Annotated in this window: 53 protein-coding genes and 2 pseudogenes (2 of these 55 cut by a window edge); 25 read left to right on the forward strand and 30 right to left on the reverse strand. The window is 60.9% G+C overall.

Annotated features, from left to right (window positions below):
- The 3 genes from KGB29_RS08235 to KGB29_RS08245 form a co-directional block, all read right to left on the reverse strand.
- Positions 1-262 carry the 5' portion of a (2Fe-2S)-binding protein gene (locus KGB29_RS08235; protein WP_057715045.1) on the reverse strand. Its footprint begins 194 nt before the window's first position, so the window shows 262 of its 456 coding nt (coding positions 1-262); it begins with the start codon at positions 260-262; its stop codon lies beyond the left edge, outside the window.
- Positions 263-492: 230 nt separating this feature from the next.
- Entirely contained in the window at positions 493-1,647 is a 1,155-nt protein-coding gene (locus tag KGB29_RS08240; RefSeq protein WP_223616381.1) for an NnrS family protein, read from the reverse strand.
- Positions 1,647-1,895, reverse strand: a complete 249-nt coding sequence (locus tag KGB29_RS08245) for a transmembrane sensor/regulator PpyR (RefSeq protein WP_150814631.1) — start codon at positions 1,893-1,895, stop codon at positions 1,647-1,649. Before KGB29_RS08245 ends, KGB29_RS08240 begins: the two co-directional genes overlap by 1 nt.
- 291 nt (positions 1,896-2,186) lie before the next feature.
- On the opposite strand from KGB29_RS08245, the gene KGB29_RS08250 reads away from it, so the two are divergent.
- The 5 genes from KGB29_RS08250 to KGB29_RS08270 all read left to right on the forward strand — a co-directional run bounded on the left by KGB29_RS08250 (position 2,187) and on the right by KGB29_RS08270 (position 7,754).
- Entirely contained in the window at positions 2,187-2,711 is a 525-nt protein-coding gene (locus KGB29_RS08250) for a sigma-70 family RNA polymerase sigma factor (RefSeq protein WP_150814632.1), read from the forward strand.
- Positions 2,708-3,691 (forward strand): FecR domain-containing protein, encoded by a 984-nt coding sequence (locus KGB29_RS08255; protein WP_150814633.1) that lies wholly within the window; start codon positions 2,708-2,710, stop codon positions 3,689-3,691. The genes KGB29_RS08250 and KGB29_RS08255 overlap by 4 nt, the downstream gene beginning before the upstream one ends.
- A 99-nt stretch (positions 3,692-3,790) precedes the next feature.
- The gene (locus KGB29_RS08260; RefSeq protein WP_150814634.1) at positions 3,791-6,280 is read left to right on the forward strand and encodes a TonB-dependent siderophore receptor; all 2,490 of its coding nucleotides are present in this window, start codon (positions 3,791-3,793) and stop codon (positions 6,278-6,280) included.
- A 103-nt stretch (positions 6,281-6,383) separates the two neighbouring features.
- Complete coding sequence (locus tag KGB29_RS08265) at positions 6,384-6,887, forward strand: VOC family protein (protein ID WP_150814635.1); 504 nt, start codon at positions 6,384-6,386, stop codon at positions 6,885-6,887.
- Positions 6,888-6,920: 33 nt separating this feature from the next.
- The gene (locus KGB29_RS08270) at positions 6,921-7,754 is read left to right on the forward strand and encodes an AraC family transcriptional regulator (RefSeq protein ID WP_150814636.1); all 834 of its coding nucleotides are present in this window, start codon (positions 6,921-6,923) and stop codon (positions 7,752-7,754) included.
- A gap of 177 nt (positions 7,755-7,931) precedes the next feature.
- On the opposite strand, the gene KGB29_RS08275 is transcribed toward KGB29_RS08270, so the two are convergent.
- A complete protein-coding gene (locus KGB29_RS08275; protein ID WP_150814637.1) occupies positions 7,932-8,519 on the reverse strand; it encodes a LysE family translocator in 588 nt (195 codons plus the stop codon).
- A 91-nt stretch (positions 8,520-8,610) separates the two neighbouring features.
- The gene (locus tag KGB29_RS08280) at positions 8,611-9,942 is read right to left on the reverse strand and encodes a PLP-dependent aminotransferase family protein (RefSeq protein WP_150814638.1); all 1,332 of its coding nucleotides are present in this window, start codon (positions 9,940-9,942) and stop codon (positions 8,611-8,613) included.
- 89 nt (positions 9,943-10,031) lie between these two features.
- On the opposite strand from KGB29_RS08280, the gene KGB29_RS08285 reads away from it, so the two are divergent.
- The 5 genes from KGB29_RS08285 to KGB29_RS08305 all read left to right on the forward strand — a co-directional run bounded on the left by KGB29_RS08285 (position 10,032) and on the right by KGB29_RS08305 (position 14,378).
- A complete protein-coding gene (locus KGB29_RS08285; protein ID WP_150814639.1) occupies positions 10,032-10,928 on the forward strand; it encodes a DMT family transporter in 897 nt (298 codons plus the stop codon).
- Between the two features lie 91 nt (positions 10,929-11,019).
- Positions 11,020-11,640 (forward strand): LysE family translocator, encoded by a 621-nt coding sequence (locus tag KGB29_RS08290; RefSeq protein WP_150814640.1) that lies wholly within the window; start codon positions 11,020-11,022, stop codon positions 11,638-11,640.
- A 186-nt stretch (positions 11,641-11,826) separates the two neighbouring features.
- On the forward strand, positions 11,827-12,909 hold the full coding sequence (locus KGB29_RS08295) for a bifunctional transcriptional activator/DNA repair enzyme AdaA (protein WP_150814641.1): 1,083 nt from the start codon (positions 11,827-11,829) through the stop codon (positions 12,907-12,909).
- Between the two features lie 34 nt (positions 12,910-12,943).
- A complete protein-coding gene (locus KGB29_RS08300; RefSeq protein ID WP_150814642.1) occupies positions 12,944-13,756 on the forward strand; it encodes an isocitrate lyase/phosphoenolpyruvate mutase family protein in 813 nt (270 codons plus the stop codon).
- A 4-nt stretch (positions 13,757-13,760) separates the two neighbouring features.
- Positions 13,761-14,378 (forward strand): DNA-3-methyladenine glycosylase family protein, encoded by a 618-nt coding sequence (locus tag KGB29_RS08305; RefSeq protein WP_150814643.1) that lies wholly within the window; start codon positions 13,761-13,763, stop codon positions 14,376-14,378.
- 132 nt (positions 14,379-14,510) lie between these two features.
- Here the strand turns inward: KGB29_RS08305 and KGB29_RS08310 are convergent, their stop codons facing one another.
- From KGB29_RS08310 to KGB29_RS08320, 3 genes are all read right to left on the reverse strand, one after another.
- On the reverse strand, positions 14,511-15,608 hold the full coding sequence (locus KGB29_RS08310; RefSeq protein WP_150814644.1) for an extracellular solute-binding protein: 1,098 nt from the start codon (positions 15,606-15,608) through the stop codon (positions 14,511-14,513).
- Between the two features lie 2 nt (positions 15,609-15,610).
- Positions 15,611-16,735, reverse strand: a complete 1,125-nt coding sequence (aguA, locus tag KGB29_RS08315; protein ID WP_150814645.1) for an agmatine deiminase — start codon at positions 16,733-16,735, stop codon at positions 15,611-15,613.
- 100 nt (positions 16,736-16,835) lie between these two features.
- Positions 16,836-17,720 (reverse strand): LysR substrate-binding domain-containing protein, encoded by an 885-nt coding sequence (locus KGB29_RS08320; RefSeq protein WP_090454991.1) that lies wholly within the window; start codon positions 17,718-17,720, stop codon positions 16,836-16,838.
- Positions 17,721-17,961: 241 nt separating this feature from the next.
- Between KGB29_RS08320 and KGB29_RS28650 the strand changes: the two genes are divergently transcribed.
- The 3 genes from KGB29_RS28650 (at position 17,962) to KGB29_RS08330 (ending at position 20,994) form a co-directional block, all read left to right on the forward strand.
- Entirely contained in the window at positions 17,962-18,096 is a 135-nt protein-coding gene (locus KGB29_RS28650) for a hypothetical protein (RefSeq protein ID WP_256355696.1), read from the forward strand.
- A 51-nt stretch (positions 18,097-18,147) separates the two neighbouring features.
- Positions 18,148-18,642 carry a GFA family protein gene (locus KGB29_RS08325; RefSeq protein ID WP_150814646.1) on the forward strand — a complete coding sequence of 165 codons (495 nt, stop codon included), beginning with the start codon at positions 18,148-18,150 and terminating at the stop codon, positions 18,640-18,642.
- A gap of 102 nt (positions 18,643-18,744) precedes the next feature.
- Positions 18,745-20,994: a TonB-dependent siderophore receptor gene (locus KGB29_RS08330; protein ID WP_223616382.1), complete on the forward strand. Its 2,250-nt coding sequence runs from the start codon at positions 18,745-18,747 to the stop codon at positions 20,992-20,994.
- A gap of 152 nt (positions 20,995-21,146) precedes the next feature.
- On the opposite strand, the gene KGB29_RS08335 is transcribed toward KGB29_RS08330, so the two are convergent.
- Positions 21,147-21,755, reverse strand: a complete 609-nt coding sequence (locus tag KGB29_RS08335) for a tRNA-(ms[2]io[6]A)-hydroxylase (protein ID WP_090454987.1) — start codon at positions 21,753-21,755, stop codon at positions 21,147-21,149.
- Positions 21,756-21,917: 162 nt separating this feature from the next.
- On the opposite strand from KGB29_RS08335, the gene KGB29_RS08340 reads away from it, so the two are divergent.
- Complete coding sequence (locus KGB29_RS08340; protein ID WP_057715063.1) at positions 21,918-22,781, forward strand: universal stress protein; 864 nt, start codon at positions 21,918-21,920, stop codon at positions 22,779-22,781.
- 129 nt (positions 22,782-22,910) lie between these two features.
- On the opposite strand, the gene KGB29_RS08345 is transcribed toward KGB29_RS08340, so the two are convergent.
- A complete protein-coding gene (locus KGB29_RS08345; protein ID WP_057715064.1) occupies positions 22,911-23,381 on the reverse strand; it encodes a DUF1289 domain-containing protein in 471 nt (156 codons plus the stop codon).
- 457 nt (positions 23,382-23,838) lie between these two features.
- Between KGB29_RS08345 and acnB the strand changes: the two genes are divergently transcribed.
- Positions 23,839-26,439, forward strand: coding sequence for a bifunctional aconitate hydratase 2/2-methylisocitrate dehydratase (acnB, locus tag KGB29_RS08350; RefSeq protein ID WP_090454986.1), 2,601 nt, complete (start codon positions 23,839-23,841; stop codon positions 26,437-26,439).
- Between the two features lie 344 nt (positions 26,440-26,783).
- Here acnB and KGB29_RS08355 read toward each other — a convergent pair whose 3' ends face one another.
- Positions 26,784-28,064 (reverse strand): serine/threonine transporter, encoded by a 1,281-nt coding sequence (locus tag KGB29_RS08355; RefSeq protein WP_150814649.1) that lies wholly within the window; start codon positions 28,062-28,064, stop codon positions 26,784-26,786.
- Positions 28,065-28,426: 362 nt separating this feature from the next.
- On the opposite strand from KGB29_RS08355, the gene KGB29_RS08360 reads away from it, so the two are divergent.
- From KGB29_RS08360 to KGB29_RS08380, 5 genes are all read left to right on the forward strand, one after another.
- Positions 28,427-28,810: a tautomerase family protein gene (locus KGB29_RS08360; RefSeq protein WP_150814650.1), complete on the forward strand. Its 384-nt coding sequence runs from the start codon at positions 28,427-28,429 to the stop codon at positions 28,808-28,810.
- A gap of 28 nt (positions 28,811-28,838) precedes the next feature.
- Positions 28,839-29,426 (forward strand): TetR/AcrR family transcriptional regulator, encoded by a 588-nt coding sequence (locus KGB29_RS08365; protein ID WP_150814651.1) that lies wholly within the window; start codon positions 28,839-28,841, stop codon positions 29,424-29,426.
- Positions 29,427-29,608: 182 nt separating this feature from the next.
- Positions 29,609-30,574 (forward strand): 2-hydroxyacid dehydrogenase, encoded by a 966-nt coding sequence (locus tag KGB29_RS08370; RefSeq protein ID WP_150814652.1) that lies wholly within the window; start codon positions 29,609-29,611, stop codon positions 30,572-30,574.
- Positions 30,575-30,718: 144 nt separating this feature from the next.
- Positions 30,719-31,786, forward strand: coding sequence for a phosphotransferase family protein (locus KGB29_RS08375; protein ID WP_150814653.1), 1,068 nt, complete (start codon positions 30,719-30,721; stop codon positions 31,784-31,786).
- Between the two features lie 137 nt (positions 31,787-31,923).
- Positions 31,924-32,691: an SDR family oxidoreductase gene (locus tag KGB29_RS08380; protein ID WP_150718376.1), complete on the forward strand. Its 768-nt coding sequence runs from the start codon at positions 31,924-31,926 to the stop codon at positions 32,689-32,691.
- A 127-nt stretch (positions 32,692-32,818) separates the two neighbouring features.
- On the opposite strand, the gene KGB29_RS08385 is transcribed toward KGB29_RS08380, so the two are convergent.
- The 7 genes and pseudogenes from KGB29_RS08385 to KGB29_RS08415 form a co-directional block, all read right to left on the reverse strand.
- Positions 32,819-33,040, reverse strand: a complete 222-nt coding sequence (locus KGB29_RS08385) for a hypothetical protein (protein ID WP_139212678.1) — start codon at positions 33,038-33,040, stop codon at positions 32,819-32,821.
- 260 nt (positions 33,041-33,300) lie between these two features.
- Positions 33,301-33,468, reverse strand: coding sequence for a response regulator transcription factor (locus KGB29_RS08390; protein WP_371318495.1), 168 nt, complete (start codon positions 33,466-33,468; stop codon positions 33,301-33,303).
- A gap of 24 nt (positions 33,469-33,492) precedes the next feature.
- A pseudogene (locus KGB29_RS08395) lies at positions 33,493-33,918 on the reverse strand (PAS domain-containing protein); the annotation flags it as partial.
- Positions 33,919-34,061: 143 nt separating this feature from the next.
- Positions 34,062-34,955, reverse strand: coding sequence for an RNA polymerase sigma factor SigJ (sigJ, locus tag KGB29_RS08400; RefSeq protein ID WP_150814656.1), 894 nt, complete (start codon positions 34,953-34,955; stop codon positions 34,062-34,064).
- 3 nt (positions 34,956-34,958) lie between these two features.
- Positions 34,959-35,393: a carboxymuconolactone decarboxylase family protein gene (locus KGB29_RS08405; RefSeq protein WP_150814657.1), complete on the reverse strand. Its 435-nt coding sequence runs from the start codon at positions 35,391-35,393 to the stop codon at positions 34,959-34,961.
- Between the two features lie 94 nt (positions 35,394-35,487).
- On the reverse strand, positions 35,488-36,771 hold the full coding sequence (locus KGB29_RS08410) for a Zn-dependent hydrolase (protein WP_150814658.1): 1,284 nt from the start codon (positions 36,769-36,771) through the stop codon (positions 35,488-35,490).
- 142 nt (positions 36,772-36,913) lie between these two features.
- Positions 36,914-38,398, reverse strand: coding sequence for an NCS1 family nucleobase:cation symporter-1 (locus tag KGB29_RS08415; protein ID WP_150814659.1), 1,485 nt, complete (start codon positions 38,396-38,398; stop codon positions 36,914-36,916).
- A gap of 552 nt (positions 38,399-38,950) precedes the next feature.
- On the opposite strand from KGB29_RS08415, the gene hydA reads away from it, so the two are divergent.
- The 4 genes from hydA (at position 38,951) to KGB29_RS08435 (ending at position 44,514) form a co-directional block, all read left to right on the forward strand.
- The gene (hydA, locus tag KGB29_RS08420) at positions 38,951-40,390 is read left to right on the forward strand and encodes a dihydropyrimidinase (protein ID WP_150814660.1); all 1,440 of its coding nucleotides are present in this window, start codon (positions 38,951-38,953) and stop codon (positions 40,388-40,390) included.
- 154 nt (positions 40,391-40,544) lie between these two features.
- The gene (locus KGB29_RS08425) at positions 40,545-41,912 is read left to right on the forward strand and encodes an NAD(P)-dependent oxidoreductase (protein ID WP_150814661.1); all 1,368 of its coding nucleotides are present in this window, start codon (positions 40,545-40,547) and stop codon (positions 41,910-41,912) included.
- Positions 41,913-43,187, forward strand: coding sequence for an NAD-dependent dihydropyrimidine dehydrogenase subunit PreA (gene preA, locus KGB29_RS08430; protein ID WP_150814662.1), 1,275 nt, complete (start codon positions 41,913-41,915; stop codon positions 43,185-43,187).
- A gap of 298 nt (positions 43,188-43,485) precedes the next feature.
- Entirely contained in the window at positions 43,486-44,514 is a 1,029-nt protein-coding gene (locus tag KGB29_RS08435; protein ID WP_150814663.1) for an RHS repeat-associated core domain-containing protein, read from the forward strand.
- Positions 44,515-44,574: 60 nt separating this feature from the next.
- On the opposite strand, the gene KGB29_RS08440 is transcribed toward KGB29_RS08435, so the two are convergent.
- Positions 44,575-45,195, reverse strand: coding sequence for a TetR/AcrR family transcriptional regulator (locus KGB29_RS08440; protein WP_008046717.1), 621 nt, complete (start codon positions 45,193-45,195; stop codon positions 44,575-44,577).
- A 393-nt stretch (positions 45,196-45,588) separates the two neighbouring features.
- Here KGB29_RS08440 and KGB29_RS08445 point away from each other — a divergent pair, with 393 nt between their 5' ends.
- Positions 45,589-46,479 carry an aldose 1-epimerase gene (locus KGB29_RS08445; RefSeq protein ID WP_150814584.1) on the forward strand — a complete coding sequence of 297 codons (891 nt, stop codon included), beginning with the start codon at positions 45,589-45,591 and terminating at the stop codon, positions 46,477-46,479.
- Here the strand turns inward: KGB29_RS08445 and KGB29_RS08450 are convergent.
- The 11 genes and pseudogenes from KGB29_RS08450 to KGB29_RS08500 all read right to left on the reverse strand — a co-directional run.
- The gene (locus tag KGB29_RS08450; RefSeq protein ID WP_150814583.1) at positions 46,455-48,191 is read right to left on the reverse strand and encodes a NahK/ErcS family hybrid sensor histidine kinase/response regulator; all 1,737 of its coding nucleotides are present in this window, start codon (positions 48,189-48,191) and stop codon (positions 46,455-46,457) included. The genes KGB29_RS08445 and KGB29_RS08450 overlap by 25 nt on opposite strands.
- Positions 48,175-49,338 carry an alcohol dehydrogenase-like regulatory protein ErcA gene (gene ercA / locus KGB29_RS08455; protein WP_150814582.1) on the reverse strand — a complete coding sequence of 388 codons (1,164 nt, stop codon included), beginning with the start codon at positions 49,336-49,338 and terminating at the stop codon, positions 48,175-48,177. Before ercA ends, KGB29_RS08450 begins: the two co-directional genes overlap by 17 nt.
- Positions 49,339-49,570: 232 nt before the next feature.
- Positions 49,571-50,713 carry a pyrroloquinoline quinone biosynthesis protein PqqE gene (gene pqqE, locus KGB29_RS08460; RefSeq protein WP_154860151.1) on the reverse strand — a complete coding sequence of 381 codons (1,143 nt, stop codon included), beginning with the start codon at positions 50,711-50,713 and terminating at the stop codon, positions 49,571-49,573.
- Positions 50,691-50,963, reverse strand: coding sequence for a pyrroloquinoline quinone biosynthesis peptide chaperone PqqD (gene pqqD / locus KGB29_RS08465; protein ID WP_154860152.1), 273 nt, complete (start codon positions 50,961-50,963; stop codon positions 50,691-50,693). The genes pqqE and pqqD overlap by 23 nt, the downstream gene beginning before the upstream one ends.
- Entirely contained in the window at positions 50,960-51,712 is a 753-nt protein-coding gene (pqqC, locus tag KGB29_RS08470; RefSeq protein ID WP_150814578.1) for a pyrroloquinoline-quinone synthase PqqC, read from the reverse strand. The genes pqqD and pqqC overlap by 4 nt, the downstream gene beginning before the upstream one ends.
- A gap of 143 nt (positions 51,713-51,855) precedes the next feature.
- Complete coding sequence (gene pqqB, locus KGB29_RS08475) at positions 51,856-52,770, reverse strand: pyrroloquinoline quinone biosynthesis protein PqqB (protein WP_150814577.1); 915 nt, start codon at positions 52,768-52,770, stop codon at positions 51,856-51,858.
- Positions 52,771-52,825: 55 nt separating this feature from the next.
- The gene (pqqA, locus tag KGB29_RS08480) at positions 52,826-52,897 is read right to left on the reverse strand and encodes a pyrroloquinoline quinone precursor peptide PqqA (RefSeq protein ID WP_003253598.1); all 72 of its coding nucleotides are present in this window, start codon (positions 52,895-52,897) and stop codon (positions 52,826-52,828) included.
- A 263-nt stretch (positions 52,898-53,160) separates the two neighbouring features.
- Positions 53,161-54,681, reverse strand: coding sequence for an aldehyde dehydrogenase family protein (locus tag KGB29_RS08485; protein ID WP_057715193.1), 1,521 nt, complete (start codon positions 54,679-54,681; stop codon positions 53,161-53,163).
- A 124-nt stretch (positions 54,682-54,805) separates the two neighbouring features.
- Positions 54,806-54,895 (reverse strand): annotated as a pseudogene (locus KGB29_RS08490) (outer membrane lipoprotein carrier protein LolA); the annotation flags it as partial.
- Between the two features lie 25 nt (positions 54,896-54,920).
- Complete coding sequence (locus KGB29_RS08495; RefSeq protein WP_102671474.1) at positions 54,921-56,696, reverse strand: PQQ-dependent methanol/ethanol family dehydrogenase; 1,776 nt, start codon at positions 56,694-56,696, stop codon at positions 54,921-54,923.
- A 260-nt stretch (positions 56,697-56,956) separates the two neighbouring features.
- Positions 56,957-57,424: the 3' portion of a quinoprotein relay system zinc metallohydrolase 1 gene (locus KGB29_RS08500; protein ID WP_223616383.1), read on the reverse strand. Its footprint extends 486 nt past the window's final position; 468 of the gene's 954 nt are visible here — the last part of the coding sequence; the start codon falls outside the window, past its right edge — the gene reads right to left on this strand; it ends in the stop codon at positions 56,957-56,959.

Here is a 57,424-nt window from a genome sequence, read left to right on the forward strand (position 1 = left end):
CCTGTTGGACCGGGTGCGAACCATCCGCGGAAAGGCCTTCGATGGTGAGAATCTTTTGCCCATGGGCCACGGCCGTGGCCGGTGTGATGCACGAGCGCAGCGGTGCGCCATCGACGTGCACGGTGCAGGCCCCGCATTGGGCTATGCCGCAGCCGAATTTGGTGCCGGTGAGGTGCGCGACATCGCGCAAGACCCAGAGCAGCGGCATGTCGGCGGGGACATCCAGCTCCTGATCCTGGCCATTGATGTTCAGGGTCAGCATGGCGCGGTTCCTCAGACTCAGGGTGATCTGAAGGGGCGTCGCTGCGGCCTTGTAAAACCTGCGCGCGCCTCGGGTTACCCTTCAGCTAAGCGCAATTTTGCCGGCAGGCCGAGGCGCATCGACCACCGGTCACCTGTAGGAGCGAGCTTGCTCGCGAAAAACGTCAGTACAACGCGGTCATTCAGACAGGGCGCGTTATCGTTGACGTCCGTCGCGAGCAAGCTTCGCTCCTACACCCTCGGCTTGAACAAAATACCGGTGTAACGCGACAGAAACAGCCCGAATGCCATACACCAAAGCAGCGCCGACATTCCCAATCCCCACCCGGAAAACGGCACCAGCAACACCCGTGACACACCCGCCACCAGCACCAGGGCAAATCCCACAACGATTATTTTCGAGGGCAGCAACGGCCGCCCGGTGTGCCCCAGGCTGACCCGCGCGATCATCGCCAGAACCACCCCGCCGATGCCGCCGACGGCCAGCGAATGAGTGGCCAGGCTTTGCTGCGGCATCCAGCCCAGGTGCCACAGCGCCATGGCCAGCGTCGCCACCGCGAGCCAGGTGTAAGCCAGGTACAGCGACCACAGCAGCGGCACGCGCCACAGACCGCGATCATGCCAGCGCCACAATCGCAGCAGATGCAAACCGCTGATCAACGCAAACAACAGCGCCAGCCACACACGTGGGGCGTCATTCAAACCGACGGCAAAAGACACCGCCGCCAGCATTGCGCTGATCAGCAACACCTTGCCCGGCAACGGATGAGCCGCAGGCGTTGCGGGACGGTTCAAACCGCGCTGGATGAAGAACGGAATCACCCGCCCGCCGATCACGCTCATCAGCGCGCCCACCAGCCACAAAGCGGCCAGCACGCCATGCCGCTGCAGATTCACGTCTTCATTGAAAATCCCCAGCAACGTCAGCGCCTGACAGCCTGCCAACAACGTGACCATCAGTAAAACCGGATAATTTTCCCGCTTGCCGGCGGTGATCAAATCCCGTCCCAGCACACACGCCAGCAGCGGCAGAAAGGGCACTTGCAAGGCCAGCAACAGGATGGCGGGCATCGGCATCAACCAGGCCAGCCGAGCGATCAGCCATACCAGCACCAGCCCGATCAGCGGCCACCCATTGAGCCCTGGCCGGCCGGTCCAGTTAGGTACCGCCGTCAACAGAAACCCGGCAATGATGGCCGCGGTAAAACCGAACGGCATTTCATGGCGATGCCAGGCGAGCATGCCACCCATCGGTTGTGCGCCGGGGAGTCGACCGTACAACCACAACGCCCAGACCGCCACCGCGATGGCCGCGAACCCGGCACCCGCCAGAAAAAACGGGCGAAAGCCGAGGGAGAAAACAGGTGCAGCAGCGATTCCACGCATCACGCCACCACTCTGGCCGGAGTTTGGCTCAGCCCGTACTGCGACAGCAGCCGCATGACATAGCCGATTTTCAGCAGGGTCGGGCCGAGGATGGTCATGGCGTGCATCGACACCAGGGCGACAATCGACAGGTGCCCTGCATAGAGATAGGCGCCGTAGACTCCGGCGAGCAACATGACCAGGCCAACGCCGAGTACGCGATTGGAGAGATGCAGAACGTTTTGAGGGTTGCTGAAGAAATGGGACATTTTCCGTACGCCTGTAGCCGCTCAGTTGTACGTTTGATGTTTCATGTTCCGTGCCAGCTCATGAGCCCTTGCAAACCGGCACCTCCAGATCAACGCAGTCAATTTGACTCAACCCAAATATTGTCCTTATGACAACACAAAGAGTCATTACGACAACAACGTCCTCCAGACACGATTCAATCAACCTAAAAGCAAACCAATATCATTTGCACAGGCGTGGACCATTTGCTTTAATCGCGATCAATTCTTATTTACACAAGGACGCGAACCGCCCATGGACATGCGCTCACGATGACGGTTGCCGATTCCTCCTGCGTCCAGACCCTCTATGCCACGCATCACCGCTGGTTGCACGCGTTGCTGCGCCGGCGTCTGAACAACGCGTTTGATGCTGCCGACCTGGCCCATGACACCTTCATCCGTGTGCTCAAGCGCCCTCAGGTGTTCGACGGCGAAACCCACGAACGTTCGTATCTGGCGACCATCGCCCGAGGCTTGTGTATCGATCACTGGCGTCGTCGGCAACTTGAACAGGCCTGGCTGGACACCCTCGCGGCGCAGCCCCAAGCCGTTCACCCTTCGCCAGAGCAGCGGGCGATCATCGTCGAAACCCTGTATGAAGTGGACGCCATGTTGCAACGCTTGCCCCAACGGGTACGTGATGCGTTCGTGTTGGCTCAGTTGCAGGGGTTGCCCTACCGCGCCATCGCCGAAGAAATTGGCGTGTGTGAGCGCATGGTGAAGAAGTATCTGGCCCAGGCATTGATGCATTGCGCCATGCTCGAAGCAGAACTCGATGGCCTGCTGATTCAATGACACAGACCGCATCGAACGCCATCAGCCATGCCAGTCTCGAACAAGCTGCGCAATGGTATGTCCAACTCAACGACCAACAGGCCGGGGAACAAGACCGCCAGCACTGGCAAGCCTGGCTGACGCAAAGTAGCGAGCATCAGGCTGCCTGGCATTATGTCGAGCGGGTTGGCCAGCGCTTTGCCGCCTTGCAGAACGATCATCCGCAAGCGGTCAGCCATGTACTGCGCAACACCGAACGTGCCGCCATCAGTCGCCGCCACACCGTGAAGGGTCTGCTGGTTCTGGTGTCGGGAGGTTTGCTGGGGTGGAGTGCCTGGGAGGAAACCGCCCTGGCGCCCACCCTGGTTCGCTGGCGCGCCGACCTCTCCACCGGCACCGGCGAAACCCGCGAAACCCGGCTCAGCGATGGCAGCCAGATCTGGCTCAATGCGTTGAGCGCGCTGAATGTTCGGTTCGACAGCACACAACGACTGCTGCTGTTGCGGCTTGGGGAGGTGTTGATCGACACCGCCAAAGACAGCCACCGCCCGCTGCTGGTGCACACCGCCCAGGGCCGGATGCGCGCGCTGGGCACGCACTTCAGTGTGCGCCAGGAGGATCGGCAGACAGTGCTCAACGTCTACGAAGGCGCCGTTGAAGTCCGGACTGCCCAAGGCCAGGTTCAGGTGGTGGAAGCGGGACGCCAAGTGGCATTCGGCGAAAACCACATTCCGATACCGACCGCCGCCACGGCGACTCGTGAAGCCTGGCGCCGTGGCCTGTTGCTGGCAGACAACCTGCCGTTGGGCCAATTGCTCCAGGAGCTGAGCCAATACCGTCACGGGCATCTGGGCTGCGACCCGGCGGTGGCCGGGCTGCCGGTCATGGGTTCGTTCCCGCTCAAGGACACCGATCAGGCCTTGCGCCTGCTGGAAGCGGCATTGCCGGTACGGGTGCAGAAGCCGCTGGACTGGTGGGTCAACGTCGGCCCAAAAGCCTGATGAAGGTTTTTTCTGTCGCGCCGGTTCCCTTTTGCCTTTTTCGTCCGGTTAACCCTTCAAGCACCTCGATTGCCGATTGATCCGACTCCCGGGAACCCCATGTCGCGCGCCACCGTTACCCGCAACCGCTTCGCCTTGCATCCGCTGATGCTGGCTCTGGCGGTTGTCTTGCCGGGCCTGGACGTGTCGCGGACTCAAGCCGCCCCCCTCGTCAACAGCGAACAACCCGGCAGCCAGGCACGCCATTACGCCATCGCTGCCGGATCGCTGGTGAGCGTCCTCAACCGCTTTGCCGAACAGGCCGGGATTTTTCTCGCCGGACACAATGACCTCGCGGCCGGCAAACGCAGCCCTGGTCTTGACGGTGTCTACAGCCAGCAGCAAGCGTTGCAACGACTGCTGCAAGGCAGTGGCCTGCAAGCGCAACGCCAGAGCACCGGCAGCTACGTGCTGCTGGCCACAGCCGTGACACAAGATGCACTGGAACTGGGGGCGACGAACATTTCCGGGCAGGCACCCGGTACGATCAGCGAAGACTCCCGCGCCTACACCGTCGGCTCGACGTCTTCAGCCACTGGCTTGGCGCTGTCCCTGCGCGAAACGCCGCAATCGGTCACGGTCATCACCCGCCAACTCATGGACGATCAGGGGGCCACCAGCATTGTCGATGTCCTGCGCCGCACTCCTGGCATCAGCGTGCAAAACTACGACAGCGAACGCTGGGAGTTTTCCAGTCGTGGCTTGCCGATCACCAATTTCCAGTACGACGGCGTCAATACCGACTACGACGGTGTCTACGACTACGGCACCTCGAGCACCGACATGGCACCCTACGACCGCGTTGAGATCATCAAAGGCGCGACCGGCCTGATGACCGGGGCGGGTGATCCCTCGGCAACCGTCAATCTGATTCGCAAGCGCCCGACCCCGGCATTCAAAGCCTCAGTCACCGGCACCGTCGGCTCATGGGACAACTATCGCAGCGAAGGCGATATTTCCGGCCCGCTGAGCGCCAGCGCAAATGTCCGCGGGCGTCTGGTCGGTGTCCACCAGGATCGCAGCGCCTACACCGATCACTACCGCAACACCAAGGACATCGCCTACGGCATTGTCGAAGCCGACTTGACCCCGGACACCCTTGTCACCGTCGGTATCGACCAGCAAGACACCCGTTCCCGGGGCGCCAGCTGGACCGGTTTTCCGATGTACTATAGCGACGGCTCGCGCACCGACTTCTCCCGGTCCTTCAACCCGGCCACCGACTGGAGCCGTCGCGACTTCACCAACCAGACGGTGTTCGCCTCCGTGCAGCAGCAACTGGCCAACGATTGGGCACTCAAGGTCAGTTACGACCGTAAACACCGCCAGCACGATACCTTCCTCGCCTCCGCCAGTGGCGGCAACCCGGACCCGGTCAGCGGTAACGGCATGTTCATGTATATGGGCAAGTTCGAGGGCGATCAGGTTCAGGACAACATCGACGTCAACCTGACCGGTCCATTCACCCTATGGGGTGGCGATCACGAACTGATCGTCGGTTTCATGTCAATGAACACGCGCCAGGACATCCCGGTGTACGGTTCGGTGTACCCGCCAGTGGACGGCAGCATCTTCGACTGGCGCGGCGAGTTTGCGAAACCCGGGATCCCACGGGTGGGCACCAACGACATTGTCCAGCGCCAGACCGGTGCCTACCTGGCCACCCGGCTCAAGCCCGTCGATGACCTGGCGCTGATCCTCGGCACGCGTGTCAGCGACTTCTCGGGGCACGACGACCTGGATTACAGCGACCCGCACACCGCCGACCTGCGCGACAGCTATCGCCAGAGCGGTGTCGTCACGCCTTATGCCGGGCTTGTCTATGATTTCGACGACACCTGGTCGGTGTACACCAGCTACACCAGCATCTATCAGCCGCAAATGAGCAAGGACGCCAACCGGCGACTGCTCGATCCGGTACAAGGCAAAAGTCTTGAAGCGGGCATCAAGGCTGAATACTTCGATGGACGCCTGAACACCAGGTTCGCCCTGTACCGCATCGAACAGGACAACATCGCCGAGTATGTCAGCGGCGTTGATACCGAGTCGGTGTACCGCGCCGTCCAGGGCGCCACCACCAAAGGCTTCGAGATCGAACTGGCCGGCGAGTTGCGGGACGGCTGGAACCTGTCGGCCGGCTACACCTATAACCACACCCGCGATGCCAAGGGTGATTACGTCTACGGTTCGGTGCTGCAAACCACTGCACCGGAACAGGTGGTGCGAGTATTCAGCACCTACCGCCTGCCTGGCCCCTGGGACAGGCTCACCGTCGGTGCAGGCGTGAACTGGCAAAGCGAATTCTTTGGCAATGTGTTCCGTCCCGACCCCGCCGATACGGTGAACTTCGGTCAGTACACGACGATCACCCAGCCCGGTTACGCCCTGGTGGACGCGATGGCGCGCTATCGCTTCAACGAGCACCTGAGCACCACACTGAACGTGAAGAACCTGTTCGATAAAACCTACTACACCGGGCTTGGCAACTTTGGCACCGGGTTTTATGGCGAACCGCGCGCCGTACAACTGACCACCCGATGGGCGTTCTGATCGTGGCCTGAAACGGGTGTTTGGCGATCTACGGTACTGCCGAACGAACTCAGGCTGGCTACGCTGTAATCCAGCATGCATAACCTGCCGAGGAGTGCCCGCCATGCAACGTGTACAAAAACTCACGCCCTGCCTGTGGTTCGACGATCAGGCCGAAGAAGCGGCGAATTTCTATTGCTTGATCTTCGACCATTCGAAAATCACCGCCATCACCCATTACGGCCACGCCGGATTCGAATTCCACGGCCGGCCCGAAGGTTCGGTCATGACCGTCAGCTTCGAGCTCGACGGGCAGAGTTTCACCGGTCTCAACGGCGGGCCGATGTTCACGTTCAGTGAAGCGGTTTCGTTTCAGGTCAATTGCCAGACCCAGGAAGAAGTCGACCATTTCTGGGGCCGCCTGTCGGCCGGCGGCGCGCCCGAGGCCCAGCAATGCGGCTGGCTCAAGGACAAGTTCGGGCTGTCATGGCAGATCGTCCCCGTTGCGATGATGGACATGATCAAAGACCCGGACACGAAAAAATCCCAACGAGCCATGCAGGCGATGATGCAGATGAAAAAACTCGATCTCGCCGAACTGCAACGAGCCTTTGACGGCGAGAGCTAATACACTCGGGCACTGACCTGCCGAGGAGCGAGCATGAAGCACGCCGTTGCCAAGAACGCCGACAAGGCCCCGCGCTTCTGGCGCGATGATGCCCTGCCTTTCATCGAAGCCCGCGCCATCGCCGACGGGCGCGAAGTCTGCTACACACGGCATGCCCACGAGCACTTTTCCATCGGAGCGATCACCGCCGGGCGCAGCACCTATCTCCATGAGCAGTCGGCGTTCGAGGTCAGCGTCGGCACTGTCGTGCTGATGAACCCCGGTGACGTCCACGCCTGCAACCCGATCGAAGACCAACCCTGGTCGTACCTGATGCTGTACGTCGATACGCCGTGGCTGACCGATTTGCAGCATCAGCTCGGGTTCAGCGATGACGCGGCGTTTCGCCGCTTTTCAGTGACCCATACCCGGGACGCCAACCTGTTTGCCGGCCTCGCGGGCTTGTATGAGGTACTGGTCGATCCACAGCAAGACGTGCTGCGCAAACACAGCGTGGCCGTGGAGTTCTTTACCGAGGTTCAGCTCCGGTTCAACCCGGTCGATCAGCCGCTGCGCGAACCCAATTTCAAGCTGGAGCGTGCTGCCGATTACATCCGCGACCACTGCACGCAAACCCTCAGGCTCGAAGACATATGCGAGGCGGCGCAACTGTCACCGTCCTACCTGATCCGCGCCTTCAAACAGCATTACGGCATGACGCCCCACGCGTTCCTGGTGAACCGGCGCATCCAGTTCGCCCAGGATCAATTGCGCAGCGGCAAACTGATTGCGGACGTGGCACTGGAAGCGGGGTTCGCCGATCAGGCGCATTTTCAACGGGCATTCAAACAACACCTGGCGGCGACACCGGGGCAGTATCGGGGCTGAGGCAACACAAAGATGCTATTGAGCCTGACTCTCCCCTGTGGCGAGGGGGCTTGCCCCCGTTGGGCTGCGAAGCGGCCCCCGACGTTCTTTCAGACATACATTGCATGCAGGATTTACGACGGCTGCGCCGCCGAACGGGGGCAAGCCCCCTCGCCACAAAACCTGCAGTGACTGCCGTTACGGCAGCAACAGGTACACCGCGCTCACCACCAGCAACAACGCCATGGTGCGATTGAACAGGCGCATGCCGGCCGGGTTGTGCAAAAAGCCGCGCAGAAATGTCCCGGCATACGCCCAGCAGCCGACCGACGCATAGCAGATCACCAGGTAAATCGCGGCGAATTGCCAAACCAGGCGTGCCTCGCCATCGGCGACAAACGCGCCCATGCCGGCCACGCAGGCCAGCCAGGCTTTCGGGTTGAGCCATTGCATGATGGCGCCATACAGCATCGACGGCGCCTGCGCCGATTCGCCGGCTTGCACCTGCCCATTGTCGGCCGCCAGCTTGAAGGCCATGTACAACAGAAACGCCACGCCTGCCCATTGCACCCCCTGCGTCAGTGCCGGCCATCGTTGCAACAACTCATGCAGGCCCAACCCCATCAACACCAACAGCAAAACAAACCCCAGGGTGGCCCCGGCCACGTGACGCTGGCTGGCCCGGAAGCCAAACCGCGCGCCGGAACTCAACGCCACAATGTTGACCGGCCCCGGCGTGATGGACGCGACCAGCGCAAACGCTGCCATGGACATCATCAGACTCATTGCACACCTTCTTCCATCGAGTTGAACAAGGCCCTCAAGGTAAAGACCCCACCGGCTCGCGTATTGAAGAAAACTGCCCTGCCCGGCCTCGCTACGAGTAATAGCTGACGATGTTTTTCACTTTGCTCAAGGCAGTGCGCAACGAGTCCATGTCCACCGAACCCAACGCCAGACGTATCGCGTGCGGCACGTGGGCCGAAATCGCAAAAGGCTCGGCCGGCGACACCGACACCTGCTCGCGCATCAGTGCCATGGCGATCTGGTCGGCCCGGGCGTCCTCCGCCAACGGCAGCCAGATGAAGTAGGAATTGGGGTGACTGATGGTCCTGAGCCCCGCCAGCATCTCGCGGGCCAGGGCTTGCCGGGCCCGGGCGTCTGCACGCTTTTGCGATTCCAGTTGGCTGACGGTGCCATCGTCGAGCCAGGCCGTGGCGATGGCGGTCACAACGCCGGGAGTGTTCCAGGTGGTCGCCATGATCGTGCGCTCGAACGCTGCGACCCACTGCGCCGGTGCGGCGATGAAACCGACGCGCAGCCCGGTGGCGACATTCTTCGACAGACCGGACACATACACCGTCCTCTCCGGCGCCAGCTCGGCCAACGGTGGCGGTACGTTTTCAGCCAGGAACGCGTAGGCGGCGTCCTCGATGATCGTCAGGTCATGCCGGCGCGCAATCGCCACCAACTGCTCGCGCAGATCCAGGTCCATCACCCAGCCCAAAGGGTTATGCAAGGTCGGCATCGAGTACACGGCCCGTACCGACCGGCTGCGGCAGAGTTTTTCCAGGGCGGGCAGATCAGGCCCGGTATCCGTGACCGGAATGGGCAAGACTTCCAGATGCAGGGTTTCGGCCAGCGTCTTGAAACCGGGATAGGTCAGCGCATCGGCGGCGATCACATCACCAGGCTTGAGCAACGACATCATCGCCACCGCCAGGCCATGCTGGGCGCCGCTGACGATCAACACCTGTTCAGCCGGCACGCTCAGCCCCCGATCAAGCAGATGGCGCGCGACGGAGGCCCGTTCGTGCAGGCGTCCCGCGTGAGGCTGATAGCGCAGGAGGGATTCAAGGTCCCCGGACAACGCCAGTTGACGCAAGGCAGTGCGCAACAGGTCGGCCTGACCGGGCAATGACGGGTAGTTGAAATTCAGGTCGATCATCCCCGCCGCCACCACGTGCTGCGAGATGCCCTGCCCCGGCGGCAGCGAGGTCTCCCTGACAAAGGTCCCGCGTCCGGTTTCGCCGCTGACCAGGCCCATACCCTCCAGCTCGGCATACACCCGGCTGGCGGTGACCAGCGCCAGACCGTGCTCGGTTGCCAGTTGCCGGTGAGTCGGCAGGCGCGTACCGGGCGGCAGATGCCCGGAGCGGATGTCGGCGGCAAAGGCATCTACCAGAGTCTTGTAGCGGGATCGAGGCATGTCGAGATGTATCCATGACAATTTTTTGATTGTATCGATAGTCGCTCATAGGATGAGTTTCGTGCAATCGGACAATGAGCGTGAGCCAAATGGAACGGACTTCGAACCTGCAACCCCGGACGCTGGAAAACAGCACCAGCGGCTGGGTCAACGGCCTGATCGGCGTGGTGATCTTCAGCGGCTCGCTGCCGGCGACACGGGTGGCGGTGCTGGAGTTTGACCCCGTGTTCCTGACGGTTGCGCGCGCGACCATCGCGGCGGTCCTGGCGCTGTGCCTGCTGTGGTTATTCAAGGAAAAACGCCCGGCGCGCCAACAACTGATTCCATTGATGATCGTCGCCCTGGGCGTGGTCATCGGCTTTCCCCTGTTGACCGCGCTGGCGCTGCAATACGTGACTTCCGCGCACTCCATTGTCTTTGTCGGCCTGCTGCCCCTGGCAACAGCGGTGTTTGGCGTTCTGCGCGGCGGCGAGCGGCCAAGGGCGGCGTTCTGGATTTTCTCGGTGCTGGGCAGCCTGCTGGTGGTCGGGTTTGCCCTGTCCCAAGGGCTGACCGCCTCCCCTCAAGGCGACATCCTGATGCTGCTGGCCATCCTCGCCTGCGGCCTGGGTTATGCCGAAGGCGCGAAACTGTCGCGCACCCTCGGTGGCTGGCAGGTGATTAGCTGGGCGCTGGTGCTGTCGCTGCCGGTCGTGGCCGTGCTCAGCTGGATGCGCATGCCGGCTTCGTTCACCGGCATCAGCACGCCGGCCTGGTTCAGCCTGGCTTACGTCTCGCTGTTCAGCATGCTGATCGGTTTCGTGTTCTGGTATCGCGGCCTGGCCCAAGGGGGCATCGCCGCCGTCGGGCAATTGCAGCTGCTTCAGCCGTTTTTCGGGCTGACCCTGGCCGCCACCCTGCTGCATGAGCATGTCAGCCTCGGCATGCTGGGTGTCACCGTCGCCGTGATCCTCTGCGTCGCCGGGGCGAAAAAGTTCGCCAGATAACCCCGTGTACGGTGGTTTGCGCCCACGACTGTATGGGTCTGGCCAAGGGTGAGCCGTGATAAAAATAGCGCTCTTGCTACAGGAGCCCACCATGGACCTCGCCACCCTCACCCTGTTTCTGCCGGCCTGTTTTGCCCTCAACATGGCGCCAGGCCCCAACAACCTGTTGTCGGTCAGCAATTCGACCCGCTATGGCTACCGTACCGCGTGCGTGGCCGGCATCGGCCGGTTGCTGGCGTTCGCCGGGATGATTGCCCTGGCCTCGGCGGGGCTGGCGGTGGTGTTGCAAACCTCTGAGCTGCTGTTCTACGCCATCAAGATCCTTGGCGCGGCATACCTGTTCTACCTCGCCTGGCAATTGTGGCGCGCAGATCCGGGTGTGGAAAACGTGGTCACCTCAGCGCCCGTGGGCACGCTGGCGCTGGCCCGGCAGGAATTCCTGGTCGCGGCCGGCAACCCCAAGGCCATCCTGATTTTCACCGCGTTCCTGCCGCAATTCGTCGACTCGACCCACGCCATTGCGCCGCAGTTCGTGGTGCTGGGCGCGCTGTTTCTGGTGCTGGAATGGGTCGCCATCGGCGCCTATGCCTACATGGGCCTGCACATGCGCCGCTGGTTCGCCAGGCCGTCGGGCAAGCGGATGTTCAACCGCTGCTGCGCCGGGTTGTTGTCGGCGGCGGCTTCGGTACTTCTGATGGCCAGACGCACCTGAAGTAGATGTTTTTCCCATGTGGGAGCGGGCTTGCTCGCGAAGGCGTAGTGTCAGTCACCTCAATTTCGACTGACACTATGTATTCGCGAGCAAGCCCGCTCCCACAGGTTGGAATCACCTTTCGACTGGAAATTCGCTGTCGATTTTCCGGTGGAGGTCGCCCATGACGCGATCTATGCTGCGCTCATGAACCTACAAAAAACGCTTCTACCGCCCCGTGCCGAGATGGTTCGCGCCATGCTCGAACGAGACACCTCCTACGAGGGGGTGTTTTTCACGGCGGTCAAGACCACAGGCATCTTCTGCCGTCCCGGTTGCACCGCCCGCAGCCCGAAGCCTGCGAACGTCGAGTTCTTTGCCAGCGCCGAACAATGCCTGGCGGCGGGCTATCGCGCCTGCAAGCGCTGCAAACCGCTGGACACCGCCGCCAGCGCGCCGGACTGGGTGCAGAAACTGTTCAAGTCGGTAGACGCCGACCCGGAACAGCGCTGGACCGACGCCCGGCTACTGGCTGAAGGCATCGAACCACTGAAACTGCGTCGCTGGTTCAAGCAGCACTTCGGCATGACCTTCCACGCCTGGCTGCGCACCCGGCGCCTGGGCATGGCGCTGGGCGGGATCAAACAGGGCGACTCCATCGATGACGTCGCCTTCGATTCCGGCTACGAGTCCCTGAGCGGTTTTCGCGATGCCTTTCAAAAATCCTTTCACATCACCCCGGGCCGGGCGGCCAACAGCGAGCCGCTGCTGTTCACGCGCCTGACCACCCCCCTGGGGCCGATGATCGCCATGGCCGAACGGCGTGGGCTGGTGCTGCTGGAGTTTCTCGATCAGGCCTCGCTGAACCCTTCGGTCCAGGCGCTGCAAAACCGTTTCGGTTATGCCGTGGCACCGGGGCACAACGCGCATTTGCAGCAGATCGAAGAGCAGTTGTCCGCGTATTTCGCCGGTACGCTCACTGAGTTCAGCGTGGCCTTGCACATGCCCGGTAGCGAGTTCTCCCGCCAGGTCTGGGCTGAACTGGCGAAGATCCCTTACGGCCGGACCACCACCTACGGCGCCATTGCGGCGATTCTGGGCAAGCCCGGTGCCAGTCGGGCGGTGGGCCTGGCCAACGGGCATAACCGCTTATCGATTGTCGTGCCCTGCCACCGGGTGATCGGCGCCGACGGCTCGTTGACCGGCTACGCTGGAGGCCAGCCGCGCAAGGCGTTTCTGCTCAGGCTGGAAAACGCAGCGGTGCAGCTCACGGAGCAGCTGGCGTTCTGATCCCCCACAGTTTTTTCATAAGGAAGGAAACTCGATGGACAGGCTCGACAATCAACTGCACCAACTGCATCACGAGGGTTTGCTGATCCTCACCAACGTCGCCGATGCCGCCGGTGCGCGGCTGGTGGAGCAACTGGGCAACAAGGCCGTCGCCACCAGCAGTGCGGCGGTGGCCTGGGTACATGGCTATCCGGACGGCAACACCCTGCCCCTTGAGCGCCTGGTCTCGACGGTCGAGTCGATTGCCCGGGTCATTTCGGTGCCACTGACCGTGGACATCGAAGCCGGTTATTCCGATGACCTGGAACGGGTGGCAACAGTGGTTGACGCCGTGATTGCCGCCGGCGCTGTCGGAATCAATATCGAGGACGGCTCCTCGCTGCCGGAATTACTGGTACGCAAGATTGAAACCGCGCGCCAGGTGGCCGATCGACGTAACGTGAACCTGTTCATCAATGCGCGCACCGATGTTTATCTTCGGGGTCTGGTGCCTGCCGAAGATCGCGTCGCCGAAACCCTCAGGCGCGCCGCGCTGTATCAGGCGGCCGGTGCCAATGGCCTGTTTGCCGCGGGCGTTACCGCGGAGTACGAGATCAAAGCGCTGTGCCACGGCACCTCACTGCCGCTGAATGTGCTTGGCTTCCCGGGCCTGCCGTCACCCGAAGTGCTCAAAGAACTTGGTGTGCGCCGCCTGTCCGCAGGTTCAGGCATCGCCGAATTCCTCTACGGTGCCATGGCCGGCATTGCCAAAAGCTTTCTGCAAACCGGCAAGTTCGATACCCACGACCTGAAGGCCCTCACCTATGGCGAAGTGAACGCCCTCTTGAAACCGTCCGGGAAAGCCTGAGCCCATGGCCGACGGCTATCAGGCGGCCAGTGCGTTCCTGGCCGCCATCGATGACGACTGGCGCCGCCACATCGACGCCGTCGGCCCGTGCCTGCATCAGCCGCATGCGGCCCGTGATCCCTATGAGTCGCTGGTGCGGGCGATTGCCTATCAGCAACTGCACGCCAAGGCCGGCGATGCGATTGTCGGCCGGCTGCTGGCACTGTTCGGTTCGGGTGCGTTTCCCAAGCCTGAACAGATCGTCGCGACCGATTTCGACCAACTGCGCAGTTGCGGATTTTCCGCGAGCAAGATCGCGACCATTCAGGGTATCGCCCAGGCGGCGCTGGACGGCGTGGTACCCGATTACGCCACGGCGCTGGCCATGGACGATGAAGCGCTGATCGAACGCCTGATCACGTTGCGCGGCGTGGGCCGCTGGACCGTGGAGATGCTGCTGATCTACAGCCTGGAGCGGCCGGATATCCTGCCGGCCGATGACTTTGGCGTGCGTGAGGGCTATAGGCGGCTCAAGGGCCTGGAGGTGCAGCCGACGCGCAAGCAGATGATCGAGATCGGGTTGGGGTGGAGTCCTTATCGGACGGTGGCCTCCTGGTATTTGTGGCGGGTGCCAAACAAATAGACCGCGTTATCGTTTTTCGCGAGCAAGCCCGCTCCCACATTCGACCGCATTCCCATGTCAGAACTCGGTTAAATGTGGGAGCGGGCTTGCTCGCGAAGACGTCAGTCCAGTCAACACACCATCAAGGACCAGTCACAACCCCGACTTCAACCGACTGAACGCCCTGATCAACGCCCGGTTGAATGCCTTGCCATTGTCATTCTTGCTGTACAGCGAAGCCCGGACCGCGGCCGGCGGATACGTCCCCGGATCGTTGCGAATCGCCGGGTCGATCAAGCCGTCCGCCGCCGTAATAGCATTGGCGTAGTGGATGGTGTCGGTGATCGGCGCGATCACTTGCGGGGTCATCAGGTAATCCATCAACGCCAGGCCGGCCTGCGGATGCGGCGCGTCCTTGGGAATGACCATGGCATCGAACCAGATCAACGTGCCCTCCTTCGGAATCCGGTACTTCAGCGAATATGGCTTGCCCGCCGCCTCGGCCTGGCCCGCCGCAATGGCCACGTTGCCGTTCCACGACATCGCCACGCAGGTGTTGCCGTTGGCCAGGTCGCTGATGTTCAGGTCGTTGTCGAAGTAGCGGATGTACGGACGAATCTTCGCCAGTTGCTGCTCGGCCAACTTCAGGTCATCGAGGTTCTGGCGGTTGATGTCCAGGCCCATGTACTTCATGACCGCCGCAAACACTTCGTTGGGATCGTTGAGCAAGCTGACCCCGCAATCGGCGAATTTCGAGACCACGGCCGGATCGAACAGCATCGCCCAACTGTCGGTCGGCGCATCGGGCAGGCGCTGTTTGACAGCCTGTTCCTGATACCCCACACCCGTGGTGCCCCAGGCGTAGATCCCGGCATAGCGGTTGCCCGGATCGAACACCGCCATGTGCTGGCGGAACTCCTCGCCGACGCCGGCAAAGTGCGGCAGTTGCTGCTTGTCGACCGTCTGCACCGCGCCACTCTCGATGGCCCGGGACAGATGCTGCCCCGCCGTCAGCACCAGATCGTAGCCACTGCGGCCGGTGAGCAGCTTGGTCTCGACGGTTTCCAGGGAGTCGAAGTGGTCGACCACCACATGGATGCCGGTTTTCGCTTCAAAATTCTTCAAGGTGTCCGGGGCCAGGTACTCGCCCCAGATGTAGAGGTTGACCACCGGTTTGGCGGAGTCGGTAGCCTGCACACACAGGGGTGCAAGCACCAGCAGTATTGCTTGAGTCAGTTTGTGCAGGCCCACGATCACGCTCCCCTTGTGTTGGAGGTGGTGGCGGCGTACTGCGGCATGGTGATGCACGCGACGTTGCCGCCACCGAGGAGGATTTCCCGGGAATTTTCGATGCCGACGATGCTGTGTCGCGGGAACAGCTCGGCCAGGGTCGCCAGCGCCACTTTGTCGTTGCGATCACCAAACAGCGGCACCACGATGGAGCTGTTACCGGCGTAGTAGTTGATGTACGACGCGCAGATTTTCGTCCCGGCCTGGCGGGTATGGGTGCTGTCCTGCCGGTCCAGGCCTTCGGCTTCTTCGGCGGTCCACTCCAGCACATCCGGCTGCGGCAGCTTGTGCACGATCAACTCGCGGCCACGACTGTCGCGGGTGCTGCGCAGGATGTCGTAGGCTTCCTGATAGATCTCCCACTGCGGATCGTCGCGGTTGTCGGTCCATTGCAACACCACTTCACCGGGGCGCACGAAGCACGCGAGGTCGTCGACGTGGCCGTCGGTTTCATCGAACTTGCAGCCCCGCGGCAGCCAGATCACCTGCTCGGCGCCGAGGTAATCGGTCAGGCGGCGGGTGACTTCGTCCTTGCCCAGGTGCTGGTTGCGATTGCGGTTGAGCAGGCATTGCTCAGTGGTCAGGATGCTGCCCTGGCCATCGCTCTGGATGCCGCCCAGTTCGGCGATCAACGGTGCGCGATAGCGGTCGAAGCGTTCGATTTCGAGGATCTTGCCGGCGATCTGGTCGTCCTTGTCCCACGGATAGTACAAGCCGCCGTCGAGGCCGCCGTAGGCGTTGAATTCGAAGTCGACGCCGCGCACTTCACCACGCTGGTCATTGACCACAAAACACGGGCCGCTGTCGCGGAACCAGGTGTCGTTGCAGGTCATTTCGACCACGCGTACTTGCGGCGGCAACTGGCGGCGCGCGGTGGCGAACTGTGCCGCCGAGGCGCACACGGTGACCGGTTCGCTCATGGAAATGGCGGTGACGATCTGCACCCAGACTTTCTGCGCCGGCTTGGCACCGTTGCGCCAGACGTCGGTACGCTCCGGCCAGCCGAGCCAGCAACCGGACTTGGCTTCGAATTCGCCGGGCAGACGGAAACCGTCCTGTTTGGGAGTGGTGTCGAGCAAACGGGCCATGGTCAAACCTCTTCAGCGGGGATTGGAATGACCACAGGCTAAGGGCGACAGCGACTGGCTCGCCAACGATGATTATTTCGGAATACTTGAATTCAACTCATCAATCGAGCAACTGATCGTTGAACCATTCCAGCATTTGCGCCACCGCCGGACGCTCCAGCCGCAGCCGCTCGCACACCAGCGCATATTGGCCCAGCGCGGTCATGCTCGAGGTGAACGGCCGGACCAGCCGCCCGCTGAGCAAATCTTCCTGGGCCGTCAAGTTGTCGCCCATGGCCACGCCCTGCCCTTGGGCCGCGGCCTCCAGTGCCAGCCCGGCGTGGGCGAAATACAATTGACGATCAGGGCGCTGGTCACCGGCATGGCTGGTGAGCCACGCGGTCCAGGTCTTGCCGTCCTGGTCGTCGTGCAGCAGACAGTGGCGGGCCAGGTCCTTCGGGGTTTTCAGGGTGCCTTGGTTGAACAGTCCGGGGCTGCACACCGGGAAGAATTGCAACGCAGGCAGCGGCCGGACGAAATACGCGGTGCTGTCCACCGGGCCGGTGCCGTAGGTGATCGCCAGGTCGATGTCCTCCCCGGGCGCCGTGGCGTCGATCGGCTGTTCGTACAGATGCAAGGTGATGTGCGGGTAACGCGCGTAGAAATCCGTGAGACGACTCATCAGCCACTTTTGCGCCAGCTCGGCGGTGACCGCCAGACGCAATACCGCCAGGGATGAAGGGTCGCGCAGTTCATCGCAGGCATCGCCAATCAGTTCGAAAGCCTGCTGCAAACTTTGCATCAGGCGCCCGGCGGCCAGGGTCGGGCGAATCTGCCGGCCCTCGCGCACGAACAGCGGCACACCGAGTTGCTCTTCGAGTTGGCGAATCTGGTGGCTGACCGCGCTGTCGGTGACACACAACTCGGCCGCCGCCCGACCGAAATGGGCGTGACGGGCGGCGCATTCGAAGGTTCGCAGGGCTGCCAGGGAGGGTAATCGTCGCATCAGGTCATGTCCCGGTTTCGAGGGGGACATGCTGACTTGGCCTTGAGTGGGCGTCCAGTGGGACCGCGTTATCGTTCTTCGCGAGCAAGCCCGCTCCCACACTTGGAACGCAATACCCCTGTGGGAGCGGGCTTGCTCGCGAATAGGCCGGCCCATTCACCACAAATCCAATGACCTATCACGCTGACTGATCAACGATGACACTCCCCCAAACCCGGCGCGGGCACCTGCGATCGGTGAAGTGTTCATCGCCCGGGGCCGAGTGGTGAAGGCCGGCAAGAAACAGGTATTTGCCCGCGCCGAGCTGTTCGCGCAAACAGCCGGTCAATTGAAACTGGTGGCGACCGGCGACGCGATTCTGGTGCCGGTCGAGTAGCCCTTACGGTCTAGGCTGTTCAGGGTACGCTCAAGTCAGCCGGAGGCTCCCATGCATCTCGAAGGTTCCTGCCATTGCGGCGCGGTATCGTTCAGTTTGACCAGCGCCCACCCCTACCCTTACCAGCGTTGCTACTGCTCGATCTGCCGTAAGACACAGGGCGGTGGCGGCTATGCGATCAACCTCGGTGGCGATGCCGCCAGCCTCAAGGTTCGCGGGCGCAAACACATCGCGATTTACCATGCGCGGCTCAAGGAACAAGACGACAAGCGCGCCCACAGCAGCACGGCCGAGCGGCATTTCTGCTCGGTCTGCGCAACGGCTCTGTGGCTATTCAGCCCGGAGTGGCCTGAGTTGATTCACCCCTTCGCCTCAGCCATCGACACGCCGCTGCCGGTGCCGCCGGAGCACACGCACCTGATGCTCGGTTCAAAAGCGCCGTGGGTGGAGGTCCAGGCGCAGCCCGGGGATCAACAGTTCGATCTGTACCCCGTGGAATCCATCGCCCAGTGGCATGAGCGTCTCGGCCTGGTCTACCGAGAATAATTATCAGTTTTTTTCATACGGCAGTTCCCCTTTGCGTTTTTCGTTCGGTCAACCCCTCAGAAGCACTTCAACTACCGATCGATTCGATGCAAAGGGATCCCCATGTCGCACCCGCTTGTCGCCCGTTTCCGTTTTGCCTTGTGCCCTCTGGCACTGGCCTTGCCTGCCGCCCTGCTGAGCCTTGTACCCGTTGTCCACGCCGCTGAAACCGATGCCGAAAAGAACTCGGCCCGGGACGACGGCGTACTGCAACTGGGCGCAACGACCATTTCCGGCCAGGCGCTGGGCGCTACCACCGAAGGCACCCACTCCTACACCACCGGTTCAACATCCACGGCCACCGGCCTGCCCCTGTCGATCCGCGAAACGCCGCAATCGGTGACCGTCATTACCCGTCAGCAGATGGACGACCGCGGTGTGCAAAGCATCGGCGACGCGCTACGCAACACCCCCGGCATTTCGACGCAGAAGTACGACAGTGACCGCACCGAGTTTTCCGCCCGTGGCTTTGCCATCACCAACTTCCAGTACGACGGCGTGAACATTCCGTATGACGGTGTCTACGGTGAAAACCCTAACAACGGCGACGACGCGTCCAGCCTGGACCGCATCGAAATCGTCAAGGGTGCGACCGGCCTGATGACCGGTTCGGGCGACCCGTCCGCCACCGTCAACCTGATCCGCAAGAAGCCGACCAAGGAATTCAAGGCGTCGATCAGCGGCACCGTCGGTTACTGGGACGCCTATCGCAGCGTCGGCGATATTTCCGGTTCGCTGAACGATTCCGGCAGTGTGCGTGGCCGCTTTGTCGGCGCTTATTCCGACAAGAACTCCTACCAGGATCATTACAGCCAGAAAAAAGACCTGTTCTACGGCATCCTCGAAGCCGATCTGACACCCGACACCCTGCTGACCTTCGGCGTCGACAAGTCAAGCACCACCCCGCGAGGCTCGTCCTGGACCGGCAACCCGGTGTACTTCTCGGACGGAGGCCGTACCGACTTCCCCCGTCACTTCAACCCGGGCGCCGACTGGAGTCGTCGCGACTTCGACGACATCACTTACTTCGCCTCCCTGGAACAGGCCCTGGCCAACGACTGGAAGTTCAAGGCCAGCATCGACCAGAAAACCACCGACCACGACACTCGCCTGGCCTCGGCCAGCGGCGGCAACCCGGACCGCGCCACTGGTGAAGGCATGTTCCTGTACTGGGGTCGCTGGGAAGGTCATCGCGTGCAAAACACCGCTGACGTGAACGTCACTGGCCCCTTCACCCTGGGAGGCCGCGAGCATGAACTGGTGGCTGGCTTCATGGCTTCCCACTCGCGCCAGACCGGCGCGACCTACGACACCAGCGCCTTCGAATTGGTCCCGGGCAGCATCTACGACTGGAACGGCGATCTGCCGGAACAGAACTTCCCGAAAAACGGCAAGTACGAACGCATCCAAAGCCAAAATGGCCTGTACCTGGCCACGCGCCTGCACGCGACCGACGATCTGTCGATCATCCTCGGCAGCCGCCTGAGCACCTTCAAGTACAACGAGGATTATTCGTACTATCCGGGTGCGGGACTCGATGACACCCATGCCAGCTACAAGGAACATGGCGTGGTCACGCCCTATGCCGGTGTGGTTTATGACCTGGACGACACCTATTCTGCATACGCCAGCTACACCAGCATCTACCAGCCACAAACCTACAAGGACGCCACCGGTTCGACCCTGGCACCGGTCGAAGGCGCCAGTTACGAAGCCGGCCTGAAAGCCGCTTACTTCGACGGGCGACTGAACGCCAGCCTGGCCTTCTTCCGCATCGAGCAAGACAACGTCGCCGAATCGATCGGTACCAACCCGGTCACCAACGAAGGCATCTACAAAGCCATCGACGGCGCAACCACCAAAGGTGTGGAACTGGAACTGGCCGGTGAAGCGGCCGAAGGTTGGAACCTGTCGGCCGACTATACCTACGCCCGCACCCGTGACGCTGATGAACAGCGCATCTTTGGCTTCCCGCTGGCGACCTCCAAACCGGAACATGTCGTGCGTACGTTCACCACCTACCGCCTGCCCGGCGCACTGGATCAGGTGACCATCGGTGGCGGAATCAGCTGGCAGAGCGCGTTCTACGGCAAGATCTACAGCCCGACAACGGGCGGCGACACCCGCATCAAGCAAGGTGGCTACACCCTCGTCGACCTGATGAGCCGCTATCAGTTCAACGAAAACCTGAGCTTCACCGTCAACGCCAACAACGTCTTCGACAAACGCTACCTGACGGGCCTGGGCAACTTCGACACCACGTACTACGGCGAACCACGCAACGTGATGTTGACCACCAAGTGGGATTTCTAAGCTGAGCGCCCGCCAGAAAACTGATACCTGTCAGTTAACACCGGAACCTGTGGGAGCGAGCTTGCTCGCGATAGCAGACTGTCAGCCACCTCAGGTGTGACTGCCTGATCCGTCATCGCGAGCAAGCTCGCTCCCACAATGGGTTGCGGTGTTTATGCCGCAGCCGGTATGCCGCTATGGAAGCGAAATTCCACATCCGGGGATTCGATCAGTTCCTGCTCGGCGGCACGGACCCTGTCGATCACCTGGGCGATGTCCTTGGCGTCCCCATATTGGTAGGCCAGCTTCAGGTAACCCTGGAAATGCCTGGCCTCGCTCTTGAGCAGACCGAAATAGAACTTGCCCAGTTCTTCGTCCAGGTGCGGCACCAGCGCTTCGAAACGCTCGCAACTGCGGGCTTCGATGAAGGCGCCGACCACCAGGGTGTCCACCAGTTTCACCGGCTCGTGACTGCGCACCACCTTGCGCAGCCCCGACGCATAGCGCCCGGCGGACAGCTGGCGCAGTTCGATCTTGCGCCGTTTCATCAGGCGCATGACCTGTTCGTGGTGCACCAGTTCTTCCCGGGCCAGACGCGACATCATGTTGATCAGATCGACGTGGGAGTGATACTTGGCGATCAGGCTCAACGCGGTGCTGGCGGCCTTGAATTCGCAGTTCTTGTGGTCGATCAGCAGGGTTTCCTGATCGGCCAGCGCGGCCTGGATCCAGCCGTCGGGGGTGCGGCAGCCAAGGAACTCGTGAATTTCGGGAAGGATCATGGGGCTCACGGAAAAATAGGTTCAAAACGAAGGGCGCCGATTATACCGGCCTGTCCGCAGACCACCAGTCGCCGACCGTTGATATGCATCAAGTCCCCAAATCGCCGACAGCAACTATAGTTGTGCAACGCCGTGCTTTTTCATTTTCAGGAGATCCCGCTCATGCAAGCCATTCGCAGCATTCTGGTGGTCATCGAACCCGAGCACTCGGAAAGCCTGGCGCTCAAACGGGCGAAGTTGATCGCCGGTGTGACCCAGGCGCAGTTGCATCTGCTGGTGTGCGACCCCAAGCATGATCACAGTGGCATGTTGGGTGTGCTCAAGGCCGCTTTGACGGAGGACGGCTACAGCGTCACCACCGAGCAGGCCTGGAACGACAGCCAACACCAAACCATCGTCGATGTGCAGCAAGCCGAAGGTTGCGGCCTGGTGGTCAAGCAGCACTTCCCCGACAGCCCATTGAAAAAAGCCCTGCTGACCCCGCAGGACTGGAAGCTGTTGCGGTCCTGCCCGACTCCGGTGCTGCTGGTGAAAACCGCCGATTCATGGAAAGACAAAGTGATCCTGGCAGCCATCGACGTCGGTAACACCGACCAGGAGCATCGCCACCTGCACAACACCATCATCGATCATGGCTATGACATCGCAACCCTGGCCAAGGCCCGCCTGCACGTGATCAGCGCCCACCCGTCGCCGATGCTGTCGGCGGCCGACCCGACGTTTCAACTGAGCGAAACCATCCAGGCGCGCTATCGCGAACAGTGCAAGGCGTTCCAGGCGGAATTCGACATCGACGATGACCACCTGCACATCGAGGAAGGCCCGGCGGATGTGCTGATTCCGTTCATGGTGCACAAACTGCAGGCAGCGGTGACAGTGATCGGCACCGTAGCGCGCAGCGGGTTGTCAGGGGCGTTGATCGGCAATACGGCGGAAGTGGTGCTCGATGCGGTAGAGAGCGATGTGCTGGTGCTCAAGCCGATGGAAGTGGCGGATCATCTCGAGGAGATTGCGGACAAGCATTGAGATTTGTGGTGATTGAAAGGCCGTCTTCGCGAGCAAGCCCGCTCCCACACTGGATCTTCAGCAGACACAAACTTTGTGTACGACCGAGGATAAATGTGGGAGCGGGCTTGCTCGCGAAGCTTTTAAAGTTCAGCCGCCAAAGGCGTCTTGCAGGAACCCCGGCGCAATATAGCGCTGGTAATGGGCTTCGGAGAGCAGGAAAAATTCCCGATCAATGGCGTCGCGCAATTCCGGCAGGTTCCACTCGCGAAACTCCGGCAGCAGCACCATCCCGTAGGCTTCCAGGTTGTTGATCACCCGCGCACCGCGCGCGATCAACTGGTAGGCCCAGCAATATTCCGACTGATGGGGCACGAAGCGGATCTTGCGCTGCTCCAGCTGCATTCGGAGCAGCGCCGGATCGAAAATTTCCACCTTGGCGGCCATCACCTGTGACAGCAACTGCTCAAGACGCAGCCATACCGCGCGCTTTTCTTCCTCGTTGTAACCGTTCCAGTGGATCACTTCGTGGTGGAAACGCTTGCAGCCACGGCACACCAGGTCACCGTAAACAGTGGAGCAGAGGCCGACGCAGGGAGTCTTGATGGTCTGATTGGGCATAGATAGGCAAAACGCGAAAAAGCAGAACAGGCCGGCATGTTAGCCCTTTGTCGGCCATTGATCACCCCTCAAAGTTCAGGGCCTGTGGAGAATCGGGCTCTGGTGACCGCCACCACCAAAGTCCAATAAACACTGACTTACCTTTAATTTTTTTTTGCCGTAGAATCAGCCTGCCTTTTTAGGCGCCAATGTCCGTTAGAAGCTGTTTTCAAAGCGTCACGAGCACAGTCGTTCCTTCAGAGCGGTGTTGGCGAGGGGTTTTTCCAGCGGGGAAAAGCCCAACGCCAACCCTCATCAGCTCCCGTTCTGCAGGCGTAAAACTTTGAAAGCAGCTTCTGTAAGGAATTGTCGGTAATTCTGGCTAAGTGGCTCACAACGCCATGCAGCGCATGAGTACGGCAATTTCGGGATGAGCGTCCCGGACACCCATTTGGGACCACTGATGAGGGTAATAACTGTGCTTGAAGCCTACCGCAAACATATCGAAGAGCGCGCAGCACTGGGTATCGTTCCCCAGCCGCTAAACGCCGAACAAACTGCAGGCCTGGTCGAGCTGCTGAAAAATCCCCCGGCTGGCGAAGAAGCATTCCTCGTTGACCTGATCACCAATCGCGTTCCGCCTGGAGTGGACGAAGCAGCCTATGTAAAGGCCGGCTTCCTGTCCGCCATCGCCAAAGGCGAAGCCAAATCCCCCCTGATCGACAAGAAGCGCGCTGTTGAACTGCTCGGCACCATGCAGGGCGGCTACAACATCGTGACGCTGGTTAACCTGCTGGACGACGCCGAACTGGCGCCAGTAGCGGCCGAAGAACTCAAGCACACCCTGCTGATGTTCGACGCCTTCCACGACGTCGCTGAAAAAGCCAAGAACGGTAACGTTCACGCCCAAGGCGTGCTGCAATCCTGGGCTGACGGCGAGTGGTTCGTGAAGCGCCCGACCCTGGCCGACAAGATCAGCCTGCGCGTGTTCAAGGTCACCGGCGAAACCAACACCGACGACCTGTCCCCTGCTCCTGATGCCTGGTCCCGTCCAGACATCCCGCTGCACGCCCTGGCCATGCTGAAAATGGCTCGCGACGGCATCGTGCCTGACGCACAAGGCGTCACCGGTCCGATGAAGCAGATCGAAGAAATGCGCAACGCCGGTTTCCCTATCGCCTACGTCGGTGACGTGGTCGGTACCGGTTCTTCGCGTAAATCGGCCACCAACTCCGTACTGTGGTTCTTCGGCGACGACGTTCCTTATGTACCGAACAAGCGTGCCGGCGGTTTCTGCTTCGGCAGCAAGATCGCTCCGATCTTCTACAACACCATGGAAGATGCCGGCGCACTGCCAATCGAATTCGACGTATCCAACATGCACATGGGCGACGTGATCGACCTGTACCCGCATGCTGGCAAAGTCTGCAAGCACGGCACCGACGAAGTCCTGACCACCTTCGAAATGAAGACTCCGGTGCTGTTGGACGAAGTTCGCGCTGGCGGCCGTATTCCGCTGATCATCGGCCGTGGCCTGACCGAGAAGGCTCGCGCCGAGCTGGGTCTGCCACCTTCGAACCTGTTCAAGAAGCCTGAAGCACCGGCTGAAAGCACCAAGGGTTTCACCCTGGCGCAGAAAATGGTCGGCAAGGCTTGCGGCGTGACCGGCGTTCGTCCGGGCACCTACTGCGAACCGAAGATGACCACCGTGGGTTCCCAGGACACCACCGGTCCAATGACCCGTGACGAACTCAAAGACCTGGCGTGCCTGGGCTTCTCGACCGATCTGGTGATGCAGTCCTTCTGCCACACCGCGGCTTACCCTAAGCCGATCGACGTGACCACCCACCACACCCTGCCTGACTTCATCATGACCCGCGGCGGCGTTTCCCTGCGTCCGGGCGACGGCATCATCCACTCGTGGCTGAACCGCATGCTGCTGCCAGACACCGTCGGTACCGGTGGTGACTCCCACACCCGTTTCCCGATCGGCATCTCGTTCCCGGCCGGTTCCGGCCTGGTTGCGTTCGCCGCAGCCACCGGCGTCATGCCGCTGGACATGCCTGAGTCGATCCTGGTTCGCTTCAAAGGCGAACTGCAGCCAGGCGTCACCCTGCGTGACCTGGTTCACGCCATTCCTTACTACGCGATCCAGGCTGGCCTGCTGACCGTAGAGAAGAAAGGCAAGAAGAATGCCTTCTCCGGTCGCATCCTGGAGATCGAAGGTCTGCCTAAACTGACCGTAGAGCAAGCGTTCGAACTGTCTGACGCCTCGGCTGAACGCTCGGCTGCCGGTTGCACCATCCAGCTGTCCAAAGAGTCGATTGCCGAATACCTGCAGTCCAACATCACCCTGCTGCGCTGGATGATCGGCGAAGGCTACGGCGATGCACGTACTCTGGAACGTCGCGCCCAAGCAATGGAAGCCTGGCTGGCCAACCCTGAGTTGCTGGAAGCGGACAAAGACGCCGAATACGCCGAAGTCATCGAGATCGACCTGGCCGACATCAAGGAGCCTGTACTGTGCGCTCCGAACGACCCGGACGACGCTCGCCTGCTCTCCAGCGTTGCTGGCGAGAAGATCGACGAAGTGTTCATCGGTTCCTGCATGACCAACATCGGTCACTTCCGCGCCGCCGGCAAGTTGCTGGAGCAGGTCAAGGGTCAGCTGCCAACCCGTCTGTGGCTGTCGCCGCCGACCAAGATGGACGCTCACCAGCTGACCGAAGAAGGCTACTACGGCATCTACGGCAAGGCTGGCGCTCGCATGGAAATGCCAGGCTGCTCGCTGTGCATGGGTAACCAGGCACGTGTAGAGCCGAACTCGACTGTAGTGTCGACTTCGACCCGTAACTTCCCGAACCGTCTGGGTGACGGCGCGAACGTCTACCTGGCTTCGGCCGAGCTGGCGTCCGTGGCTTCCATCCTGGGTCGCCTGCCGACCGTCGAGGAGTACATGGAATACGCTGGCAAGATCGACAGCATGGCGGCCGATGTCTACCGCTACCTGTCCTTCGACCAGATCGCCGAGTTCCGTGAAGCTGCTGCAAACGCCAACATCCCGGTCGTTCAAGCCTAACGTTGCAACGCAATGAAAAACGCCGCCCATCGTGAGATGAGCGGCGTTTTTTTATGGCTGTTTTTTGTGTGTATATCCGTTTCTGGAGTAATGGCTGCTATTTGTTCCGCGAGCCGACCTGGCTCTGACTGAGGTCCCCGAACCTCTGTAGGAGCGAGCCTGCTCGCGATGGTCGTCAACGATAACGCAGGCTGTCTGAATCCCCGCGGTGTCCCGGCGTTTTTCGCGAGCAGGCTCGCTCCTACAGCCGACCGCGGCAGACCGAATACCCCCGAGCCCCCCAAAAAAAACGGCCAACCCGAAAACCGGATCAGCCGTCATTCACTCATCAAATCAAACAGCAATCACGCACTCAGCGAATAGACCAACGCCGAAATCGCCACCAGGCCCACCGCCGTCACGAAGACATTGGACGCCTGACCGCGATAGCGTGCCATCGCCGGCACCTTGCGGATGGCGTACATCGGCATCAGGAACAGGATCGCCGCGATCACCGGGCCACCGAGGGTTTCGATCATGCCGAGGATGCTCGGGTTCAGCGTAGCGACGATCCAGCACACCACCAGCATGAACGCGGCGGTCATACGGTCCAGGGCCTTGGCGGACGGACGCTTGCCGCTCTTGACGATCAGCCCCTTGAGGCCTTCGCTGGCGCCGATGTAGTGCCCCAGGAACGACTTGGAAATGGCCACGAAGGCAATCAACGGCGCCGCGAAGGCAATGGTCGGATTGCTGAAGTGGTTGGCCAGGTACGACAGGATCGACAGGTTCTGCGCCTTGGCTTCAGCCAGTTGCGCTGGCGACAGGGTCAGCACGCAACTGAAGACGAAGAACAGCACCATCACTACCATCAACAGATGGGCACGGGACAGGATCTGCGAGCTGCGTTCCTCGGCGTGTTCGCCATAACGACGCTTCTGGTCGACCGCAAACGCCGAGATGATCGGCGAGTGGTTGAACGAGAACACCATCACCGGAATCGCCAGCCACAAGGTGTGCAGCAGCGCCGACGGCGCAGGCACTTGGCTCGCGGTGGCGAGAATGCCGCCGTTCCAGTGCGGAATCAGATACACCGCCAGAAACAGCAGTGCCACGATGAACGGGTAAACCATCAGGCTCATGGCCTTGACGATCATTTGCTCGCCGCAGCGCACCACGGCCAGCAGGCCAAGGATCAGCACCAGCGACAACACGCCGCGCGGTGGCGGCGTGATGTGCAATTGATGCTCAAGGAAACTGCCCACGGTGTTGGTCAGTGCCACGCTGTAGATCAGCAGGATCGGGAAGATCGCGAAGAAGTACAACAGCGTGATCAGCGCGCCGGCCTTGATGCCGAAATGTTCTTCCACCACTTCAGTGATGTCGGCGCCTTCGCGACCGGACAACACGAAACGGGTCAGCCCGCGGTGTGCGTAGAACGTCATCGGAAACGCCAGCAACGCCAGGATCAGCAGCGGCCAGAAACCACCCAGGCCTGCGTTGATCGGCAAAAACAGGGTTCCGGCACCAATCGCCGTGCCAAACAGCCCCAGCATCCAGGTGGTGTCCTGGCGATTCCAGCTCGTAAGCGTCGCGGGTGTCGCGTCTACATAGCGTTCGTTAACGCTATTGGCCTGATCATTCATCCGGTGGGATCTCCACATTCCGGTCACTTGCCACCCGGCCAGGACGCGTCGGAATACCCGACAGGCGGCGCCCGGCCGAAACAGGGGCGCGATTCTGGAGGATTAGTGAGCAGAAGCAAAGACTTAGGTGAGGAACGGTGGTACCAGGTAGACAAAAAACAGACCTGTGGGAGCGAGCCTGCTCGCGATAGCGGTGTGTCAGCCGGAGAATATGCCGGATGTGCCGCAGCCTTCGCGAGCAGGCTCACTCCCACAAGGATCTGCGGCGTGTCTGCGTTTCATCGCCAAACAGCATTCCGCACTTGATAAAGGTTATTCGTCATGTATTTTTAACCGACCTGCATTCCTTCTGGAGTCTGCCCATGCCACTGGTTCGCGTCGACATCCAAAAACACCGGGACCCCACCCACGCCAAACGCATCGGGCAACTGATCTATGCCGCCATGCGCCAGACCATTGGTGTACCTGAACACGACAACTTCCAGATCCTGGCCGAACACGACGAGCAGCATTTCATCTTTGATCCCGAGTATCTGGGCATCAACCGCACCGATAACCTGGTCGTCATCCAGATCACCCTCAACGAAGGGCGAACCCTGGAGCAGAAAAAAAACCTCTACAAAACCATCGCCGAAAGCCTTAACACAGAGCTGGCGGTGCGCCTGGAGGACGTTTTCATCAATCTGGTGGAAGTGAAAAAAGAGAACTGGTCGTTCGGCAACGGGATTGCCCAATACGCCCTCTGATAGTCCACCTGCAAACCGAGAATGACCCATGCCCCGAGTTTCCCGCAAACAAGCCGACCTCAACCGCGAGACCATCGTCGATGCCGCCACCCGGCTGTTTCGTGAACGCGGCTTGCACGGGATCAGTGTGGTCGATGTGATGGCCGCCGCGGGCCTGACCCACGGTGGCTTCTACGGGCACTTCGAATCCAGGGAAGCCCTGGCGCAAGAGGCCAGCGGCCGGGCTTTCGAGCAGGCCGCGCAACGCTGGTCAGGACGGGTGGCCGAGCATGACAGCAAGGACGCCGCCCGCCGTGCCGTGGTCGAAACCTACCTGTCCAACGAAAGCCGGGACAATCCGGGCGACAGCTGCCCGGTGGTGGCCTTTGCCGGGGACATGTGCCATGAGGCCGCCGAGAGCGGACTGCGCCAAACCTATCTACAGGGCCTGAACAACCTGCTCGATTCCCTTGGCTCGCTGCTGGACGCAGAGGACGAAGCCGGTAAACGGCAGCAGGCGCTGGTGCAGTATTCGCTGATGTTCGGTGCGCTGATGCTGTCCCGGGCCACCCGAGGCGACCCGCTATCGGATGAAATTCTCGAAGCTGCCCGGGCCGTCCTCACGCCCTCGAAGTGAAGCGACCGCACCCACGCAATAAAAAGATCGCAGGCATTACCAGCTCCTACACTCAGCGCAGTGTCAACAATGGCGCAGGAGCTGCCACGGACTGCGATCGCTGGTGGTTGCCAAGCCGCCCTGAAATCAGCAATCTCAAGTGACGTTCGAGCCGATTTTTCGATGCCCACAGGGAGCCAAGCATGCCTGTAACCGTTCTGGTACTGGTTGAAACCATCAATGAGTACCTGCCTATCCTCGAACATCAGGGCTTTCACCTGATCCTGGCCCCGACGCCCGCCGAGCGCGCCGAAGCCATTGCCCGGCACGCCGGGCAGATCGACGCCGTCCTCACCCGTGGCCCGTTGGGGCTGTATGCCGATGAAATCGCCGCCCTGCCCAACCTCAAGATCATCTGCGTGATTGGCGCCGGGTATGAACACGTCGACCTGCAGGCCGCAGCGAACCGGGGCATCACCGTCACCAATGGCGCCGGGGTCAACGCCTCGTCCGTCGCCGACCATGCGATGGCGCTGTTGCTGGCGCTGGTGCGCGACATACCCCGCTGTGATGCCTCGGTACGGTGCGGCGAGTGGCCGAAGATCATGCGTCCTTCCCTCGCTGGCAAACGCCTGGGCATCCTCGGCCTCGGCGCCGTCGGCATGGCCATCGCCAAACGCGCGGCCAATGGCTTCGACATGGCGGTGAGTTACCACAATCGCCAGCATCGCAGCGATGTGCCCTACACCTTCTGCTCCACCCCCACTGAACTGGCCCGTGCTTCAGACTTTTTGATCGTCGCGACCCCCGGTGGTCTCGGGACCAGACACCTGATCAACAAAGCGGTCCTTGATGCCCTGGGTCCCAACGGGTTCATCGTCAACATCGCCCGCGCCAGCGTGATCGTCACCACCGACCTGATCAGCGCCCTTGAACAACGCCGGATCGCTGGCGCCGCACTCGACGTGTTCGACGCCGAACCGAAGGTGCCGGATGCACTCAAGACCCTGAGCAACGTGATCCTCACCCCCCATGTCGCCGGGCTGTCCCCGGAAGCCACCCAGGGCACCGTCGAAATGGTGGGCAAAAACCTCGTGGCGTTTTTCTCCGGCCAACCGGTGCTCACGCCAATCGAACTGCCGTCGGCCGAGAGCCGGCTCGCCCAGTGATGGCGATTCAAACAGCTGTATCAAAAACAATGATTGGCCGGCAACACGCTCACCTATAAGAGCCGTTCGCGGTTGTAGGTGTGCAGTGTGCGCATTAGATTAGCCAATAGTTTCAGGCCTCCAGAATAAGCAGAAGGGATAAGCATGGCGCTTAACGACCAGTCCACCCGTATCCGCACCGGCGAAGAGCTCGATGCCGGCCTGATCGATCCGTACCTCAAGGCCCATATTCCAGGGCTCAGCGGCTTGCCACGGATCAGCCAGTTTCCGGGCGGCGCTTCAAACCTCACTTACTTGCTGGAATACCCCCAACAGGAATTCGTCCTGCGTCGCCCGCCCTTCGGACACAAGGCCAAGTCGGCCCACGACATGGGCCGTGAATTTCGCATCCTCAATCAACTGCGCGACGGTTTTCCGTACTGCCCGAAAGCCTACGTGCACTGCACCGACGAATCGGTGATCGGTGCCGAGTTCTATGTCATGGAACGGGTCAACGGCATCATCCTGCGCTCGGACCTGCCGCCGGAGCTGGGCCTGGATTCGGCGAAAACCGAAGCCTTGTGCAAGAGTTTCATCGACAAGTTCGTGGAACTGCATCGCGTCGACTACAACGCCTACGGCCTGGGTGACCTGGGTAAACCCGAAGGCTACGTGGCGCGACAAATCAAAGGCTGGAGCGATCGCTACGAAAAGGCCCTGACCCCCGATGCGCCACAATGGGAAGCGGTCAAGGCCTGGCTCAACGACAAGATGCCGGCCGACCATCCGACCTCCAGCATCGTGCACAACGACTACCGCTTCGACAATGTGATCCTCGACCCGAACAACCCGATGCAGATCATCGGCGTGCTCGACTGGGAACTGACCACCCTGGGCGATCCGCTGATGGACCTGGGCAACACCCTCGCCTACTGGATCGAAGCCGATGATCCGGCGCCGGTGCAGATGATGCGCCGCCAACCGAGCCACGCGCCGGGCATGCTCACCCGCCGCGAGTTCGTCGATTACTACGCCGAACGCTCGGGCATACGCATCGACAATTTCGACTTCTACTACACCTACGGCCTGTTCCGCCTGGCCGGCATCGTGCAGCAGATCTACTACCGCTTCTACCATGGCCAGACCCAGGACAAACGCTTCGCGCAGTTCATTCACATGAACAAGCTGCTGGAGCAGATGAGCTTGCAGGTCATTTCGAAATCCAGCCTCTGACCGTATGCGATCCCTGTAGGAGCAAACCTGCTCGCGAAGATCGTGAACGATAACGCGCACTGACTGGCCTCAACTGAACAGCATTAGCCGCAACACGGCATTTGACTCGATAACAAGACTTTTCATAAGGGAATCCCATGTCCAAGACTCAGTTGTTCGACCTCGACGGCAAGATCGCTTTCGTCTCCGGCGCCAGCCGTGGCATCGGTGAAGCCATCGCCAAACTACTGGCCCAGCAAGGCGCCCACGTGATCGTGTCGAGCCGCAAGCTTGAAGGCTGCCAGCACGTCGCCGACGCCATCATCGCCGCCGGCGGCAAGGCCACCGCCATTGCCTGCCACATCGGCGAGATGGAACAGATCAGCCAGGTCTTCGCCGGCATCAAGGAACAGTTCGGGCGCCTGGACATCCTGGTCAACAACGCCGCGACTAACCCGCAGTTCTGCAACGTGCTGGACACCGACCTCAGCGCCTTCCAGAAAACCGTCGACGTAAACATCCGCGGCTACTTCTTCATGTCGGTCGAAGCCGGCAAGCTGATGCGCGAAAACGGCGGCGGCAGCATCATCAACGTGGCGTCGATCAACGGTGTTTCACCGGGTATCTTCCAGGGCATCTACTCGGTGACCAAAGCGGCGGTGATCAACATGACCAAAGTCTTCGCCAAGGAATGTGCGCAATTCGGGATTCGCTGCAATGCCTTGCTGCCGGGTCTGACCGACACCAAGTTCGCCTCGGCACTGGTGAAAAACGAAGCCATCCTGAACACTGCTTTGCAACAGATCCCGCTCAAGCGCGTGGCTGACCCAAGCGAAATGGCCGGCGCAGTGTTGTACCTGGCCAGCGATGCTTCCAGCTACACCACCGGCATTTCGCTGAATGTGGATGGCGGCTTCCTGTCCTGATCGTCTGAACAGCACAAATCCCTGTGGGAGCGAGCTTGCTCGCGATGGCGTTATCAGGTTCAACATCGATGATGACCGATACCCCGCTATCGCGAGCAGGCTCGCTCCCACAGAGTGAAACCCGGATTTACTGCGTGACGCAACGAGTCGTGGTGGTGACTCGGGTCACCTGCCCGTCTTCAGCCCGTACATCGCCCAGGACATCGGTTTTATCCATGGCCTGGCAGGTGCGTTCAGGAGGGGGTGGAGTGACCGCTGGAGGGGGTGGCGGACTGGCACAGCCGCCGAGGATCGCCACGCAGAATGCCAGCGACAAGGGTGAGATAACGCGTTTCCCAAGAGTTTTCATAGGTTGACCCGCGATAAGTGATAGACACATTTTTGTGACAACAAAACCGGCGCGGAAAGTCCATGCACCTGTCAAAAAAATAAATATCTGCGAATCACTTACAGCCCAATCCGTGGCCAGCACCCGTAAAAGCTGACAGTTCTTACATCACCGAATCAGGGCGCTGCAAGGAATTGCTGTCCAGTTCGTAACGCAGTTCTTCGATCAATGCGGTGACCGATAGTGCGTTTGTAGCTTAACCCTGCCCCTTCGACCGGGATTCACCAGAGAACAGTCCCCCGCTCCCGCGCCCAGACAATCGCCTCGCTGCGGCTGTGCACATTGAGCTTGGAGTACACCGTCGCCACATGGTTGCGCACTGTGTTCGGTGCCAGTTTCAGGCGCGCGGCGATGTCCTTGTCGGCCAGGCCTTCGCAGATCAGACCCAGTACATCGCGCTCACGGGCGGTTAGTTGCCCAGTGCTGGCCCGGTCGGTGACATCGTCCATGATCAAGACCAGCGATTCCGGTTTGCCACGGCCGTCAACCAATACCAGGCTGCGCACGCGATGGACCCAGGTGTACGCTTCGTTCCCCGCCGATGTCACCTCCACCAGCACATCGCTGAACGTCTCGCCACGGGCCACCCGACTGATCGGGTAGCTGTCGGCCGGTACGAGGTGATTGTTGCGATAACGCAGGGCGAAGCGTTTGACATAGGCCTTGGCGTTGCTGCCCAGGTCGCTGATCTGCGAGGCACCGTGCATGGCCAGCGCCGCCTCGTTGGCCCACAGGATGCTCTGGTCGGGATCGAGCAGAATCACCCCGTCGGACAAGCCGGCGATGATTTGCTGCAACTGGCGACGATTGGCCTCCGAGGTCAGGACGTGCTGGCTCATTTCGACTCCACAAGTATGGTGCCCCTGTGAAGAATACGACCGCCGGAGTTTTGGTTAGTGCAACGAACCTTGGGGGAGCGGGCTTGCTCGCGAAAACGGTAGAGTTGGTCAGCGAAAAGCCTGGAGGGCCGGTGGTCCTTTGACTATTGCACGTTAAAGGACGCGTCAAGCCCCACCAACTTGTCCGGATTACGCATGATGAAAACCCGATTCACCCGCCCGGCTTCATCGAAAGCAAACGTCATCGACGCGGTGATAACACCGTCGGCCTTGATGATGACGCCTCGGGCACCATTGATTTCAACGGGCAGCCATTCACAGGTTTGCCAATAGGCGTGCAACGACTGGCCAATGAAATCCAGCACGCTTTCGATGCCAAACAACGTTTCACGGATCGCCGAAGCCTTGCCGCCGCTGTCGGCGCAGAGTTCGACGTCTTCGCTCAGCATCATGCTCAAGTTCGCCGTGGAACCACTGGTGATGGCGTTATGGAAGGCACTGAGCAACTGGTTTTGGCGCACAGGTTCCGGTTGATAGCGGGTCTGGGCACTGCCAAGACTCGCCTTGGCCCGAGACACCAGTTTGCGGCAAGCGGCTTCCTGCACCCCGACCGCATCGGCAACCTGCGGGTAATCCATGTCGAAGATTTCGTACAGCAGGTACGCGGCACGCTCCTTGGGTGTCAGCCGCTCCAGCAACAACACGAACGCGGTGGACAGCGACGAAGCCAGTTCATGCATGTGCTCGGGTGAATCCTGATGCGCCGTGTGGATCGGCTCCGGCAGCCAGGTACCGATGTAATCTACCCGGGACTTGTGCGCCGACCGTAGCAGGTCAATGCAATGGCGGGTGCACGCGGTGGTAAGCCAGGCGGCCGGCGTGGCGATGGAGGCCCGGTCGGCCTCCAGCCACTTGATGAACAACTCTTGCACCGCATCCTCGGCTTCGACGCGCGAACCGAGAATGCGATAGGCCAGACCGAGCAAAAAGGGCCGGCGCTGCTCGAACACAGTGGCGGCGTTTTCAGCGCAGTTCATCAATCAGTGCCTCGACACCTGCAAGCGGTTCCACAGGTTGATCATGCCGATCTCGGCCGTCAAGGCGCCAATCTGTTCGTCATTGAAATACGCCCTCAGTTCACCGCGCAGGCTGGCGTAATCGGTTTTTTCATCCAGTACCGTCAAGGCTTCGGTCCACGCCAGCGCGGCGCGCTCCGCAGGGCTGAAATCACTGACGTGACGCCAGATGATCAGGCGATCCAGACGCTCGTTGGTTTCATTGGCTTCCCGGGCTTCGCGGGTGTGCATTTTCACGCAAAAACCGCATTGGTTGATCTGCGAGGCGCGCAGGTGGATCAAGTGCTTGAGGCCTGGATTGAGATCATGCTGATCGAGCGCGACATGAACCTGGGTCAGGCTTTCGAAAACCTGTGGGATCGATTGCAGCAGGTTGACCGCTTGGGTGTTGGACGACATCGGGTTGCTCCACTGATTGAGGGATTCAACAGGATGACGATTGAGGGTTGGGGTTTGTGACGTGCGCTGATTCATTCAGCGCACGTCACTCGGTTCAAGCAGCCAACTCTCCCTTCGCAATCGCCGCCGAAGCCGCCAGCATTGCCCGCAACAGCACCGCACACCCGGCCGCCAGGTCTTCCGGCGCGGCATTTTCGATTTCGTTGTGGCTGATGCCGCCTTCGCACGGCACGAAGATCATCCCGGCCGGGCCGAGTTCGGCGAGGAAGATTGCGTCATGGCCCGCGCCGCTGACAATGTCCATATGCGACAGGCCCAGGCTTTGGGCGGCGCCGCGTACCGCTTCGACGCAGCCCTTGTCGAAGTACAGCGGTGGGAAGTCGGCCGTTGGCGTGAGTTCGAAGGTCAGGCCGTGTTCGTCGCAGGTGGTTTCGATGACTTCACGCACTTCGGCAATCATCGAGTCCAGGCGCGCCGGTTCCAGGTGCCGGAAGTCCAGGGTCATGCGCACTTCGCCGGGGATGACGTTGCGCGAGCCGGGATAGGCTTGCAGGCAACCGACGGTGCCGCAGGCATGGGGTTGATGGCTGAGGGCGGCGCGGTTGAGCGCTCCGACGATCACCGCGGCGCCGACCAGGGCGTCCTTGCGCAGGTGCATCGGAGTCGGGCCGGCGTGGGCTTCGACGCCGCGCAGCTTGAGGTCAAACCATTTCTGCCCGAGGGCGCCCATGACCACGCCTATGGTCTTGCGTTCGTCTTCCAGTATCGGGCCTTGCTCGATGTGAGCTTCAAAGTAGGCGCCGACTTTGTGGCCGCTGACTTTGCGCGGCCCGGCGTAACCAATGGCATTCAGTGCCTGCCCCACCGTCACGCCCTCGGCATCGACCTTGGCCAGGGTTTCCTCAAGGGTGAATTTTTCCGCGAACACGCCGGAACCCATCATGCACGGGGCGAAACGCGAGCCTTCTTCGTTGGTCCAGACCACCACTTCCAGCGGCGCTTCGGTTTCGATATTGAGGTCGTTGAGGGTACGCAGCACTTCGACGCCCGCCAGCACACCGAAGCAGCCATCGAACTTGCCGCCGGTGGGCTGGGTGTCGATGTGGCTGCCGGTCATCACCGGTGGCAGGTCGGGATTGCGTCCGGAGCGACGGGCGAAGATGTTGCCGACGGCGTCGATGCTGACGGTGCAGCCGGCATCGATACACCATTTGACGAAGATGTCCCGGGCCTGGCGATCCAGATCGGTCAGGGCCAGGCGACACACGCCGCCCTTGACCGTGGCGCCGAGCCTGGCCAGTTCCATGAGCGATTGCCACAGGCGGTCGCTGTTGATGTGCTGATGGCTGGACTGCAGAACGTCTACGGCCGCGTTCATGATGATCTCCTCAGGCTGTTCTTATCGGTTTCTCTCAAGCATTTTTTGGTGTGTTTGAGGCCCTCTTCGCGAGCAAGCCCGCTCCCACCTTTGGAATGCATTCCCCCTGTGGGAGCGGGCTTGCTCGCGAAGAGGCCAGTCATCACACCGCAGATTTCGCGACAGACGGACTAGGCCGTATCACACTCAACCCGTAATAAATAACCCCACCCAGCGCCGAGCCGGTGAACCAGCCATAGCTGTAGAACCAGCTGAACGCATCGCTGCCCAGGGACAGCAGCGTCAGCACCACCGGCACACCAAACGCGATGAACCCGCTCCAGTTCCACGCCGGATACACGTCATCGCGGTACAGGCCGGCGAGGTCCAGTTGCTGCTTCTTGATCAGGAAATAGTCCACCACCATGATCCCGGCGATTGGCCCCAGCAGGCTGGAATAGCCGAGCAACCAGTTGGAATAGACCGTTTCCAGGCTGAGATCGGAAACGATCAGGCCGAGCTTTTTCAGCAGTTCATGGGCCATCAGCGCCAGTCCGACCAGCCCGGTGAGGATTACCGCTTTGGTCCGGTTGATCACCTTGGGTGCGATGTTCTGGAAATCGTTGGTCGGCGATACGATGTTGGCCGCGGTGTTGGTCGACAGCGTGGCGATGATGATCAGCGCCATGGCCAGCGCCACCCAGACCGGACTCTGGATATGGCCGATCAGGGTCACCGGGTCGGACACCGTCACCCCCACCAGCTTCACCGAGGCGGCGGTCATCACCACGCCCAGGGAGGCAAACAGGAACATGGTCAGCGGCAAGCCGATGATCTGCCCGACAATCTGGTCCTTCTGGCTTTTCGCGTAGCGGCTGAAGTCGGGGATGTTCAGCGACAGCGTGGCCCAGAACCCGACCATCGCGGTCAGCCCGGCCGCGAAGTAACTGGCCACGCCCGCACCTTCGGGGCGCTTGGCCGGGATCGCCAGCAACTCGGTCATCGACACGTTGGGCATGGCCCACACCAACAACCCAACCCCCACCAGCACCAACAGCGGTGCCGAAAGCGTTTCCAGCCATTTGATCGACTCGGCACCGCGAATCACCACCCACAGGTTCAGCGCCCAGAACACCATGAAGCCGATGACCTCGCCGGTGCCGCCCAGGGACTTCCAGCCCTCGAACACCGAGCCGAGGAACAGGTGAATCGCCAGGCCGCCGAACATGGTCTGGATGCCGAACCAGCCACACGCCACCAGGGCGCGGATCAGGCACGGAATGTTGGAGCCGAGCACGCCGAAGGACGAGCGCAGCAACACCGGAAAGGGAATACCGTACTTGGTGCCGGGAAAGGCGTTAAGCGTCAGGGGAATCAGCACGATGATGTTGGCAAACAGAATCGCCAGCAGCGCTTCACCGACGCTCAGGCCGAAGTACGCGGTCAGCACGCCACCAAGGGTGTAGGTCGGCACGCAGATCGCCATGCCTACCCACAGCGCGGTGATGTGCCATTTGTTCCAGGTGCGTTCGCGCACCTTGGTCGGTGCAATGTCGTGGTTGTAACGGGGACTGTCGAGGACATCGCTGCCGGCTTCAAGCTCGAACAAGCCGTCGCGCTCGGTCACTTGCGATCTGATCTGTTGCATGGCCGCTCCACTGTTCTTTGAATTATTTTTTGCTCATCGGGGGCTGGCGGCATCAATAAACGTGCCGGGTGCCCCGCTTACGCATCGGGCAGTTCCATAAACACTCTGTAAGCAACTGATGTTTATCAGTTTTATGCAGTCAACGATGCAGTCCTCAGTTGCATGTCATGCCACTCAGGCCGAATGCCAGACAAGTTGTCCTGACAGTCAGGACTCAATCTGGTGCGTTGATCTTTTTTCGATGGCTGCGCATCAACCATAGACCATACTCAAACAGCTGATTTCACATAAGAAATCTTGACTATTTTTCGATCCTGTCAAGTGCGTCAAAATGGTGAACGGCCTCACCATTTTGGTGATTTTTGTAATTAATCTTTAAATATCAATTAGTTAATACCTGCATAAGCTTATAAAAAATATTCTTGCCGATTCGGATAACTGCAGCTAGCGTTTAATCCTGACAGCACTGACAGGAATCAATCTGACCGGGCTGTTTTCATATAGAACATCTAGAACCGGCATAAACCGGTCATTGCCTGCGAGGAACTCGGAATGTCTCTGTTGATCCGTGGCGCCACCCTTATTACCCATGATGAAAGTTATCGCGCCGATGTGTATTGCGCAGACGGCGTGATCAAGGCCATCGGCGAAAATCTCGATGTACCTGCAGGCGCCGAAGTGCTCGACGGCAGCGGCCAATACCTGATGCCCGGCGGCATCGACCCGCACACCCACATGCAACTGCCCTTCATGGGCACCGTGGCCAGCGAAGACTTCTACAGCGGCACGGCGGCCGGACTGGCCGGCGGCACCACGTCGATCATCGACTTCGTGATTCCCAACCCGCAGCAATCCTTGCTCGAAGCCTTCCATCAGTGGCGCGGCTGGGCCGAGAAGTCGGCGTCGGACTATGGCTTTCACGTCGCCATCACCTGGTGGAGCGAACAGGTCCGCGAGGAAATGGCCGAACTGGTCAGCCAGCACGGCGTCAACAGCTTCAAGCATTTCATGGCCTACAAGAACGCGATCATGGCCGCCGATGACACCCTGGTGGCGAGTTTCGAACGCTGCCTGGAACTGGGCGCGGTGCCGACCGTTCACGCAGAAAACGGTGAACTGGTGTATCACCTGCAACGCAAGCTGATGGCCCAGGGCATCACCGGACCGGAAGCGCATCCGCTGTCGCGGCCTTCACAGGTTGAGGGCGAGGCCGCGAGCCGGGCGATCCGCATCGCCGAAACCCTGGGCACGCCACTGTACCTGGTTCACGTCTCGACCAAGGAAGCCCTGGACGAAATCACCTACGCCCGTGGCAAGGGCCAGCCGGTCTACGGCGAAGTACTGGCCGGGCACCTGCTGCTGGACGACAGCGTCTACCGCGATCCGGACTGGCAAACTGCTGCCGGTTATGTGATGAGCCCGCCGTTCCGCCCTCGTGGCCATCAGGAAGCGCTCTGGCATGGCCTGCAATCGGGCAACCTGCACACCACCGCCACTGACCATTGCTGTTTCTGCGCCGAGCAAAAAGCCGCTGGCCGCGACGACTTCAGCAAGATCCCCAACGGCACCGCCGGCATCGAAGACCGCATGGCGGTGTTGTGGGATGAAGGCGTGAACAGCGGACGCTTTTCGATGCAGCAATTCGTCGCGCTGACGTCCACCAACACGGCGAAGATCTTCAACCTCTACCCACGCAAAGGCGCGATTCGTGTGGGTGCCGATGCCGACCTGGTGCTGTGGGACCCGCAAGGCACGCGGACCATTTCCGCCAAGACCCACCATCAGCAGGTGGACTTCAACATCTTCGAAGGCAAGTCCGTGCGCGGCGTGCCCAGCCACACCATCAGCCAGGGCCGCGTGGTCTGGGCCGACGGCGACCTGCGGGCCGAACGCGGGGCCGGGCGCTACATCGAACGACCGGCGTATCCGGCGGTGTTTGATTTGCTGAGCAAGCGGGCCGAGTTGAATCAGCCGGTTGCTGTGAAACGCTGAAATCGAGGCCTACGGCCTTCGCGAGCAAGCCCGCTCCCACATTTGAAATGCATTCCCCTGTGGGAGCGAGCCGGCTCGCGAAGAGGCCGGTACAGACAACGAAAAACAATGCCCATTCAGAGGCAGCACCTCAAATAACCGTGAGGCCAAAACCGTGATCAAGACCCTGGACCACCTCCCGCATCCCGTTGAGAATGCGGCCGCCCTCGCCGGCCACTTCACCGATCTGGCGCCGCCGCTAAACGAGCGCCAGGCGCACCTGGAAGCCTCGCGCTGCCTGTATTGCTACGACGCGCCCTGCGTGAATGCCTGTCCGAGCGAGATCGACATTCCCTCGTTCATCCGCAACATTGCGCAGGACAACGTGCAAGGCGCCGCGCAGAAAATCCTCTCGGCCAACATCCTCGGCGGCAGTTGCGCCCGGGTGTGCCCGACGGAGATTCTTTGCCAGCAAGCCTGCGTGCGCAACAACACTCACGAATGCGCGCCGGTCATGATCGGCCTGTTGCAACGTTACGCGGTGGACAACGCCCACTTCAGCACACACCCCTTCCAGCGTGCTGCCAACACCGGCAAACGCATCGCCGTGGTGGGTGCCGGTCCGGCCGGTTTGTCCTGCGCCCACCGCAGTGCCATGCACGGGCATGACGTGGTGATTTTCGAGGCGCGGGAAAAGGCTGGCGGCCTCAACGAATACGGAATCGCCAAATACAAACTGGTGGATGACTACGCGCAAAAGGAGCTTGAGTTCCTGTTGGAGATTGGCGGCATCGAAATCCGCCACGGGCAGAAACTCGGGGAGAACCTGACCCTCAGTGAACTGCATCAACAGTTCGATGCGGTGTTCCTCGGCCTTGGGCTCAATGCCAGCAAACAGCTAGGGCTGGCCCACGAAGACGCGCCCGGCCTGCTCGCCGCCACCGACTACATCCGTGAACTGCGCCAGGCCGATGACCTGAGCCAACTGCCCCTGGCCGACCACTGCATTGTCCTCGGCGCAGGCAACACTGCCATCGACATGGCGGTGCAAATGGCCCGCCTCGGCGCTCACGATGTGAATCTGGTGTACCGCCGTGGCATCGAGGACATGGGGGCCACCCATCACGAACAGGAGATTGCCAAGGCCAATCAGGTGCGGCTGATGACCTGGGCTCAACCCGAAGAAGTGCTGCTCGATGACCATGGCCGCGTGCGCGGCATGCGTTTCGCCCGCACCCGTCTGGTGGAAGACCGCCTGCAAACCACCGGTGAAACCTTCGAACTGGCCGCCGACGCGATCTTCAAGGCCATCGGCCAGACCTTCGACGGCAGCGCCCTCAGCGATCCGCTGGCCCGAGAACTCAAGCGTCAGGGCGAGCGCATCGAAGTCGATGAACAACTGCGCACCAGCATCCCCGGCGTGTATGCCGGCGGCGACTGCACCAGCCTCGATCAAGACCTTACCGTGCAAGCCGTGCAGCATGGCAAGCGCGCCGCCGAGGCGATCAACGCTCAACTGATGCTCAACGTGGAGGCTGCGTAAATGGCCGATCTGTCGATTGTCTTCGCCGGCATCAAAGCACCCAATCCATTCTGGCTGGCCTCCGCGCCGCCGACCGACAAGGCCTACAACGTGGTCCGCGCCTTCGAGGCCGGCTGGGGCGGCGTGATCTGGAAAACCCTGGGTGAAGACCCGGCGGCGGTGAACGTGTCGTCGCGCTACTCGGCGCACTTCGGGGCTAACCGGGAGGTACTGGGCTTTAACAACATCGAGCTGATCACCGACCGCTCGCTGGAGATCAACCTGCGGGAAATCACCCAGGTCAAAAAGGACTGGCCGGACCGTGCGCTGATCGTGTCCTTGATGGTGCCCTGCGTCGAAGAATCCTGGAAACACATCCTGCCGCTGGTGGAAGCCACTGGCGCCGACGGCATCGAGCTGAACTTCGGTTGCCCCCACGGCATGCCGGAACGCGGCATGGGCGCGGCGGTCGGCCAGGTGCCGGAATACGTGGAACAGGTCACCCGCTGGTGCAAGACCTATTGCTCGCTGCCGGTGATCGTCAAGCTCACGCCGAACATCACCGACATCCGTGTCGCCGCCCGCGCCGCCCACCGAGGCGGTGCCGATGCGGTGTCGCTGATCAACACCATCAACTCGATCACCAGCGTTAACCTCGAACGCATGGTCGCCAATCCCATGGTCGGCAGCCAAAGCACCCACGGCGGTTACTGCGGCTCGGCCGTCAAGCCGATAGCCTTGAACATGGTCGCCGAAATCGCCCGCGACCCGCAGACCCAGGGCCTGCCGATCAGCGGGATCGGCGGCATTGGCAACTGGCGCGATGCGGCGGAATTCATCGCACTCGGCAGTGGCTCGGTGCAGGTTTGCACGGCGGCGATGCTGCATGGCTTCCGGATTGTCGAAGACATGAAGGACGGCTTGTCACGCTGGATGGACAGTCAGGGCTATGCCAGCATTTCGGAGTTTTCCGGCCGCGCGGTGGGCAACACCACGGACTGGAAGTACCTGGACATCAACTACCAGGTGATCGCGAAAATCGATCAGGAGGCTTGTATCGGCTGCGGTCGCTGCCATATCGCTTGTGAGGACACCTCGCACCAGGCCGTGGCCAGCCTCAAGCAAGCGGATGGCACTCACAAGTATCAAGTGATCGATGAGGAGTGTGTGGGCTGCAACCTGTGCCAGATCACCTGCCCTGTGCAGGACTGCATCGAGATGGTGCCGGTGGAGACCGGCAAGCCGTTCCTGGACTGGAATCATGATCCGAGGAATCCGTATCACGTCGGTCCTTGAAATCTGCGGCGTCTGAACCGGCGCCATCGCGAGCAAGCTCGCTCCCACAGTGGATTTGTGTCGTACATCAAACCTGATGTACACCAATGATCCCTGTGGGAGCGGGCTTGCTCGCGAAGAGGCCAGCCACTGCAACACAAATCTCAAGGCGTCAATCCAATCTCTTGCGACTGCACCAAACGCTGATATCCCCCTGATCATCGCCAAAACACCTCATTGCCTATCAGTTCTGCTAGTAGACGCTCCGCCAAAAAAGTCTGAGGCTGATTCGGTCAAATTGCCGAAGGGAATTCGTCCCATGAAAATACTGCGTCGCTATAAATACGATCCCCTGGACCGCCTGGCGGGATTGCAGGCGCAAGAGCAGGCATTCACACAACGCTTCTATCAAGAGAACGACCTGGTGACGGAACTGGGGGAAGAGGATCAGCAAACGATCCTTCGTCATGGGGAGCAACCCTTGGCGCAACGGCAGACCCTGGCCGGCGCCACTGACACCCTTCTATTGGCAACAGATCAGGCGTATTCGGTATTGCAAACCCTTTCAGCGACCCGTCGCGAGCGCATGGCTTACTCCGCGTACGGACACCGTCCGGCTGACAGTGGATTGAGCAGTTTGCTCGGGTTTAACGGTGAATGCCTTGACGGTATTACGGGTCATTATTTGCTGGGGCAAGGGAAGCGGGCTTTTAATCCGGTATTGATGCGATTTAACAGTCCGGATGAGTTGAGTCCTTTTGGTGATGGGGGAATTAATTCGTATGCGTATTGCGGGGGTGATCCAATCAATCTTTACGATCCCACCGGTAATAGCCCCGTTCAATTTTTTCGACCATGGATTTCCAAACCAAAACATTTTTTTCGACCATGGACGGATAAACCAAAAACACTTCAAGCCTCTTCCACTACAATTAAACGAGCTAATAAAACATCAATCAACCCAACTTCACGATCAACCGCCGCCACTGCATCCCAACCAGAAAATATTACCTCAACACTAATTTCTCAGGAGATGAATTTTGAGAAAACCTTACACAAAACCATAATAAAAACGAAAAGAAGCTCGACCCCTTCAAAGAGCACAGTTAACAACAGGAAACTTGTACAAGATGGATTGGAATATGACAGATACGTAATGAAAAACCAGGACTATCAACCAAAGACCACTAAAGCGCTACTGGAAAAATGGAATAAATACAAAGACCAAACATCAAATCAAAAAACGCTTCACCAGCAACGCTACATAGCAGAAAACAGCCTCAAACGCACAGAACTTCAAATCAAGCAGTACAACATCAGAAGAATCAAAGATAGCAATCCAAAATAGCATTCATAGATACCACATACGGTAGAGCCATAAATTACTTCTACAATCACGGTACCCAATTTATGGCTCCAACCCAATCCCCCGCAAAATCACACTGGTCACCGTCTGCACCGCTTTCTCGAACTGCATGTCCGACAGCGGCTGATGGTCGTTGAGAATATTCACCTGGTGATCGAAGTCGGCGTAGTGCTGGGTCGAGGCCCAGATCATGTACAGCAGGCTCGAGGGCTCCACCGGCAGGATGCGTTTGTCGTCCACCCATTGGCGGATTTTCGCTTCCTTCATCTTGGCCCAGTCGTACAGGCTCGCATCCAGCGCTTCGCCGAGGGTCGGCGCGCCATGGATGATTTCGTTGGCCCAGACTTTCGAGCCATAGGGCCGGCTGCGGGAATGGTTCATCTTGGCGCGGATGTAGCTGCTGAGCACCACACGCGGGTCATCGAACATCTCGAAGCACAGCGCATCCTGCTTCCAGACTTCCAGCAAGTCGAACAGCACGGCGCTGTACAACTCGGTCTTGGTGCTGAAGTAGTAGTGCAGGTTGGAGCGCGGCAGTTGTACTTCAGCGGCGATGTCGGCCATGGCGGTGCTGCCAAAGCCCTTTTCAGCGAAGACTTTTTCCGCCCCCAGCAGGATTTTTTCGACGTTACTGCGACGAATCTCGATCTTGTGATTGCCCATGCGGATCCCCGACAACAACGTTGAGCAAGACTAGCATCCGCTCTGGATCGCGGCGACAGGGGAAAACGAAACTTCGTGCAGCCACTGTCGTAAAGCTAAACTCTGCGCACTTGGAAACTGCCTGAGGTGCCCACGATGTTGCTCAGGAAAAACCTGACCGTCGCGGCCCTGCTCGGCACGCTGCCTCCGATGATTTCCAGCTGACAATCCAATCCCTTGTGGGAGCGAGCTTTTGTGGCGAGGGGGCTTGCCCCCGTTCGGCTGCGCAGCAGTCGTAAATATAAACTCCTCGATATGCCTGAAAGTCGTAGGGGCCGCTTCGCGACCCAACGGGGGCAAGCCCCCTCGCCACAGGGAACGGTGCAAGCCTTGAAAATCACACAGCAGGTCAACATGTCGCTAACACTGATCGAACTCGAAGACGAATTCACCCGCCTCACCCTCGCACCCGAGCTTGGCGCCAGCATCGTCAACTGGACGGTGCGCAGCACCGGACAGCCCTTGTTGCGGCACGCCGATGAGCACGCCCTGAATACCGGCCTGCCCGGCAAACTCGGCTGCTTTCCCTTGATCCCCTGGTCCAACCGCATCGCCGATGGCGGTTTCGATTGCCCCGATGGCTGGCTGGCACTGGCGCCCAACAGCCTCACCGATCCCCTGCCGATTCACGGCAGCGCCTGGCAGCAGGTGTGGGACGTGGTTTCCCGATCGGAAAATGAAGTGGTCCTGCAACTCGACGGCACAACCCCCTTCGCTTATCGCGCCCGGCAACGTTTCCATTTGAGCGCGGGCAAGCTGAGCATCGAACTGCACGTCACACACCTGGCCGAGCACGCTGCGTGGCATGGCCTGGGATTGCATCCGTATCTGCCGCGCACCGCGAACACCCGACTACAGGCACCCGCCCGGCATGTGTGGTTGTGCGACAGGGCAAAACTGCCGACAGAACTCAGCGCATTGCCGCTCGAGTGGGATTTCCAGCATCTGAAGGCATTGCCCGAATCGCTGGTGGACAACGGCTTCTGTGAATGGAACGGTCACTGCCTGATCGAGCAAGCGGATCTTGGTTACACGCTCGACTGCCAGGCCACCGGCAGCGATTACTACCTGCTGTACTGCCCCGTGGGCCTGGAGTTTTTCTGCATCGAGCCGGTGAGCCATCCGGTCAACGCGCACCACCTGCCCGGTCGGCCGGGGTTGCGTTTGCTGGAACAGGGCCAATCCACCGAACTGGGTTTCAGCCTGCAGTATCGGCCGCTTCAGGCAGATGTTCCCAACAGTTGACTCAACACCGCTCGCAACTTGCCAGGCTTCACCGGTTTGTTCAGCAAGGGTGCGTTGAGCCGCTGCAACGCACGCCGACATTGGTCGGTGCGGTCGGCGGTAATGATCACCGCGGGAATGTCCTGGTGGAAATGCTCGCGTAAATGTCGCACCACATCACAGCCGACCACCCCGTGATCGAGGTGATAGTCCGCGAGAATCAGCTCCGGCGCCTGTCCGCTTAGCGCCGCCAGCGCAGCCGCTTCATCGGTGGCGACCAGAACGTCGCAGCCCCACTGCCCGAGCAACGCGCCCATGCTTTCGAGAATGCTCACTTCGTTGTCGATCACCAGCAGACGGCGGCCCGGCAACGGATTGCCGGTACCCGGTTGTGGTACCGCCTGGCTCACGGGCAACGGAACTTCGTCGGATATCGGCACCTCGATGCTGAACATCGAACCCCGCCCCGGCAACGAGTACACGCCGATCCTATAGCCAAGGATCTTGGCGATGCGCTCGACAATCGCCAGCCCCAGGCCCACGCCCTTGCGGTCGGCGGCGCGACCGACATCCAGTTGGTTGAACTCGAGGAAGATCGAATCGAGCCGGTCGGCGGCGATGCCACGCCCGGTGTCCCAGACCTCCAGGCGCAGCATCTCACCCCGACGCCTTACCGCCAGCAGGATGCTGCCTTCATCGGTGTAGCGGCAGGCATTGCTGAGGAAGTTGCGCAGGATCCGCGTCATCAGGCGCAAGTCGGTGCTGATGGCGTAATCGGCCATGCGCACCCGCAGGTTCAAGCCGGCCGCCTGGGCGACGGACTGGAACTCCGACACCAGCGGCCCCAGCAGTTCGTCGAGGCGGTACGACGCGATGTCCGGCTTGACCGCGGCCTGGTCGAGCCGGGAAATGTCGAGCAGGTCCGTCAGCAGATCTTCGGCCCCTTCCAGGGCCTGGTGAGTGCGTTCCACCAGCACCTGTTCGGTTTCCGGCAACTTGCGTTCGCGCAAGGTCGAAATCAGCAACCGCGCGGCGTTCAGCGGTTGCAGCAGGTCGTGGCTGGCGGCGGCGAGGTATTTGTCCTTGCTGTGATTGGCGGCCTCGGCGGCATCGCGGGCATCGCGCAAGGCCTTGGCGATCTGTTTACGCTGGATGATCTGCTGCTGAAGGTTGCGGTTGGCTTCGAGCAGTTCATTGGTGCGCGAGACGACGCGCAGCTCCAGTTCGTCATTGAGTTGCTGCAGGCGTTGCTGGGCCTGTTTGCGCTCGGTGATATCGGAAACGAACCCCTCCACCAGCCCTTCCTGGCCAGGTTTGAGCAGCAGGTTCATCAACACATCGAGATGGCTGCCGTCCTTGCGGCGCAAGCGGGTTTCATAGCCGTGCAGGCTGCGCTGGTGCCTGAGGATCTCGCCGATGTTTTCCAGCTCCTGCGCGCCGTCGACAAACAGGGCGCCGGCCAGGTCGGTCAGGGAGAACAGCACCTCCTGCGGGTCCTGATAGCCAAGCATGCGTGCCAGCGCCGGGTTGGCGGCACGCATGCCATCGTGCAGGCTGGCCTGGAAGATCCCGTGCACCGCGTTTTCGAACAGCCACTTGTAGCGGTTACGCTCGGCTTCCAGATCATCCAGGCGCGCGGCCAGTTCCGGGTAATGACTCTTGCGCGCCGAATGGCTGCCCAGCCCCAGCAGCCCGGCCAGGGCGCGTTGTTGCTCGTCAGAGGGCTTCGCCATAGACGACCTCGACATCACGCTGGCTGGATTCGCGCGGGTTGGTCAGGATGCACGGATCATGCATCGCATGCTGCGACAGGAACGGAATGTCCGAGGTCCTGACGCCATGCAAACCGAGGGTTTCGTGAAAGCCGATGGCGTGCTTGAGGGCGATCAGGTGTTCGACCAGGCGCCCACAGATCTGCCGGTGATTCAGGCCTCGGCAGTCGATGCCGAAGGTCTCGGCGATCACCTTGAAGCGCTCCGGTGCCGAGTTGTAATTGAAGGCCACCACATGCTCGACGAGCACCGCGTTGCACAGGCCGTGGGGCAGGTCCAGAAAGCCGCCGAGGCTGTGGGACATGGCATGCACGGCGCCCAGGATGGCGTTGGAGAACGCAAGCCCGGCCTGCATGCTGCCGAGCATGATCTTCTCGCGCAGGGCGATGTCGGTCGGGTTGGCGATCATCTGCACCAGGTTGCCATTGATCAGGCGCATCGCTTCCAGCGCATGGGGGTCGGTCAACGGCCCATGGCCGGTGGACACGAAGGCTTCGATGGCATGCACCAGCGCGTCGATGCCGGTACAGGCCGACAGGAACGGGTCCATGCTCAGGGTGGTTTCCGGGTCGATCAGCGAAACGTCCGGCACCACGGCCTTGCTGACGATGGAGAACTTCATGCGCTCCTGCTGATTGGAAATGATCACGAATTGCGAGACATCGGCCGAGGTGCCGGCGGTGGTCGGAATCAGGATCAGCGGCGGGCTGGGCACGCGGATGGTGTCCACGCCCTCGAAATCGAGAATGCTGCGGCCATGGGCGACGACGATGCCGATGCCTTTGCCGCAGTCCATCGGGCTGCCACCACCGACGGCGACGATCACGTCGCAGTGGTTTTCCCGGTACATCTCAGCACCGAGCATCACCTCTTCGACCCGTGGGTTGGGCGAGACATCGCTGTACAGGCAGTATTCGATGCCCAGCGCTTGCAGGCTGGCCTCGACATCGGCGACCCAGCCGGCGCCGATCACGCCGGGATCGCTGACCACCAGCACCTTGCGTGCGCCAAAAGTCTTGGCGTAATTGCCGACACTGTGTCGGCTACCGGCACCGAAGATGATTTCAGGGGAAACGAACTTGCGCAGCTGGTTGAGACTCTGGCTCATTGGAAAGCCTGTTTTTATTGTTTTGGAAGGTAGAAACCACACTAAACCATCCAGCTGCGAATGCAATCAGACCAATGGGTAGCAGGCTGGGGCGTACTCAGATTCGAATTCACCGTGGCCCCCCTGTGGGAGCGGGCTTGCTCGCGAAGAGGCCCTGTCAGTCAATATTGATGGTGACTGACACACCGCTTTCGCGAGCAAGCCCGCTCCCACACGGACCTGTGTCGCCAGACTAACCGCGATAGATCAGCTGCGAAGTCTTCGCATTGCGCAGCGTCAGGTGTTCGATCCCCAACCCTGGCGCCTCGGCTTCCTCGCGGGCCTTGAGGATCACGCCGTGGTGCGGCGACTTGCTGCACACCGGGTCGGCATTGCTGGCATCGCCAGTCAGCATGAAAGCCTGACAGCGGCACCCGCCCAGGTCCTTGTGCTTTTCATCGCAGGAGCGGCACGGCTCCTTCATCCAGTCATCGCCGCGAAAACGATTGAAGCCGAACGAGTCGTTCCAGATGTGCGAGAGGCTGTGCTCGCGCACGTTGGGAAACGCTACCGGCAACTGCCGGGCGCTGTGGCAAGGCAAGGCCGTGCCGTCGGGGGTGATGTCGAGAAACAGGTTGGCCCAGCCGTTCATGCAGGTCTTGGGGCGTTCCTCGTAGTAGTCCGGGGTGACGAAGATCAGCTTGCAGGGATGGCCCTGAGCTTCAAGGCGCTGGCGATACTCGTTGGTGATGCGCTCGGCACGCTGCAATTGTTCCCGTGTGGGCAACAGGCCGACGCGGTTGAGTTCAGCCCAGCCATAGAACTGGCACGTGGCCAATTCGACGAAATCCGCTTCCAGCTCCAGGCACAACTCGATGATCTGCGCGATCCGGTCGATGTTGTGCCGATGGGTGACGAAGTTCAGCACCATCGGATAGCCCTGGGCTTTCACCGCACGGGCCATGGCGAGTTTCTGGGCAAAGGCCTTGCGCGAGCCGGCCAGCATGTTGTTCACCGCTTCGTCGGCGGCCTGGAAGCTGATCTGGATATGGTCCAGCCCGGCCACCTTGAAGTCGCGCACCTTCTGCTCGGTCAGGCCGATGCCCGAAGTGATCAAATTGGTGTAGTAGCCCATGTCCCGGGCGGCCTTGATCAACTCGGCGAGGTCCTGACGTACCAGCGGTTCGCCACCGGAAAAGCCCAATTGCGCGGCGCCCATGTCCCGCGCTTCGCGGAATACGCGAATCCATTCTTCCGTGCTCAGTTCCTCGCCGTGCCTGGCAAAGTCCAACGGATTGGAGCAATAGGGGCACTGCAGCGGACAGCGGTAAGTCAGCTCGGCGAGCAGCCACAGCGGCGGTCCGGGCAGCGTCTCACTCGATCCAGAATTGCGCATGGGCCACCTCCAGAAACGCCAGCACGTCTTCGTCGATCCCGGGTACGCCGGGGAAATTCGCGCTCAATCGATCAATGATCGCCGCCACGCTGCGCTGGCCATCCACCAGGTCCAGAATCTGCCCGGCGCTGCTGTTGAGCTTGATCATGCCTTCGGGGTACAGCAGCACGTAGCAATCCTGACGGGGCTCCCATTGCAGACGAAAACCACGACGCAAGGCCGGTGACTGCTGGCGATTGATCAGGCTCACAGGGCGATCCCCCGGTGCCAGACGTTGTCGCCGGTGACCGTGTGATAAGGCGGGCGTGCAAGTTCGTAGGCCATGCTCATGGCATCGAGCATGCTCCACAGCACATCGAGCTTGAATTGCAGGATCTCCAACATGCGTTGTTGCCCCTCGGCCGTCACGTAGTGCGCCAGGGTAACGCGCAAGCCATGCTCGACATCGCGCCGCGCCTGACTCAGGCGCGTGCGGAAATAGTCGTAGCCGGCGACGTCGATCCACGGGTAATGGGTCGGCCAGGCGTCGAGTCGCGATTGATGGATCTGCGGGGCAAAGAGTTCGGTCAGCGAACTGCTGGCCGCTTCCTGCCAGCAGGCGCGACGGGCGAAATTGACGTAGGCGTCCACCGCGAAACGCACCCCGGGCAGCACCAGTTCCTGGGACAAAATCTGCTCGCGATCCAGGCCCACGGCTTCGCCCAGGCGCAGCCAGGCTTCGATTCCGCCCTCGCTGCCGGGGACGCCGTCGTGGTCGAGAATCCGTTGCAGCCACTCCCGGCGCACGTCGCGGTCCGGGCAGTTAGCCAGGATGGCAGCGTCTTTCAGGGGGATGTTGACCTGGTAATAGAAGCGATTGGCGACCCAGCCCTGGATCTGCTCGCGGCTGGCGCGTCCGGCGTACATGGCTTGGTGGAAGGGATGGTGGATGTGGTAGTAGGCGCCCTTGGCGCGCAGGGCGGCTTCGAATTCTGTAGGGGACATCGGGGTCTTGGTCATTGGGGTACTCCTGGAAGCGCTGCGGTGTCTGGCCTGGCCTCTTCGCGAGCAAGCCCGCTCCCACAGGGGTCAGGGTTGAACACATTTTTTTGATCGAAACAGATCCATTGTGGGAGCGGGCTTGCTCGCGAAGGCGTCAGTCGCTACAGCACGATATCCATGCCGTCATAAGCCACTTCGATCCCCCGCCGCTCCAGCAAAGCCCGCTCGGCCGAGTCTTCATCGAGAATGGGATTGGTGTTGTTGATATGGATCAGCACCTTGCGCTGGCGATTGAAACCCTCCAGCACGTCAAGCATCCCGCCGGGGCCGCTTTGTGGGAGGTGCCCCATTTCGCTGCCCAGGCTCTGGCCGACTTCGCAGATACGCATCTCGTCGTCCCGCCACAGGGTGCCGTCCAGCAGCAGGCAATCGGCACGCTGCATCCAGCCCAGCACTTCATCGTCGATTCGGCCAAGGCCCGGTGCATAGAACAGCGATGCGCCGTTGCGCAGGTCTTCTATGAACAGGCCAATGGTGTCGCCCGGTTGCGGGTTGCCGCGATTGGGTGAATACGGCGGCGCGTTGCTCACCAGGGGAATCGCGCGAAACTGCAAATGCTCGCAGGCCGGGATGCCGAACGGCTGGCGATCGAGGCCGACCGGTTGCCATTGCAATCCGCCGTTCCAGTGTTCAAGCATTTTGAACAACGGGAAACCGCTGCTCAGGTCCTGATGCACACGCGCGGTGCACCAAACGTCATGCGGACAGCCTTCGCGCAGGCTAAGCAAACCGGTGCAATGATCGATCTGGCTGTCGAGCAGTACGACGCCAGCGATGGCAGTGTCACGCAATCGGCGCGCCGGTTGCAGCGGCGCAAAACCCTCGAGTTGCGCGCGAATGTCCGGTGACGCATTGCACAGCACCCACTCCACACCGTCGTCACTCAGGGCAATCGACGACTGCGTACGGCGCTGGGCCCGCAGGCTGCCATTGCGCACACCGGCGCACTGGCGGCAGTTGCAGTTCCACTGCGGGAAACCACCGCCAGCGGCGGAACCGAGAACGCGGATGTGCATGGCGGATGCTCCAGAAGGCAGGCCCGGCCAACGCATTGGCTGGCCGGGTGATCAATCAACGGTTGGCGAAATACATCGTCACTTCGAAGCCAATGCGCAGATCGGTAAACGCGGGTTTAGTCCACATGGGTCATTCCTCTTCTTGTGCCCGGGTGATTCCGGTAGAGCCATTAATGCACGGGGCGCCGAGTGCCCGAATGCTACTTTCGAAGGAGTTGGCGGGGTGATTTGGTAGGGGGGGTGCGATCGTCATGCACACACAAATACTGTAGGAGCGAGCTTGCTCGCGAAGGACGTGAACACACCGCGTACATACAGACAGCACGCGTCATCGTTGACATCCATCGCGAGCAGGCTCGCTCCTACAGGGTGCTTGCCATCAGTGCGAAATCAGAAGAACCCCAGCGGATTGATGTCGTAGCTCACCAGCAGGTTTTTGGTCTGCTGATAGTGGTCGAGCATCATCTTGTGGTTTTCGCGACCGACGCCGGACTTCTTGTAGCCACCGAACGCCGCATGTGCCGGGTACAGGTGGTAACAGTTGGTCCACACCCGCCCGGCCTTGATCGCCCGGCCCATGCGGTAGGCCCGGTTGATGTCGCGGGTCCACAGGCCGGCGCCGAGGCCGAACTCGCTGTCGTTGGCAATCGCCAGCGCTTCGGCTTCGTCCTTGAAGGTGGTGACGCCCACCACCGGACCGAAGATTTCTTCCTGGAACACGCGCATCTTGTTGTGCCCCTTGAGCAGGGTCGGCTGGATGTAATAGCCACTGGACAGGTCACCCTCCAGACGTTCGGCCGCGCCACCGGTGAGCAGCTCGGCGCCCTCCTCCTGGGCAATGGTCAGGTACGAGAGAATCTTGTCGTATTGCTGCTCGGACGCCTGGGCGCCGACCATGGTCTCGGTGTCCAGCGGGTTGCCGCGCTTGATCTTGACGATCTTCTTCATCACCTCGGCCATGAACGGCTCGTAGATCGACTCCTGGACCAGTGCCCGAGACGGGCAGGTGCAGACTTCGCCCTGGTTGAAGAACGCCAGCACCAGTCCTTCCGCCGCTTTTTCGATGAACGCCGGTTCAGCGTTCATGATGTCTTCGAAGAAAATGTTCGGCGACTTGCCGCCCAGTTCGACGGTGCTCGGGATGATGTTCTCGGCGGCGCAATGCATGATGTGCGCGCCCACCGGGGTCGAGCCGGTGAAGGCGATCTTGGCGATGCGCTTGCTGGTGGCCAGGGCCTCGCCGGCTTCGCGCCCGAAGCCCTGGACGATGTTCAACACACCCGCCGGCAGCAGGTCGGCGATCAGCTCGGCGAAGACCATGATCGACAGCGGCGTTTGTTCGGCAGGCTTGAGCACGATGCAGTTGCCGGCGGCCAGGGCCGGGGCGAGTTTCCAGGCGGCCATCAGTAGCGGGAAGTTCCACGGAATGATCTGCCCGACCACGCCCAGGGGCTCATGGAAGTGATAGGCAGTGGTCAGCTCATTGATCTCGGCAGCCCCGCCTTCCTGGGCGCGGATGCAGCCAGCGAAGTAACGGAAGTGGTCGGCCGCCAGCGGCACGTCGGCGTTCAGGGTTTCGCGCACGGCCTTGCCGTTGTCCCAGGTTTCGGTGACGGCCAGGACCTCAAGGTTCTGCTCGATGCGGTCGGCGATTTTCAGCAGCACCAGGGAGCGGTCCTGGGCCGAGGTCTTGCCCCAGGCGTCGGCAGCGGCATGGGCGGCGTCGAGGGCCTTGTCGATGTCGGCGGCGCTGGAGCGCGGGAATTCGGCGATCACTTCACCGTTGACCGGCGAGGTGTTGGTGAAGTACTCGCCATTGATCGGGGCAACGAACTCGCCACCGATGAAGTTGCCGTAGCGCGGCTTGAAGGTAATGACGGCGCCTGGGGTTCCGGGTTGTGCGTAGATCATGGTGGGCCTCTGTCTGGGTCGATGCCTGTCGTGCTGACAGGCGATGAGCCGATACTAGAGAGCCCCGCGTGCCAGACGAATGCATCGTTGGCAGGAGGGGCTCTCGTTATTTGGTCGTAGGTTTCACACAAAACACTGTGGGAGCGAGCTTGCTCGCGATGAACCCGAGAACGCAGTGGGGTGTCAGGCTTCCAGCGTTATCGTTGACGACCATCGCGAGCAGGCTCGCTCCTACAGGTTTAATGCTTGGCGACCAGATCCTTGGGCAGCTTGAAGGTCCAGAGCATGCCGCCCTGGTTGAAGTCCTTCACCCGCTTGGCCACTTCGCCGCCCCACAGCGGTACCGCGCCGCCCCAGCCGGAGAGCACCGAGACGTACTGTTCGCCGTCCATTTCCCAGGTCACGGGCGAGCCGAGCACGCCAGAGCCGGTCTGGAATTCCCAGACCTTTTCGCCGGTCTTGGCGTTGAAGGCCTGCAGGAAGCCTTCAGGCGTGCCGGTGAACACCAGGTTGCCCTTGGTGGTCAGCACCCCGCCCCACAGCGGCGCGTAGTTCTTGTGGCGCCAGACTTCCTTGCCGGTTTTCGGATCGATGGCCCGCAGCACGCCGATGTAGTCTTCGTTCAACGGCTTGATGGTGAAGCCGGCGCCGAGGAACGCCGCGCCTTTCTTGTAGGCGATGCCTTCGTTCCAGATGTCCATGCCCCATTCGTTGGACGGCACATAGAACAGCCCGGTGTCTTTGTTGTAGGCCATCGGCATCCAGTTTTTCGCGCCGAGGAACGCCGGCGCTACGAAGACCGAGCTGCCTTTGGCTTCCGAACCCGGGGCACCGGGACGGCTGGCTTCGTTGTAGATCGGCCGGCCGTTCTTATCCAGGCCGGTGGCCCAGGTGATCTTGTCCACGAACGGGAAGCCACGGATGAATTTGCCGTTGGTGCGGTCCAGCACGTAGAAGAAACCGTTACGGTCGGCAGTGGCCGCCGCCTTGATCTCCTTGCCCCCTTCGCTGTAGTTGAAGGACACCAGCTCGTTCACGCCGTCGTAGTCCCAACCATCGTGGGGCGTGCTCTGGAAGTGCCACTTGATGGTGCCGTCGTCCGGGTTGAGCGCCAGGCGCGACGAGGAGTAGAGGTTGTCGCCAGGGCGCAGGTGCGAGTTCCACGGCGCCGGGTTGCCGGTACCGAACAACAGCAGGTTGGTTTCGGGGTCGTAGTAACCGCCAAGCCAAGGGGCGGCGCCACCGGTTTTCCACAGATCGCCCGGCCAGGTCTTGCCCGCCTCGCCGCCGGAGATGCCGTTTTCAACCGCTTTGCCGTCCTTGTAGACGTAGCCCATATGGCCTTCGACCGTTGGCCGGGTCCACAGCAGATCACCGTTTTTCGGGTCGTAGGCCTCGATCTTGCCCACCACGCCAAACTCGCCACCGGCCACGCCGGTAATCAGCTTGCCGTTGATCACCAGCGGCGCGGCGCTGATCGAGTAGCCTTCCTTGTGGTCGGCGACTTTCTTGCTCCACACCACCTTGCCGGTGTCCTTGTTCAGCGCCACGAGCTTGGCGTCGAGGGTGCCGAAAATCACCAGGTCGCCATACAGCGCGACGCCACGGTTGATCACATCGCAGCAAGGGCGGATGTCATCGGGCAGGCGCGCATCGTATTGCCAGAGTTTCTTGCCGGTGCGCGCATCCACGGCAAATACCCGGGAGTAGGAACCGGTCATATACATCACGCCGTCCTTGACCATCGGCTGCGCTTGCTGGCCACGCTGTTTTTCTCCGCCGAAGGAAAACGCCCACGCCGGGCGCAGCTCCTTGACGTTGTCGACGTTGAGAATATCCAGCGGGCTGTAGCGCTGCCCTTGAACGCCGAGGCCGTTGGTCACGACCTGTTCCGGGTTCTTCGGATCCTGGAGAATGTCCTGGTCGGAAACCCCGGCCAATGCCTGGCCGGACAACAGCATGGCACTGAGCAGCAGGCTCAAGACGAAGGGCTGGCGACGTGCGGGTTGGGTCATGACGGCTTCCTCTGCGGATTTTTGTTATGTCCGGAAAATTTTCCCGGTCTGGTGCAGATTCTTGGGCGCCGCTGCCCTGGCAACAATTGCCCGCAATGTGGAGTTTTCTAGTTCCTTGGTACAGGTTCGGAGGAGATGAGCAGCGAACTTTGTGCCAGACATAGATCCCCTGTGGGAGCGGGCTTGCTCGCGAAGTGGCCGTGTCAGTCACCTTTTATGTCGACTGACACTCCGCTTTCGCGAGCAAGCCCGCTCCCACATTAGATCAGGGTGGGGCAGTTATTTGCGGCGGAGTCCACCCGGGTCATCTGCCCGCGCTCGTAACGCGGATACAAATGACTGACGCTGCGGATCAGTTCATAACGGCTCAGGTTGATCCCGGCGAAACGTTCAGGGATGGGGCTGCGGATCATCTCGGCCATATCACTGCCATTGGCCGCGCCGTCGCGCATGAGCTGATCGAGCCAGGTCAGGTAATCGCGCATCTGCTCGAAGGGTTGTGGATCGCTCGACACCGGCCCATGGCCCGGCACGATCTGCGTCCAGGGCAAGCCTCGCAGGGTCGCGATGTCCGCCAGCCACACCGAAAGCCCTGGACTGTTGGGCGTTGTCAGCGCCCGCTGATAAAACACCAGGTCCCCGGCAAACAGCACGCCGGTTTGCTGGTCGAGAATAGCCAGATCCGCGCCCGTATGCCCACCCAGGCTCAGCAAGCGCAGATCGTGATT

It is taken from the genome of Pseudomonas sp. BF-B-30 (assembly GCF_019956305.1).
Classification (GTDB): Bacteria; Pseudomonadota; Gammaproteobacteria; order Pseudomonadales; family Pseudomonadaceae; genus Aquipseudomonas; species Aquipseudomonas jessenii.

Bases quoted from the DNA above. Each gene is read 5' to 3' on its own strand.
- KGB29_RS08240 (WP_223616381.1), bottom strand. From the start codon at position 1,647: ATGCGTGGAATCGCTGCTGCACCTGTTTTCTCCCTCGGCTTTCGCCCG.
- KGB29_RS08245 (WP_150814631.1), bottom strand. From the start codon at position 1,895: ATGTCCCATTTCTTCAGCAACCCTCAAAACGTTCTGCATCTCTCCAAT.
- KGB29_RS08250 (WP_150814632.1), top strand. From the start codon at position 2,187: ATGACGGTTGCCGATTCCTCCTGCGTCCAGACCCTCTATGCCACGCAT.
- KGB29_RS08255 (WP_150814633.1), top strand. From the start codon at position 2,708: ATGACACAGACCGCATCGAACGCCATCAGCCATGCCAGTCTCGAACAA.
- KGB29_RS08260 (WP_150814634.1), top strand. From the start codon at position 3,791: ATGTCGCGCGCCACCGTTACCCGCAACCGCTTCGCCTTGCATCCGCTG.
- KGB29_RS08265 (WP_150814635.1), top strand. From the start codon at position 6,384: ATGCAACGTGTACAAAAACTCACGCCCTGCCTGTGGTTCGACGATCAG.
- KGB29_RS08270 (WP_150814636.1), top strand. From the start codon at position 6,921: ATGAAGCACGCCGTTGCCAAGAACGCCGACAAGGCCCCGCGCTTCTGG.
- KGB29_RS08275 (WP_150814637.1), bottom strand. From the start codon at position 8,519: ATGAGTCTGATGATGTCCATGGCAGCGTTTGCGCTGGTCGCGTCCATC.
- KGB29_RS08280 (WP_150814638.1), bottom strand. From the start codon at position 9,942: ATGCCTCGATCCCGCTACAAGACTCTGGTAGATGCCTTTGCCGCCGAC.
- KGB29_RS08285 (WP_150814639.1), top strand. From the start codon at position 10,032: ATGGAACGGACTTCGAACCTGCAACCCCGGACGCTGGAAAACAGCACC.
- KGB29_RS08290 (WP_150814640.1), top strand. From the start codon at position 11,020: ATGGACCTCGCCACCCTCACCCTGTTTCTGCCGGCCTGTTTTGCCCTC.
- KGB29_RS08295 (WP_150814641.1), top strand. From the start codon at position 11,827: ATGAACCTACAAAAAACGCTTCTACCGCCCCGTGCCGAGATGGTTCGC.
- KGB29_RS08300 (WP_150814642.1), top strand. From the start codon at position 12,944: ATGGACAGGCTCGACAATCAACTGCACCAACTGCATCACGAGGGTTTG.
- KGB29_RS08305 (WP_150814643.1), top strand. From the start codon at position 13,761: ATGGCCGACGGCTATCAGGCGGCCAGTGCGTTCCTGGCCGCCATCGAT.
- aguA (WP_150814645.1), bottom strand. From the start codon at position 16,735: ATGGCCCGTTTGCTCGACACCACTCCCAAACAGGACGGTTTCCGTCTG.
- KGB29_RS08320 (WP_090454991.1), bottom strand. From the start codon at position 17,720: ATGCGACGATTACCCTCCCTGGCAGCCCTGCGAACCTTCGAATGCGCC.
- KGB29_RS08325 (WP_150814646.1), top strand. From the start codon at position 18,148: ATGCATCTCGAAGGTTCCTGCCATTGCGGCGCGGTATCGTTCAGTTTG.
- KGB29_RS08330 (WP_223616382.1), top strand. From the start codon at position 18,745: ATGTCGCACCCGCTTGTCGCCCGTTTCCGTTTTGCCTTGTGCCCTCTG.
- KGB29_RS08335 (WP_090454987.1), bottom strand. From the start codon at position 21,755: ATGATCCTTCCCGAAATTCACGAGTTCCTTGGCTGCCGCACCCCCGAC.
- KGB29_RS08340 (WP_057715063.1), top strand. From the start codon at position 21,918: ATGCAAGCCATTCGCAGCATTCTGGTGGTCATCGAACCCGAGCACTCG.
- KGB29_RS08345 (WP_057715064.1), bottom strand. From the start codon at position 23,381: ATGCCCAATCAGACCATCAAGACTCCCTGCGTCGGCCTCTGCTCCACT.
- KGB29_RS08355 (WP_150814649.1), bottom strand. From the start codon at position 28,064: ATGAATGATCAGGCCAATAGCGTTAACGAACGCTATGTAGACGCGACA.
- KGB29_RS08360 (WP_150814650.1), top strand. From the start codon at position 28,427: ATGCCACTGGTTCGCGTCGACATCCAAAAACACCGGGACCCCACCCAC.
- KGB29_RS08365 (WP_150814651.1), top strand. From the start codon at position 28,839: ATGCCCCGAGTTTCCCGCAAACAAGCCGACCTCAACCGCGAGACCATC.
- KGB29_RS08370 (WP_150814652.1), top strand. From the start codon at position 29,609: ATGCCTGTAACCGTTCTGGTACTGGTTGAAACCATCAATGAGTACCTG.
- KGB29_RS08375 (WP_150814653.1), top strand. From the start codon at position 30,719: ATGGCGCTTAACGACCAGTCCACCCGTATCCGCACCGGCGAAGAGCTC.
- KGB29_RS08380 (WP_150718376.1), top strand. From the start codon at position 31,924: ATGTCCAAGACTCAGTTGTTCGACCTCGACGGCAAGATCGCTTTCGTC.
- KGB29_RS08385 (WP_139212678.1), bottom strand. From the start codon at position 33,040: ATGAAAACTCTTGGGAAACGCGTTATCTCACCCTTGTCGCTGGCATTC.
- sigJ (WP_150814656.1), bottom strand. From the start codon at position 34,955: ATGAACTGCGCTGAAAACGCCGCCACTGTGTTCGAGCAGCGCCGGCCC.
- KGB29_RS08405 (WP_150814657.1), bottom strand. From the start codon at position 35,393: ATGTCGTCCAACACCCAAGCGGTCAACCTGCTGCAATCGATCCCACAG.
- KGB29_RS08410 (WP_150814658.1), bottom strand. From the start codon at position 36,771: ATGAACGCGGCCGTAGACGTTCTGCAGTCCAGCCATCAGCACATCAAC.
- KGB29_RS08415 (WP_150814659.1), bottom strand. From the start codon at position 38,398: ATGCAACAGATCAGATCGCAAGTGACCGAGCGCGACGGCTTGTTCGAG.
- hydA (WP_150814660.1), top strand. From the start codon at position 38,951: ATGTCTCTGTTGATCCGTGGCGCCACCCTTATTACCCATGATGAAAGT.
- preA (WP_150814662.1), top strand. From the start codon at position 41,913: ATGGCCGATCTGTCGATTGTCTTCGCCGGCATCAAAGCACCCAATCCA.
- KGB29_RS08435 (WP_150814663.1), top strand. From the start codon at position 43,486: ATGAAAATACTGCGTCGCTATAAATACGATCCCCTGGACCGCCTGGCG.
- KGB29_RS08440 (WP_008046717.1), bottom strand. From the start codon at position 45,195: ATGGGCAATCACAAGATCGAGATTCGTCGCAGTAACGTCGAAAAAATC.
- KGB29_RS08445 (WP_150814584.1), top strand. From the start codon at position 45,589: ATGTCGCTAACACTGATCGAACTCGAAGACGAATTCACCCGCCTCACC.
- KGB29_RS08450 (WP_150814583.1), bottom strand. From the start codon at position 48,191: ATGGCGAAGCCCTCTGACGAGCAACAACGCGCCCTGGCCGGGCTGCTG.
- ercA (WP_150814582.1), bottom strand. From the start codon at position 49,338: ATGAGCCAGAGTCTCAACCAGCTGCGCAAGTTCGTTTCCCCTGAAATC.
- pqqE (WP_154860151.1), bottom strand. From the start codon at position 50,713: ATGCGCAATTCTGGATCGAGTGAGACGCTGCCCGGACCGCCGCTGTGG.
- pqqC (WP_150814578.1), bottom strand. From the start codon at position 51,712: ATGACCAAGACCCCGATGTCCCCTACAGAATTCGAAGCCGCCCTGCGC.
- pqqB (WP_150814577.1), bottom strand. From the start codon at position 52,770: ATGCACATCCGCGTTCTCGGTTCCGCCGCTGGCGGTGGTTTCCCGCAG.
- KGB29_RS08485 (WP_057715193.1), bottom strand. From the start codon at position 54,681: ATGATCTACGCACAACCCGGAACCCCAGGCGCCGTCATTACCTTCAAG.
- KGB29_RS08495 (WP_102671474.1), bottom strand. From the start codon at position 56,696: ATGACCCAACCCGCACGTCGCCAGCCCTTCGTCTTGAGCCTGCTGCTC.